This window comes from Paenibacillus sp. SEL1, assembly GCF_054602535.1.
Genome location: NZ_CM137723.1, coordinates 346,029 through 403,699, shown reverse-complemented (window position 1 = coordinate 403,699; position 57,671 = coordinate 346,029). Strand labels below are relative to the sequence as shown.

General features: G+C 43.8%; 53 protein-coding genes (2 of these 53 cut by a window edge). 37 read left to right on the top strand and 16 right to left on the bottom strand.

Going from position 1 to position 57,671, the window contains the following annotated elements; all coding sequences use genetic code 11:
• The 11 genes from ACYCSE_RS01885 to ACYCSE_RS01835 form a co-directional block, all read left to right on the top strand.
• On the top strand, positions 1–63 hold the end of the coding sequence (locus ACYCSE_RS01885) for a PTS ascorbate transporter subunit IIC (RefSeq protein WP_430151466.1). The gene continues 1,182 nt to the left of window position 1, outside the view; the window shows 63 of its 1,245 coding nt (coding positions 1,183–1,245); the start codon falls outside the window, past its left edge; its stop codon occupies positions 61–63.
• Between the two features lie 74 nt (positions 64–137).
• Positions 138–479 (top strand): cupin domain-containing protein, encoded by a 342-nt coding sequence (locus ACYCSE_RS01880; RefSeq protein WP_023989787.1) that lies wholly within the window; start codon positions 138–140, stop codon positions 477–479.
• 216 nt (positions 480–695) lie between these two features.
• On the top strand, positions 696–1,139 hold the full coding sequence (locus ACYCSE_RS01875) for a HEAT repeat domain-containing protein (RefSeq protein WP_013311410.1): 444 nt from the start codon (positions 696–698) through the stop codon (positions 1,137–1,139).
• Positions 1,140–1,352: 213 nt separating this feature from the next.
• Positions 1,353–2,345, top strand: a complete 993-nt coding sequence (locus tag ACYCSE_RS01870) for a Gfo/Idh/MocA family protein (RefSeq protein WP_459701094.1) — start codon at positions 1,353–1,355, stop codon at positions 2,343–2,345.
• Between the two features lie 276 nt (positions 2,346–2,621).
• Positions 2,622–4,388, top strand: coding sequence for a cache domain-containing sensor histidine kinase (locus ACYCSE_RS01865; RefSeq protein ID WP_459701091.1), 1,767 nt, complete (start codon positions 2,622–2,624; stop codon positions 4,386–4,388).
• A 2-nt stretch (positions 4,389–4,390) separates the two neighbouring features.
• The gene (locus ACYCSE_RS01860) at positions 4,391–5,191 is read left to right on the top strand and encodes a response regulator (protein ID WP_459701089.1); all 801 of its coding nucleotides are present in this window, start codon (positions 4,391–4,393) and stop codon (positions 5,189–5,191) included.
• A gap of 133 nt (positions 5,192–5,324) precedes the next feature.
• A complete protein-coding gene (locus ACYCSE_RS01855; protein WP_250266436.1) occupies positions 5,325–6,668 on the top strand; it encodes an extracellular solute-binding protein in 1,344 nt (447 codons plus the stop codon).
• A gap of 26 nt (positions 6,669–6,694) precedes the next feature.
• Positions 6,695–7,576, top strand: coding sequence for a carbohydrate ABC transporter permease (locus tag ACYCSE_RS01850; protein ID WP_039273005.1), 882 nt, complete (start codon positions 6,695–6,697; stop codon positions 7,574–7,576).
• A gap of 55 nt (positions 7,577–7,631) precedes the next feature.
• A complete protein-coding gene (locus ACYCSE_RS01845) occupies positions 7,632–8,513 on the top strand; it encodes a carbohydrate ABC transporter permease (RefSeq protein WP_013311404.1) in 882 nt (293 codons plus the stop codon).
• A gap of 156 nt (positions 8,514–8,669) precedes the next feature.
• Positions 8,670–8,984, top strand: a complete 315-nt coding sequence (locus tag ACYCSE_RS01840; RefSeq protein WP_250259457.1) for a transposase — start codon at positions 8,670–8,672, stop codon at positions 8,982–8,984.
• Positions 8,939–9,823 carry an IS3 family transposase gene (locus tag ACYCSE_RS01835; protein WP_250259456.1) on the top strand — a complete coding sequence of 295 codons (885 nt, stop codon included), beginning with the start codon at positions 8,939–8,941 and terminating at the stop codon, positions 9,821–9,823. The genes ACYCSE_RS01840 and ACYCSE_RS01835 overlap by 46 nt, the downstream gene beginning before the upstream one ends.
• A gap of 435 nt (positions 9,824–10,258) precedes the next feature.
• Here the strand turns inward: ACYCSE_RS01835 and cdiI are convergent, their stop codons facing one another.
• Both cdiI and ACYCSE_RS01825 read right to left on the bottom strand, forming a co-directional pair.
• The gene (gene cdiI / locus ACYCSE_RS01830) at positions 10,259–10,645 is read right to left on the bottom strand and encodes a ribonuclease toxin immunity protein CdiI (RefSeq protein WP_459701085.1); all 387 of its coding nucleotides are present in this window, start codon (positions 10,643–10,645) and stop codon (positions 10,259–10,261) included.
• A gap of 22 nt (positions 10,646–10,667) precedes the next feature.
• The gene (locus tag ACYCSE_RS01825; protein ID WP_459701083.1) at positions 10,668–14,039 is read right to left on the bottom strand and encodes a CdiA family toxin C-terminal domain-containing protein; all 3,372 of its coding nucleotides are present in this window, start codon (positions 14,037–14,039) and stop codon (positions 10,668–10,670) included.
• Positions 14,040–14,422: 383 nt separating this feature from the next.
• Between ACYCSE_RS01825 and ACYCSE_RS01820 the strand changes: the two genes are divergently transcribed.
• From ACYCSE_RS01820 to ACYCSE_RS01805, 4 genes are all read left to right on the top strand, one after another.
• Complete coding sequence (locus ACYCSE_RS01820; protein WP_459701081.1) at positions 14,423–15,385, top strand: helix-turn-helix transcriptional regulator; 963 nt, start codon at positions 14,423–14,425, stop codon at positions 15,383–15,385.
• Between the two features lie 113 nt (positions 15,386–15,498).
• A complete protein-coding gene (locus tag ACYCSE_RS01815) occupies positions 15,499–16,125 on the top strand; it encodes a type 1 glutamine amidotransferase family protein (RefSeq protein ID WP_459701079.1) in 627 nt (208 codons plus the stop codon).
• 51 nt (positions 16,126–16,176) lie between these two features.
• Positions 16,177–16,701: a VOC family protein gene (locus tag ACYCSE_RS01810; RefSeq protein ID WP_459701077.1), complete on the top strand. Its 525-nt coding sequence runs from the start codon at positions 16,177–16,179 to the stop codon at positions 16,699–16,701.
• Between the two features lie 306 nt (positions 16,702–17,007).
• The gene (locus tag ACYCSE_RS01805; RefSeq protein WP_459701075.1) at positions 17,008–18,132 is read left to right on the top strand and encodes a serine hydrolase; all 1,125 of its coding nucleotides are present in this window, start codon (positions 17,008–17,010) and stop codon (positions 18,130–18,132) included.
• Between the two features lie 504 nt (positions 18,133–18,636).
• On the opposite strand, the gene ACYCSE_RS01800 is transcribed toward ACYCSE_RS01805, so the two are convergent.
• From ACYCSE_RS01800 to ACYCSE_RS01775, 6 genes are all read right to left on the bottom strand, one after another.
• Positions 18,637–18,996, bottom strand: a complete 360-nt coding sequence (locus ACYCSE_RS01800; RefSeq protein ID WP_013311396.1) for a putative zinc-binding protein — start codon at positions 18,994–18,996, stop codon at positions 18,637–18,639.
• Positions 18,997–19,255: 259 nt separating this feature from the next.
• Positions 19,256–19,588 (bottom strand): Imm8 family immunity protein, encoded by a 333-nt coding sequence (locus ACYCSE_RS01795; RefSeq protein WP_459701073.1) that lies wholly within the window; start codon positions 19,586–19,588, stop codon positions 19,256–19,258.
• 318 nt (positions 19,589–19,906) lie between these two features.
• On the bottom strand, positions 19,907–20,407 hold the full coding sequence (locus ACYCSE_RS01790) for a hypothetical protein (protein WP_459701071.1): 501 nt from the start codon (positions 20,405–20,407) through the stop codon (positions 19,907–19,909).
• Entirely contained in the window at positions 20,401–20,697 is a 297-nt protein-coding gene (locus ACYCSE_RS01785) for a hypothetical protein (protein WP_459701069.1), read from the bottom strand. Before ACYCSE_RS01785 ends, ACYCSE_RS01790 begins: the two co-directional genes overlap by 7 nt.
• A 379-nt stretch (positions 20,698–21,076) precedes the next feature.
• Complete coding sequence (locus tag ACYCSE_RS01780; RefSeq protein ID WP_250260749.1) at positions 21,077–21,604, bottom strand: hypothetical protein; 528 nt, start codon at positions 21,602–21,604, stop codon at positions 21,077–21,079.
• Position 21,605: 1 nt separating this feature from the next.
• A complete protein-coding gene (locus ACYCSE_RS01775; protein ID WP_459701067.1) occupies positions 21,606–24,812 on the bottom strand; it encodes a CdiA C-terminal domain-containing protein in 3,207 nt (1,068 codons plus the stop codon).
• Between the two features lie 468 nt (positions 24,813–25,280).
• Between ACYCSE_RS01775 and ACYCSE_RS01770 the strand changes: the two genes are divergently transcribed.
• From ACYCSE_RS01770 to ACYCSE_RS01735, 8 genes are all read left to right on the top strand, one after another.
• On the top strand, positions 25,281–26,159 hold the full coding sequence (locus ACYCSE_RS01770; RefSeq protein ID WP_254351099.1) for an AraC family transcriptional regulator: 879 nt from the start codon (positions 25,281–25,283) through the stop codon (positions 26,157–26,159).
• A gap of 437 nt (positions 26,160–26,596) precedes the next feature.
• Entirely contained in the window at positions 26,597–26,902 is a 306-nt protein-coding gene (locus tag ACYCSE_RS01765) for a hypothetical protein (RefSeq protein WP_459701064.1), read from the top strand.
• 403 nt (positions 26,903–27,305) lie between these two features.
• Positions 27,306–28,700 carry a TldD/PmbA family protein gene (locus ACYCSE_RS01760; protein WP_459701062.1) on the top strand — a complete coding sequence of 465 codons (1,395 nt, stop codon included), beginning with the start codon at positions 27,306–27,308 and terminating at the stop codon, positions 28,698–28,700.
• Positions 28,701–28,703: 3 nt separating this feature from the next.
• The gene (locus ACYCSE_RS01755) at positions 28,704–30,047 is read left to right on the top strand and encodes a TldD/PmbA family protein (RefSeq protein WP_459701060.1); all 1,344 of its coding nucleotides are present in this window, start codon (positions 28,704–28,706) and stop codon (positions 30,045–30,047) included.
• 215 nt (positions 30,048–30,262) lie between these two features.
• Positions 30,263–31,654, top strand: a complete 1,392-nt coding sequence (gene thrC, locus ACYCSE_RS01750; RefSeq protein ID WP_459701058.1) for a threonine synthase — start codon at positions 30,263–30,265, stop codon at positions 31,652–31,654.
• A gap of 380 nt (positions 31,655–32,034) precedes the next feature.
• Positions 32,035–33,411, top strand: coding sequence for an NADP-specific glutamate dehydrogenase (gdhA, locus tag ACYCSE_RS01745; RefSeq protein ID WP_061828771.1), 1,377 nt, complete (start codon positions 32,035–32,037; stop codon positions 33,409–33,411).
• 279 nt (positions 33,412–33,690) lie between these two features.
• Positions 33,691–34,083 carry a MarR family winged helix-turn-helix transcriptional regulator gene (locus ACYCSE_RS01740; protein ID WP_459702463.1) on the top strand — a complete coding sequence of 131 codons (393 nt, stop codon included), beginning with the start codon at positions 33,691–33,693 and terminating at the stop codon, positions 34,081–34,083.
• A 51-nt stretch (positions 34,084–34,134) separates the two neighbouring features.
• Positions 34,135–34,788, top strand: coding sequence for a nitroreductase family protein (locus ACYCSE_RS01735; protein WP_061828772.1), 654 nt, complete (start codon positions 34,135–34,137; stop codon positions 34,786–34,788).
• A gap of 136 nt (positions 34,789–34,924) precedes the next feature.
• On the opposite strand, the gene ACYCSE_RS01730 is transcribed toward ACYCSE_RS01735, so the two are convergent.
• The 3 genes from ACYCSE_RS01730 to ACYCSE_RS01720 form a co-directional block, all read right to left on the bottom strand.
• A complete protein-coding gene (locus ACYCSE_RS01730) occupies positions 34,925–36,079 on the bottom strand; it encodes a VanZ family protein (RefSeq protein ID WP_459701055.1) in 1,155 nt (384 codons plus the stop codon).
• Between the two features lie 7 nt (positions 36,080–36,086).
• Entirely contained in the window at positions 36,087–37,430 is a 1,344-nt protein-coding gene (locus ACYCSE_RS01725) for an amino acid permease (protein WP_459701053.1), read from the bottom strand.
• 269 nt (positions 37,431–37,699) lie between these two features.
• The gene (locus tag ACYCSE_RS01720) at positions 37,700–38,965 is read right to left on the bottom strand and encodes a VWA domain-containing protein (RefSeq protein WP_459701051.1); all 1,266 of its coding nucleotides are present in this window, start codon (positions 38,963–38,965) and stop codon (positions 37,700–37,702) included.
• Between the two features lie 180 nt (positions 38,966–39,145).
• On the opposite strand from ACYCSE_RS01720, the gene ACYCSE_RS01715 reads away from it, so the two are divergent.
• Positions 39,146–41,140, top strand: a complete 1,995-nt coding sequence (locus ACYCSE_RS01715; RefSeq protein ID WP_459701049.1) for an ABC transporter substrate-binding protein — start codon at positions 39,146–39,148, stop codon at positions 41,138–41,140.
• 116 nt (positions 41,141–41,256) lie between these two features.
• Here ACYCSE_RS01715 and ACYCSE_RS01710 read toward each other — a convergent pair whose 3' ends face one another.
• Positions 41,257–42,309 (bottom strand): 2,3-butanediol dehydrogenase, encoded by a 1,053-nt coding sequence (locus tag ACYCSE_RS01710; protein ID WP_028542246.1) that lies wholly within the window; start codon positions 42,307–42,309, stop codon positions 41,257–41,259.
• Positions 42,310–42,648: 339 nt separating this feature from the next.
• On the opposite strand from ACYCSE_RS01710, the gene ACYCSE_RS01705 reads away from it, so the two are divergent.
• Together ACYCSE_RS01705 and ACYCSE_RS01700 are read left to right on the top strand one after the other, a co-directional pair.
• A complete protein-coding gene (locus ACYCSE_RS01705; RefSeq protein WP_023989739.1) occupies positions 42,649–43,686 on the top strand; it encodes a LacI family DNA-binding transcriptional regulator in 1,038 nt (345 codons plus the stop codon).
• A gap of 65 nt (positions 43,687–43,751) precedes the next feature.
• Positions 43,752–44,402 carry a hypothetical protein gene (locus tag ACYCSE_RS01700; RefSeq protein ID WP_459701046.1) on the top strand — a complete coding sequence of 217 codons (651 nt, stop codon included), beginning with the start codon at positions 43,752–43,754 and terminating at the stop codon, positions 44,400–44,402.
• 158 nt (positions 44,403–44,560) lie between these two features.
• On the opposite strand, the gene ACYCSE_RS01695 is transcribed toward ACYCSE_RS01700, so the two are convergent.
• Positions 44,561–45,490: an AraC family transcriptional regulator gene (locus tag ACYCSE_RS01695; RefSeq protein ID WP_459702461.1), complete on the bottom strand. Its 930-nt coding sequence runs from the start codon at positions 45,488–45,490 to the stop codon at positions 44,561–44,563.
• A 199-nt stretch (positions 45,491–45,689) separates the two neighbouring features.
• Between ACYCSE_RS01695 and ACYCSE_RS01690 the strand changes: the two genes are divergently transcribed.
• From ACYCSE_RS01690 to ACYCSE_RS01675, 4 genes are all read left to right on the top strand, one after another.
• Entirely contained in the window at positions 45,690–45,968 is a 279-nt protein-coding gene (locus tag ACYCSE_RS01690) for an Atu4866 domain-containing protein (RefSeq protein WP_069290118.1), read from the top strand.
• Positions 45,969–46,007: 39 nt separating this feature from the next.
• On the top strand, positions 46,008–46,745 hold the full coding sequence (locus ACYCSE_RS01685; RefSeq protein WP_459701044.1) for an SDR family oxidoreductase: 738 nt from the start codon (positions 46,008–46,010) through the stop codon (positions 46,743–46,745).
• A gap of 221 nt (positions 46,746–46,966) precedes the next feature.
• The gene (locus tag ACYCSE_RS01680; RefSeq protein WP_013311367.1) at positions 46,967–47,245 is read left to right on the top strand and encodes an ArsR/SmtB family transcription factor; all 279 of its coding nucleotides are present in this window, start codon (positions 46,967–46,969) and stop codon (positions 47,243–47,245) included.
• Positions 47,246–47,316: 71 nt separating this feature from the next.
• Positions 47,317–48,489 carry an MFS transporter gene (locus tag ACYCSE_RS01675; RefSeq protein ID WP_459701041.1) on the top strand — a complete coding sequence of 391 codons (1,173 nt, stop codon included), beginning with the start codon at positions 47,317–47,319 and terminating at the stop codon, positions 48,487–48,489.
• Positions 48,490–48,588: 99 nt separating this feature from the next.
• Here the strand turns inward: ACYCSE_RS01675 and ACYCSE_RS01670 are convergent, their stop codons facing one another.
• Positions 48,589–49,398, bottom strand: coding sequence for a GNAT family N-acetyltransferase (locus ACYCSE_RS01670; RefSeq protein WP_235309040.1), 810 nt, complete (start codon positions 49,396–49,398; stop codon positions 48,589–48,591).
• A 453-nt stretch (positions 49,399–49,851) separates the two neighbouring features.
• Here ACYCSE_RS01670 and ACYCSE_RS01665 point away from each other — a divergent pair, with 453 nt between their 5' ends.
• Positions 49,852–50,223: a hypothetical protein gene (locus ACYCSE_RS01665; RefSeq protein ID WP_061828782.1), complete on the top strand. Its 372-nt coding sequence runs from the start codon at positions 49,852–49,854 to the stop codon at positions 50,221–50,223.
• Between the two features lie 229 nt (positions 50,224–50,452).
• Here ACYCSE_RS01665 and ACYCSE_RS01660 read toward each other — a convergent pair whose 3' ends face one another.
• A complete protein-coding gene (locus ACYCSE_RS01660; protein ID WP_459701038.1) occupies positions 50,453–51,457 on the bottom strand; it encodes a chitosanase in 1,005 nt (334 codons plus the stop codon).
• A gap of 266 nt (positions 51,458–51,723) precedes the next feature.
• Between ACYCSE_RS01660 and ACYCSE_RS01655 the strand changes: the two genes are divergently transcribed.
• From ACYCSE_RS01655 to ACYCSE_RS01635, 5 genes are all read left to right on the top strand, one after another.
• Positions 51,724–52,512 carry an isocitrate lyase/PEP mutase family protein gene (locus ACYCSE_RS01655; protein ID WP_254328773.1) on the top strand — a complete coding sequence of 263 codons (789 nt, stop codon included), beginning with the start codon at positions 51,724–51,726 and terminating at the stop codon, positions 52,510–52,512.
• 51 nt (positions 52,513–52,563) lie between these two features.
• Complete coding sequence (locus tag ACYCSE_RS01650; protein WP_322160556.1) at positions 52,564–53,124, top strand: bifunctional transcriptional activator/DNA repair enzyme AdaA; 561 nt, start codon at positions 52,564–52,566, stop codon at positions 53,122–53,124.
• Positions 53,125–53,149: 25 nt separating this feature from the next.
• Entirely contained in the window at positions 53,150–53,635 is a 486-nt protein-coding gene (locus ACYCSE_RS01645; RefSeq protein WP_254328775.1) for a methylated-DNA--[protein]-cysteine S-methyltransferase, read from the top strand.
• A gap of 13 nt (positions 53,636–53,648) precedes the next feature.
• Positions 53,649–53,936: a hypothetical protein gene (locus ACYCSE_RS01640; RefSeq protein ID WP_459701034.1), complete on the top strand. Its 288-nt coding sequence runs from the start codon at positions 53,649–53,651 to the stop codon at positions 53,934–53,936.
• A gap of 165 nt (positions 53,937–54,101) precedes the next feature.
• Positions 54,102–55,979, top strand: coding sequence for a stalk domain-containing protein (locus tag ACYCSE_RS01635; RefSeq protein ID WP_459701032.1), 1,878 nt, complete (start codon positions 54,102–54,104; stop codon positions 55,977–55,979).
• Positions 55,980–56,064: 85 nt separating this feature from the next.
• Here ACYCSE_RS01635 and ACYCSE_RS01630 read toward each other — a convergent pair whose 3' ends face one another.
• Complete coding sequence (locus tag ACYCSE_RS01630) at positions 56,065–56,622, bottom strand: YdhK family protein (protein ID WP_459701030.1); 558 nt, start codon at positions 56,620–56,622, stop codon at positions 56,065–56,067.
• Between the two features lie 290 nt (positions 56,623–56,912).
• On the opposite strand from ACYCSE_RS01630, the gene ACYCSE_RS01625 reads away from it, so the two are divergent.
• Positions 56,913–57,671, top strand: the 5' portion of a protein-coding gene (locus ACYCSE_RS01625) for a MetQ/NlpA family ABC transporter substrate-binding protein (RefSeq protein ID WP_235309047.1). The gene runs 81 nt beyond the window's last position; 759 of the gene's 840 nt are visible here — the first part of the coding sequence; its start codon is at positions 56,913–56,915; the stop codon falls past the right edge of the window.

Here is a 57,671-nt window from a genome sequence, read left to right as displayed (position 1 = left end):
TTCGCCGATCCCGACTTTACTACCCTTTCCGGAGTACTTTGGCTTATTTTTCGCTGGTTTTAAACTAAATCGATTTATGAATTTTTTCAAAATAACTCATCTAAATCATTTGTGCTTAAAAAGAGGAGGAATTATCCATGTTTTTTAACGACCAAGATATTCAAATTGACATCGTTGACAGTAATACCACCCGGAAAGTGCTGGCCCATAGCGACCAGCTTATGTATGTCAAAGTGATGTTTGCTAAAGCGCAAACAGGGGAGATCCTGTTGCATAAGCATGTCCATGAGCAAGTCACTTATGTAATAAAGGGAAGTTTTAAGTTCATGATCGATAATGGCGAAACCAAGGAAGTGCAGACCGTCAAAGAAGGAGACAGCATTCATTTTCCATCCGATACTCTTCATGGCTGTATCCCACTGGAGGATGGCGGCATTCTGCTAGATGCATTTACACCAGCACGTGCAGATTTTCTGTAAATCTCCTTACAAAATACGGTTTATCTACCCCGAGATCTGGAGGGATTTACGAAGCCTTTCCGCGGCAGCCAACTGAGGCGGATGATGCCTTCTGGCATGTCCAATACATTTCATTTTTATCTTTTTTAGAAGAAGACCTGCAAGTATGTTATATTTAACAAACGGCAATCGTGATGAACAGTAATATAGTGATTTTTAGAAAAGGATGAGATGATTTTGGAAAACAACGAAACTCAGCAAGAATTTGCAGAAGTATATGAGCAGCTTAAAGTAGCTGCAAACCGAACCTCCGATTGGAAAACACGCCTAGCCGCGGTAAATGATCTGGGTGCATGGAAGAACCAGCAGACGATTGACTTGCTGACACACCGTTTGAATAATGATACGGTATATGCCGTCCAGGAAGCCGCTTACCGCAGACTTCAGGAATGGGGCGAGAATGTACAGCCGCCTGTGCGCAAAGAGGGTGAACTTGTTAAGGGTCTGACGAAGATTCTGGTGCGGATTAAAAAAAGCCTGCCAGCCGACCATACCTATAACGATTTTCGCGAGAAGCTGCACAAGATGAGAGTCGATATTTATGACATCTACGAAGGCGACAAGGGTGCTGAATTTGATCAGTGGCTGGAGCAAAAATGGGCTTCGTTATCTACAAGATAATGTCTGAACCCTGTAATTGAATGTGTATTTAAGGATCAATACTGGTGATGCAGACAGAGCCTTAACAAGGATAAGGGATTATCTTTGTTAAGGTTTTTTTAGCTTGTTCTCCTTAAGAATCACGCCCTTTATCTTTATGCCACTGTATATATACTTCGGCAATATGGTACGATGGGATCGGATTATTTTAGTGTGTACATGGGAGGGACTAACATGAGCAAGGCGAAGCTGTGTTTTATCGGGGCGGGCTTTCACGCTTCAACCAATATATATCCTGCTGTTATTGGGGCAGGTGCTGAAATTCAGGCGATTGCGACCAGAGATCTAAGCAGATCGAAGACAGCACTTCAGCGGTTTGGAAGCAGCGGCACACCTTATGACAATTACAAGGCTATGCTGGAGCAGGAAGACTGTGATGGAGTTGTCGTGATTGCACAAGCGGCAGATCATCCTTCGCTCGTACTAGACTGCATTAAGGCTGGAAAACATGTCTTTGTAGACAAGCCACTGGGTTGGAATGCGGAGGAAGCGGCCCAAATTGCAGATGCGGCAGAAGCAGCAGGCGTTGTCCTGATGGTCGGCTTCATGAAGCGCTACGCACCTCTATACATAAAATTAAAAGAATTGATTGAGGGTGGCTCGCTTGGAGCCGCACGCTCATTTCAGGCAAAATTCCTCGTGGACAGTACCCTGTTTTGTAAAACCGGCGAAGATTTCATGAAGCTGGCGGCGGTCCACATGGTCGATCTGGTACGTTATTTGTTCGGGGAAGTGGTGCAGGTTACCGGATTTGCGAACGATAACGGTGAGTGTATTTCCCATACGATTGCCCTGAAATTTGAAAATGGTGTAGTGGGCAGCGTATACTTCGCAGGTATGACAGCATGGACACGCGAGAGTGAAGGGGTCACGGTAACCTTTGATCACGGTTTTGCGAACGCGGATGAAGTGAACACACTGATCATTCACAAGTCGGAGAGTCATACAGAGCTTCCTTGGAAATCCCTTGCGGAAAACGATACGGTTCTGACACCGTCAGCCTCCGCGATGTCGGGCGGATACCGTGATTTGTACTTGCGCGGTTTTGTTGGTGAAATCGCACATTTCATGAACTGCTGCCAAGAAGGACGGACGCCTGATTCAAGTGGACGGGACAACGTGAAAACGATGGAGCTGTGCGACCGCATTTTGGCTGCGCTCCAATAGGATATCTATTTTATATCCAAGCTTTGGAGCCTGGACGGTACCTTAGTTTGGGTGATTTGAAAGAAGCTTCGGTTTAACTGGTCAGTAGATGGCTCCTGCATTTGTCGGGAGTCATTTTTTGTTTACCCTACGACCTTTCTATTTCATAGCATTCCTGCCCATTTTGATTAATCTCTGCTGAAAATACGCCAACAAAGACGAATGATGCGATAGAATAGGAAAAGGAAAGCGTTATCATCACCCATTTTTCTGCGATGGTTCAGGGGGAGAAGGCATATGCGTTCAAGGTCAAGGTTTCAACCATTAAACACATTACGTAATCAGATTTTTATCGGGTTTATACTGGTGATGCTCATTATGATGAGTGTGGCGGGGGCGTTCATTTATCTCAATGTATCTCACCTGTTAAAAGACAGTGCCGAGCGACATATTGGTCAGACCGCCGTACAAGCAAGCGGTAGGCTGGATGCATTAATCGGCCAGATGGACAGCTTGACGGAGCAGGTCGCGAATCACCCGTCTGTTCAGCATATTTTGCTGGAGGAGCGTAACGGGGGCAAGGTAAATTTCGGACAGCGCCAATCCCTACTGCAAGTGATGCATAGCTATCAGGCATATATGCCGAGTGTCGGCTCACTGGAGCTGTATACCGCCGAAGGAAAGATGTTGTTTCCGATTAGAGAGGGCAGTCTGGAGGAACGTATTGGACAGGCAGACATCCGGGAAGCGAATCAGATGAAAGGAAGACTGGTCTGGATCGGTATTGATCCCGAAGACCCTCGGTCACTGCTGGCAATTCGGCAGGTAAGTCTGGTGGATCGCTGGTTCTCACGAGGAGGGTACTTGATTACCCGTATGGAGCGAAGTTATTTTGGACTGAATGATGCGTCAACAGTCAATGAAGAAGCGGATGAAACCATGCTGCTTGTAGATCGTCAAGGCCAGCTGCTGTCGGGTGAACCAATGAACCAGACGGATTTGTCAGGTGTACTGCATAGCAAGACACAGACGGTTCATATTGGGGAGCGGGAATATGTGAAGGCGGTTCAGCAGTCGGAGCGGACGGGCTGGTCGCTGCTGATTCTGATTCCGGTTAGCGTCGTCACAGACGGAATTACGGTTTTACGAACTACACTTATCATTTCCGCGTCTCTTGGTGCCGTGCTATTTCTGTTCATGTCCTTTATGTTGTCTACGTTGATTACAAGACCGATAGGTCACTTGATTCAGGCGATGCGTCGTTCACGGGAAGGGGCATTGGCCCTGAATCCAGAACCGGCAGCAGCAGTCGAGCTGCGAGAATTGAACGCAGAGTACAATACGATGATTGTCGATATTAATGAATTGATCCGTGTTATTTGTGAGAAGGAGGTTTTACAAAGCCAGACCGAGCTTAAAGCTCTGCAGGCGCAGATCAATCCGCATTTTCTTTTTAATACGCTGGATGCTTTCAACTGGTCGTTACAGGAGAAGGGAGAGGAGGAGCTTGCGGGGCTGATGGTGTCCATGTCGCGGCTGTTTCGTTATGTTATCGAACCGGCTCACCATGACTCTTGGGTGACCCTCGGGGAAGAAATGGCGCAAATCCGTCGTTATCTGGAACTGATGGAGATGCGTCTGGGTGAACGTCTGAGCTGGCAAATTCATATGCCTTCAGAGGCAGCCAGAATTCCGCTTCCTAAACTGCTGATCCAGCCTATTCTAGAGAATGCCATTTTGCATGGTGTCGAAAATCGCATCGGCAACGGCCGCGTTGAAATCAGTGTCACTCCTTCGACCAGATCGGGTTGGACCAAGATCGCGGTTATAGATAACGGACCTGGAATGACAATGGAAGAACTTGCGGCTGTGCGTACAGCGTTGATGGGGGGAGCAGCCTGCCAGAGCAAGGGAACCGGTATGGGACTAGTGAATGTGCAGCGCAGGCTCACGCTCTATTATGACAGCGCATCTTATCCAACGGACGGTGTGCTGATACATAGTGCTGAGCAGGAAGGAACTGTGGTCGCTTTTGAAATTCCTGATGAATATGGAGGGCGGTAGGAATGAGTGTTTCATCCAAAACCATTGTCATTGTAGACGATGAACAGCGAACACGTCAGGGGATACACCAGACATTGGAGCAATGGGCCGCCGGGAAATACCGGATTGTGACATTCGATAATGGTTTGGAAGCATTAAATATACTGCGAGCGGAGACGGTTCATCTGTTGATTACGGATGTCCGGTTGCCGGAATTCAGTGGGCTGGATTTAATCCGCTCTCTGCAACGAGATTCACGACGACCAGCGATCATTGTCATCTCGGGTTATGCGGAGTTTGATTATGTCCAGCAGGCTCTTCGTCTGGGAGCCGTCAATTATTTGCTCAAACCGATTGATAAGCAGGAGCTGCTGAATGCGGTCAATGAAGCGCTTCGGCTGGAAGAGGAGCGGCAGCGGTACGAGAAGCTGGACAAGCTGGCTGACCCTGTTCTGCTAGAGCTTGATCTCCAGGCGGCTACTCTTAGTGATGCGGTACGACGTGCCTTCACCTATATGGCGGAGCATCTTCACGAATCCATTACGATGGCGCAGACTGCCGCGCATTCACACCTGAATGCGAGCTATTTTAGTGTTTTATTCAAGGAGCAAAGTGGTTTGTCCTTCAGCGAATATCTGCATCGACTGCGGATTCAACGAGCCAAGGAGCTGCTGCTGCATACCCAGTTGACGATTGCCCAAATCGGCGAGCAATCAGGCTACCGGACAGATAAATACTTTATTAAAGTATTCAAAGCGACCGAGGGGATAAGTCCTAGCCGCTACAGGCAGCAGATGCGTACAGGACCAGAGAATATTGACTGACAGTAGGCAGATCAAACCCAATAAAAGTGGAATTATACCCAATGAGTGTACCCTGTTGGAAGCAGGAATGAAGTGCTAAACTTACAAATGATAACGGTTACAAAAAATAAATACAACAAACGGAGGTCTAACGATGTCCAACGAGTATGGTTTGCGTAAGCGCTCACATCAAAAATGGTTTGCTGGGTTGACCCTGCTGCTGTCATTCATGCTGGTGCTATCCGGTTGCGGTGCTGGTAAGGATGGTCAAGGCGGTTCCAGTGGAGAAGGGGGAAAGGTTACACTTAAAATGATGCACCTGTGGCCAGAGGGAAGCTCGGCACAGCAGAGCAAGCTTGTGACTCAGATTATAGATCAATACCAAAAGGATCATCCGAATGTCGTCATTCAGCAGGAAGTGCTGGAAAATGAACAATATAAAAACAAACTCAAAGTGCTGTCAGCTTCCAATGAATTGCCGGATATCGGCATCACCTGGGCAGCGGGTTTCATGGAGCCTTACGTTAAAGGTGGATTATTTACGCCGATGGATGACCTGTTGAATGGTTCCAAGCTGAAGGACAAATTCGTACCGGGAACGACCGAAGCTTATGCGCTGAATGGCAAAACGTATGCGCTTCCGATTGAATTGAACATTACACCTATTTATTACAACAAAGCCATATTCCAAAAATACAACTTGAAGGTACCAGCGACATTTGACGAATTTAAGCAAGTTGTGAAAACACTTACGGATCACGGAGTTGCACCGATTGCATTGGGCAATAAAGACCGCTGGACCGGCTCGCTCTGGTATATGTATCTGGCGGACCGTATAGCAGGTAACGAAACGCTGAAAAAAGCGATTGACGGCTCAGGATCGTTCGATGACCCTGGTTTAATTCAGGCGGCCTCCGAAGTCCAGACGCTTGTGGATATGAATGCCTTTAACAAAGGATTTAACGGCTTGTCCAATGATGAGGGAAAATCCGAGTTTATGAACGACAAAGCGGCTATGTATTTAATGGCTACTTGGGAATTGCCGAATTTTACGACCAATCCTGCAATCCCGCAAGCATTTAAAGATCAAATTGGCTTCTTTAAATTCCCGATGGTTGAAGGCGGCAAGGGCAACGAGAACAGTTGGGTAGGAGGTCCGGGAGTAGGTTTGTTCGTTTCGGAAAATTCCAAGGTAAAAGAAGAGGCCAAAGCGTTCGTTGAATACTTCGTAGTCAAGTGGGGAGAGCAATCGGTCACACAGGCGGGCGTAATTCCGGCGACGAAAGTGGACACCTCCAAAGAAAAATTGCCCAAGCTGTATGTCGATTTGCTGAACGGACTGAATCAAGCCAGCAGCATTACCTTGTTCGCCGATGTACAGATGAAGCCGAATGCAGCACAGGTACATTTGAATATGATTCAGGCGTTGTTTGGTAAAGCGGTGACACCGCAACAATTTGCCGAGCGGCATAAGGCTGCCATCGAGAAAGAAAATTGAAATTGACCACCTAAGGAGGTCCAACCGTGGAAAAGGTCATGTCCAATAAGCTTGTCATTGCTCTATATGTATTGCCTTCTCTGCTGCTGTTATTCGCCGTAATATATGTACCCATCGTACTGACCGGCTATTACGGCCTGAATCAGTGGAATGGAATCGGCTCTATGACTTTTGTGGGGCTGGACAATTATCAACATTTGCTCACAGACAGTGCATTCTGGCAAAGTGCCTGGCATTCGCTGCTGTTGGCCTTGTTTTCAGGCATCAGTCTGATCGGTTATCTGGTCATTGCGATGATTTTGTCAGGAAAAATCAAGGGAGCGAATCTGCTGCGGAAAATTTATCTGATTCCCATGCTGTTGTCATCTGTAGCGATCGCACAGCTGTGGCTCAAAATGTATCATCCAACGAACGGAGTGTTCAATTCCATACTGGCGTCGGTCGGAGTCCACAATCCGCCTGAATGGTTAGCTAATCCGTCCTTGGTGCTGTTTGCCTTGTTCATTCCGATTATTTGGCAATATGCAGGCTTTTATATCCTGATCTATTATGCCGGGCTGAAAAACATTCCCGAAACGCTAATGGAGGCTGCCCGGATCGACGGGGCCAGTGCCTGGCAGATTGCAACTCGTATCAAATTGCCCCTGCTGCGAGAGGTGATTAACGTTACGATCATATTGTCTATTGTCGGCTCGCTCAAATATTTTGATCTCATCTACGTCATGACGGATGGTGGACCGAATGGAGCCAGTGAAGTGATGGCCTCTTACATGTACCACCAGGCATTCCGCAGCTTTGATTTTGGATACGGCAGCGCCACAGCCTTTGCCCTGCTGCTCATCTGTCTAATCGCTACGTGGCTGATCCGAAAGGTTACGGCTACGAGTGACACCATCCAGTATTCATAATGCAGTCTTGCTAATAGATGAGGGTAACAAAGGACAGGAAGAGGGAGGAACGGATATGAAAACCCAGGCAGCCGCCAACTATCCGCTAGGAGTCGCTACCCGCGGCAAAATGTTAACTCGGGTCGGTTATGCCGCTTTGTATATCATTTTAATCATCTTGGCGGTGACGCAGCTTTTACCGCTGGTGTGGCTGATGCTGTTCTCGCTTAAAAATAATCAGGAAGTGTTTAACCTTCCGCCGTTTGCACTCCCGTCCCAGCCGCATTGGGAGAACTATATGAATGTGTGGACTAGCGGCAATATCGGGCGGTATTTTTTCAATAGTGTGTGGATTACGGTCATATCCGTGGCGCTGACGGTGCTGCTAGCCAGCTTTGTAACGTTTGCCATTACGCGTATGCGGTGGAAAGGAAGTCAGCTGGTTCTCGGGCTATTTATGGTCGGACTGATGATTCCAGTCCATTCCACCTTGATTCCGTTGTTCAGTATGTTTCTCAAACTGCATTTAACAGATACTTCACTCTCCATCATCCTGTCGTATGTTGCTTTTAATCTGCCGACAACGATGATGATCTTGCTGGGCTTCTATTACGCCTTGCCCCGTGAAGTGGAAGAAGCGGCCGTTATGGACGGCTGCTCCGTCAACCGGATGTTCTTCCGAATCGTGCTGCCCATGACAACCCCTGTCATGGCAACGACATCTATTATTAACATGATCTATAACTGGAATGAGTTTATTTTCGTCAATACGTTCATCAGCTCGGACGAAAACAAAACACTGACCGTTGGTGTCCAGAACTTTATCGGACAATATACGACCGACTGGGGAGCTATCGGAGCTACGTTGATGATCAGCATTTTGCCCATTTTGCTCGTGTTTCTCATCATGAGTGACCGGATTGTGGAAGGGATTGCGGCCGGGTCGGTTAAAGGGTAAAACAAATTCCACTGGTTAGAAAAGCACCCCCTAGTGTAGACATTGGCACTTGGAACAAACCTCTTGGTTTGTCCGATGAATTGAAGTGCACCCCTTAGAATAGACATTGGAATAAACCCCTGGTTTATCCGATGAAATCTAAGGGGTGCATTTTTTATGCCGGCGAAAAAGGGAACAAAGTTTAACGAGTATACGTTTGAAACCAAGGTAGAGGCCATACGACTCCATATTGAAGAAGGTTGGACGTATCGTAGACTCATGGAGAAGTTTGGGATCGCAGATCGACATCGATTAAAAGAATGGATGCGCAAATACAAGCAACTCGGTGAATTCGGGCTAATGGACCAGCGAGGACGGCGTAAGGAGTATATCGACCAGGATAGGTATGTACAGAAGCTGAGACGGGAAAATGACATGCTAAAAAAGTGTTTGGAAATCTGGATGCAGGAGATGAGGCGCACAAGTATGTAACGATTGAGAAGGCCGCTAAAGAGTATCCAGTTAGCGAACTCTGTAAGCTGTTTAAGGTCTCTAGAAGTGGATATTACGCCTTCTTAAAACGGAGAGAAACAGATCGAGATCGGGACGCGAAAGCACTTGTGAAGAAAGTGTATGAGCAGTATAACGGGGTCTACGGCTATCGCCAAATTCAACTATTTTTGCAGCACGATCATGGAGTCTGGATGAACCATAAAAAGGTACTCCGGCTCATGCAGGTCTTGGGAATCCGCTCACAAATTCGCCGGAAACATCGCTGCAACTATACTTCCTCTACGAAAGGTCGTGTGGCGAAAAATCTGCTAAAACAGGATTTCAAGGTGGACAAACCTAATCAAAAATGGGTCACAGATATCACGCAATATCGTGTGGGTGATTGCTGGCTATATCTGTCTGCGATTAAAGACTTGTTCAATAACGAAATTATCGCGTACCAGATGAGCCATAGAAATGATAACGAACTGGTTTTACAGACGTTTCGACAAGCCTGGAAACAGCAAAAAGACGTGACTGGCCTCATCGTTCACAGCGACCAGGGATTCCAGTACACGTCCCATGCGTACCATGACATGCTGCCAAAGGTTGGCGCCCGAATCAGCATGTCTCGCCGAGGCAATTGTTATGATAATGCCTCGATGGAGAGCTTCTTCTCGCATCTCAAAACGGAAGGGCTCTACCCCTATGATATCCGAAATATGGATGAGGCACAAAGGAGAATAGAAGAATATATTCGATTTTACAACCAATGTCGACCACAACGAAAGTTAAATAAGCTGCCTCCGAAAGAGTATCGGAAGCAGCTTATAGCCTAGGGGCTTTTTTCAGTGTCTATAAAATGGTGGCTTGACCAAATGCTAGGAGGTGCTTTTTTATGCGAGTCAAGTTTGAGTCGATGGGAAATACATAAATCAAAATAGAAAATCCAGAAATTTAAGCTTTTTCAGAAAATAAATGATGAGCAAACATGTTGATATTTATGATGCCGACCAATTGCGTGAATCCATCGGAGGTTATGATGTGGTTGGTAACTCTGATAGGGGAATGGTAAAGTTGTATTATCTATATAGGAATTGGGACTTATTCTGCTAATTGACTGCTTATTTTTAGCATAAAAAAAAGCACATTCCTACTCGTATCTCAAGTGGGACTGTGCTTTTAAAAAGGCTATCAAGTTTGTGTCAAGTTTTTAGTGTTTGGTTTGTTGTATTGTGCGATCTTGTTGTTGGGTGTGTAAACATCCTATTGTTTTAAGCGTATAAATTTAAATTCTCTTTGATTTGAGCTAAACAACTTTCAACTTTAGCGACATTCTGGGAATGTCTTGAAAGATACTCCTGAGATACCTTAACTAAATACTCAAAAAACATCTCATAATCCACAATTGCATACACTTCTACACTAGTTACTGGCGGAGTTGTTGTGAAATTTACTCCACTATCTCCAAAATACTCTTCATCATTTGGAGTGCATTCAGTAGCAAAATAGCAGCTAGTATAACCAATACCAAATCCTTTACCCTTTGTAAATTCATTTAGAGCTTCTAAAAAATAGCCGTCCCCTAAAGTACCGTAGTATGCCTCCATATTCTTAATTTTTTCCTGAACATCTTCTACATAATATATTTCATCATCCATCTTATTCATTCCTATCTATTAATTAATTTTTCGGAATCACAGGAAAAAAGTTTGTTATTTCTCCAGTAGCTTTATCCCTGTAACCTATAAATTCCAGTCTTTTACCGTCAACTTCAGCATATCCAACAATTTCATCAGAAACAGCATTTGGTCGTGTGTCTATTTTTATTTTATTATTTTGAATGCCCTCTTCCATCGCCTCTCTCCCCAACTTAAGCATCTGTTCATCAGAGAGTAGTTTCGGATCGTATACAGTTTTTGGATTCTTATACTCTTTCCACTGACCAGTAAAGTTTCCTTTTCCACCATTAGCTAAGCTCATTCCGTCATAAACAGGGAGTTTGTATTTAACCTCATAAATTCCCGGAATATCTGGATGTGGCGTTTTTATCGCAGCTTGATTAATATTCTTAACTTGATCGCCAAAGTTGTCTAAAATATACCGCTCAAAGTTTTCAAGGTTATGGCCACCTTTTATTCCTATAGTTGGTTTTGCTTTAAACCCTTTCACTTCAATTAAATGATCATCATAACCTGATTTATAATTGACTCTAGCATTAGGAGCTTGTGACGTCCCCTTAGTGTCCTGCGATTTAACAATTTCTTTTTCCTTTTTTAAATATTCTTTTATATTTGAGGATTTTCTTGTATTTTTACTCTTAGCTACATTATATATGATCTTCTTTTGAATTTTACTATTTTCTTCTCTAGTTGCCTTGGAGGCAGTCTCTCGTAGCGTTTTCCTTGCCTGTTGATCCTGTTGTTTATATTGGTTTTTCGTTGTTAACCTTTCATTTGGCTGTGGCTTGTAGCCTTTGGTTTCAAGAGTTTGGTTAATTTTTTGGGAAGCTACGTTTTCTGTAGCTTCTATTTGTTGTCTCGCTAATAATTCCTGGACTCTTACTTTTGCACTTACTCCAGAAGAAATATTAAAGAACCCTTTCCCTCTACCCAGTTTTGAGAGTATCCCCTTCAATTCTTTAGTATTGTCCATACCGCCTCGACCACCAACCATAAGAGGGTTTTCTATGGAAATAGCATAGAACATCCACTTTTTTTCTTCTTCGGTTATACCTTGCTTCCTAGTTTGCATGAAGAAATCATCATCTTCGGGATAATTATGTTTCCATTCACTATAGTATTGGACATCGGGTTTACCGTCACGAGTACGTACAACACCATCTTCTCCTCGATAACTCCCCGGTTTAAGTTTGGGCCTACGGTCTTCGGTATATATGTTCCTTCGATAATCCTGCCAGATCTTTTTGTAGTCTTCTTCTGTAAGCTCTGGTGGCGCAGCTTCTTTTTTCGCTTTAAGGGCTTTAGCTCTAGCTTCTTTTTCTGCTTTAAGAGCAGCTTCAGCCCTAGCTTTTTCTTGTTCTTTATATTCCCTCAGCATTCTATCTTTAACACTTTTAGGTACCTGTTGATAGGCATGAACCATGGTTTTCGATGTTGTCAGCAAGTTTTGGATCAGCTCTAATCGGCTGCCGGAATGTACTATTTGACGTGCGCTTGTATACACTTTCCCCAGAATCCATTTGCTATAGTAGGCATGTCTTGCTTGCTCATGTTCATACTGATTAATTAACCCTTGTAATGCTAGACCAGCCAAGTGTTTCAACGGATGAATGCCGTTCCCCTTACTGCCTCCAACGGTAGGGGTTCCTTTGCTCCGAACAGGGATCGCTGCGGTTGCTTTCAGAATCACACCTCCTGCAGGTCCACTTAGCGCTCCTGCAACAACGCCAGCCACTTTTCCCATCACTGGAATGGAGCCTAATAGCTTGGACACCGTACCCATCAATGCATTCGCCTGTTTAAGCTCTGCTGGACTTGTGACTTTTGCTTTAGGGGTAGAGGCTTGGCTGCTAGATGAATCCTTAGCTGCTGACTGGGCTGCTTCATAGGCTTTTATGCTCATGAGTGGCGGCTCAGGCACAGGAGGGAGGTCGGCCACGAAAACAGGAGCTTTCACCGTACCTTCCTGATATATCACCGGAGCCTTGGTATCCGTCTCACCATCCAGTACCATGCTACTGGCTCCGCCTTTTAAATACAGTGCCATTCCAGCTTCAAGTGAAAGCTCCTTCCCAGCATCGAGCTTCACATGACCACCCTGAATCTGCACATTTCCCGGACTGTCAATGGTAATTCCGCTACCTTCATGCAGTGTAATGGAAAATTCACCGGAGGTGGATAGGGTCACCTCCTGCTCAGACATTTCGACGCCGCTACCTTGCACATGTTGCCATACCTTCACATTTGGCTGTCCATTCGCGTGGCGTTGTTGTCGGAGCGAATCCGTGACATAGGCATCCTGTTCGCGGTGGGTAGGCAAATACAGTTCCACCTGTTCCCCGCTCTCAGGCATATCGTACCAGCCACTGTGTTCTTCCGCGACATAACGGGTGGCTACGGGAAACCAGCAGGCTTTGGCAGGATCTTGCTTCGGGTCAATGTCCAGTTGAAGCTGTACAAAATCCTGCTGTACCTTCAGCACCGTTCCTATCAGCGAAATCCCGGTAGCCTGATCGTTTTCATAACGGGCATAGCGGATATCCTGTTCGGCTTGAAGATCGTAACGGGTACGCAGTAAGCCATCCGTTAGTGTGGTCACTGCCCGAACTACGACCAGTTCTTTTCCTTGTCCGATAGGTAACGTGATGAGGTCGCCCAGCGCATAGTATTGCAGACTTTCGATCATATAGGTGACATACGAGCCAGCACGTTCTCCTGGCTTTTCCGTATCCAGCTCATGAAACGTTTTTCGTACTCGATAAAATACATCCCGCTCCACCTTATGCTGCTTGCCTTCGGGCATCCCGAAGAAAACCTTGGGTGAGGCTGCGGTTACCTCTGGCACGAGTACGGAGCCAAAGCGAGAAGCGAGGCGTTTTAAAAACGCCCAATCGGTCTCCTCATATTGTAAAACAAATGTCTCCAGTTTGGCATGGTTGCTTACCGTATCAATGGCATCTCCGTATTGATATTTTCGAACCAGCGCAGTGACCAGATCATCATAGGTGCGGTAAATATCTTGATAGGAGCGTCTTTTACGTTTGATATCCATTTGATAGGAATGGGAAGCGGCCTCCAGTTCAAACCTATATACGCCTCGCACACAGTGTACGGACATACGTGTAACAATCCCATGGAACAATCTTCTCAGCGATTGTCCCTGATCATTCAACTGACGAATCACAATCGGCTCTTGCTCCATATTTTGACCGATACAAGCTGCTCCCTGTTCTTCGGAGAGCAACCCGCTGATATGTAAAAAGGCATGATCGTTAATGGCACGTGTTATTTGAATTTGTTCGATGTGTAGTGGCTGAAAGGGACCATAAAAGCGTAGACTTTCATATCCGATCCCATCTGATAATACGCTCAAGTGAGTTCATAACTCCTTTCTAGATGCGATGGGTATTTCCAAGTAAAGCACGTCGTCTTGAATTCGCTTCTGAATTATAGAAGCCGCAGATGAGTACAAACTGTTAGTCAAGATAGATATGTAATGTATTACGGGGGTTGTTTGGTATTAAGAAACGAGAGGTGATACTTAATAAACAACCCAGCATATGTATTTATCGGTTAAAAGAGAGATTTAGTTTACAGAATGAACCATTGGAAGAGGTATTTACAATGTGTATTTCTGGAAGCAGGAGATACCGGGGGAGAGTTTTGAGTAGAAAAAAGCATATAATAGATGGTAAGAGGGAGTATAAGAAGATATTTATAAAAGTTGAGCTTTAATGAAAGATGAGGGTTCTTATTATGCCAAAAAACGATAATATGCTGGCCATTCTATGGATGTTGAATTCGGGCGTAAAAATGACTGCAAAGCAAATATCCGAAAAGTTAGAAATAAATATAAGGACAGTTTATCGGTATATTGATGCACTATGTGCCAGTGGAGTGCCGATAATATCCGACCCAGGTCATAATGGCGGGTATAGCTTGCTGAATAATTTTATCAGAGCGCCTCTACTATTTGATATGAAGGAAAAAAAGGCACTCCTTCATGCTGCTATTTTTGCAAAAGAGGCTGGATACCCTTTGAGTGAGGCATTAGGCAATGCGACATCAAAATTAAAAATGTATTCGAATCAAGAGCAGGAAAGTATACTTAGCCGTCATTTAGCCGGATTTGAAGTGATTAACCGCATGGGAGACCCTTCTCTTCAGCCGGTATTGGCAGAATTGGAGCAGGCTGTAGCCAACGAATTCTCTGTAGAAATGGATTACCGCACAAGTCATGAAGAACAACCCAAGAATAGGGTGATAGACCCCTATGGAATGGTTTACTGGAACAACAAATGGTACACTGTTGCATTTTGTCACCTAAGAAATGAGATCCGTAGCTTTCGGGCAGATCGGATTCTACAAATCAAGCGTACTCCCATCCTATTTAAGCGTCCTGAGGCTTTTACGGCTCGTGAATTTTTTATGCAAAATCTGCTGCCTGATTTAGTAGGCAAGGACGGTTTAATTTCTTTAATGATCGAAGGCAGGCCAGAGGCATTGGATGACTTATGTCTGCATTGGTTTTTGGGGCATCATCTGAAAGAGCGGACATCCAATCAAGCCATCTTTTTGCTTGAGGAAAAATCACTTCATACATATGTCCCTTATTTACTCCTACCCTACGGGAAGTCCATTCAAGTCATCGAACCACAGAGTTTGAAGGGAAAACTTGTTGCTGTTGCGTCGGAGTTAATGGAATACTATCAACTTTAATAGCTTCACTGACAGCAGATGTCAGTGAAGCTTTTTTATAATGAGGATAATCATTGATTACCGAAGGATGATTGGTATCACTTGATAAATTATAAAATAAGGAGAACTTGCAAATGAATAATATAGTATATCTTTATGTGTTTGACACAATGGCAGACTGGGAGATCGGTTACTTAACTGCCGAACTGAACTCGGGAAGATATTATAAAAAGGGGCTGGTCCCATCCAAAATAGTTACCGTGGGAATGGAGAAGACTCCTGTCACTACCATGGGCGGATTGAAAATCCTGCCTGACATCACACTGGGTGAGTGCAGCATTGAAAGTACAGATATACTGATTTTACCTGGTGGTAATACATGGACAGAAACCATTCATCAACCGATCTTAAAAATTGCTGAGAGATGTTTAGAGGAAGGTATATGGGTTGCGGCGATTTGTGGTGCTACCATCGAACTTGCCCAGGCAGGACTGCTGAATTCACGTTGGCATACAAGCAATGATCTGGAATACCTTAAAATGATCTGTCCCACCTATACGGGTGAAAAGTATTACAAAATGGAGTCTGCTGTAACGGATGGAAAACTAATCACTGCATCTGGAACGGCTCCGTTGGAATTCTCCGTACACGTCTTGAAAGCCCTGAGTGTGTTTTCTTCTAAAACATTAGAAGCTTGGTATAGTCTAAATAAGACTCGTGCATCCAAATATTACTATGAGTTGATGAATTCAATCCAATGAAGGTATAAGCATAAAATTGAACTTTTATGATTATTTAAAGGAGGAGTCAAAATGACTGAAAGCAGAGAATATGTGGGAGTGTCAGGTAAATATACAAAGAAGGGAATACCCAACGGTTTTACGTCTATTACCCCGTTTATTACAGTGAAGAATCCTTCGGAAGCAATAGAGTTCTATAAAACGGTTTTCAATGCAAGGGTTAAGGATATTACTGAATATCCTGATGAGAATGGCAATAAAATAATTGTTCATGCTGAATTAGATTTTGGAAATGGTTTTTTGCAGCTGGGAGCAGCGAATCCGACATATAAATTGGTCTTGCCGCCAGATGCAGAGAATGCGTGTTATTCTTTCGGAATTTACGTAATGAATGTTGATCAAGTATTTGAAAATGCAGTAGCAAGAGGAGCAAAAGTAAGGGAACCAGTTACAAACTTTGTTTCAGGTGATCGATTCGGAAGTATATTGGATCCTTGTGGAGTAAGATGGTCTATTATGACCAGGATCGAGGATTTGTCAGAAGAAGAAAGTAGTCGTAGGGTTGCTGAATGGGCTAAAAGCTTTAGTGGAGAATAAATGCAATCACTTTTTAAAAATATTAAGAGTGACGGTTTGCTGAGAGATGTTAAGGAAAGCTTGAATATAGAATGCATTGGTAATTTGCTCTTCAATGAGGTTCTAGTTGATAATGACTCTATTGCACAAATTTGTACAGGGATACCGCATCTTTGGTGGGCGGTTCCCTTTATAATCATTTTTAAAAAATGGGTATAGGTGGTTATTTGTATGATTATATAGCTTCTAAAAGAAAAGTGATTCCCGTGGGGAGCTGTGACGACTTATGTGAACTTCAGTCTAAACGCGTCCATTAAGGAGCAAAGTATGAAAATAATTTTATGGTTAGTAGCTATCATTTTAATATTTGTGTTCATAGGTATCCTGTTTTTGTTCATTGCGAAGCGCCAAAATAATAATAAAACAGAAATGGATGTTCTAAGTTTTTTGAAGGAGAATCCGAGTAAAGCATCTTTGTATATGATCAAAAATGGTGTGGAGAAAATCAGCTATAACTCAGAAGTTAAAATGCCGCTTGCCAGCACGGCCAAAGTGATCATTGCTATCGAATTTGCTCGACAAGTTGTGGCGAAAATATTAGACGAGCAGGAACTTGTTCCTTTAGAGGAATTAAATAAGTTTTATATTCCTGGTTCCGATGGTAACGCTCATCATAACTGGATCAAATCCATTCGCGCAAACCATAAAGAGGTTCAAGGTAAAATTACGTTATTGGATATTACTCACGGTATGTTAGCATATAGTTCCAATGCCAATACAGAATTTCTAATGGCGAAAATGGGTTTGGATAAGATAAATGAGAATATTATGAAGCTCTCACTTTCTTCTCATGATAAAATCTTTCCTTTTTCATCTGCGGGATTCATGTCTCCTTATATCCAAGAGACTGAAAACATAGGCTTTAAAGAGTCGATACAAAAGATAAGTGAGATGAGCTACGAGGAATTTATGAAAAAATCTATTGAAATTCATCAGATTTTAAATCGTGATCAGGGGTTAGAATGTATTCAGAAATGGAACACCAGGCAGAATTATGTACGAAAGCTTCAAGTGCTGGAATCGCGCAAGCTTCCTCGTTCAACGACTAAAGAATATGCTTACCTCATGAAGCTCATACACAAGGAGGAGTTGGTTCCTTCTACTATAAATCCATATCTAAAAATGCTAATTCAGGGACAAGTAGATAACTCCAAGTTAATAGAGTTTGGAAACAAAGGTGGATCTACCATTTCTGTTCTAACAGAGGCTTTATATTGTACGGATCGGGAAGGGAATGACATTCAACTAGCCATGTTTATTCAAGATGATTCAGGGGTGGATCATATTTGGCTCAAGCAGAAGCTGGATTTGTTTTTTTACAAATTATTAACAGATACTGCATTTCAAGAAGAGGTAAGAAGCAAATTATCATATGATAAGGGAAGAAATTGAATAGTTTCTTATTTTGTAAAAATGCTGCTGATTCCGCTTATACTTTACTGGATCATGGCTTACTTTCCATTTTAAAATCGTATTTCGTGTCTCTTTATGGTTTATTAGCGATATATCAAGTTTTATTTAGTATTTCATACATTATCTCCACTCCTTTAGAACGTCGGTTTAAGAATTGGTGTACCAGGTTTCTGGAGGCTGCAGTAAATACCACTACGATCAATGGAACATTACATGTTGAATTAAGAAATAAAGCTTGATATTTTGGGAACAGTTAACAAACTAATTGTTCTTTAAGTCTGGTACATAAAAAATCTTCTTTTGTGCAAGGACGCATAGGAATTTTGTCAATTTTAAATTGTGAGACAAATTCATTTAAACATTCGATGATTATTCTCCTTATTAAAAAGATGTTTCTGTATAAAAAATAATACTGGTGGCCCTTAAAGATGTGTTAGGAGCCACCAGTAAAAATTCGATACACACCTTAATTTTAATTAAGAATTATTGTCCAATTTGTTCTAAGATTTGTGTGTAAGCATTCCTATAATGATCGGGGTTAGGATCTTCTCCTATTATCTTGGGTACGTCAAAGTCAGACAGCAGGAAATGGTGTTTGGGTTGAACTTCATGTCTTGCTAAGCAACTCTTGCAGCAGGATAAGGGACAGCCGTCAATTGCAATGATGTCACGTCCCGATTTTGCTGTTCTGACAAGGGGTTTGACATCACCACCAACACCAGCAATACAGGACATTTCAGCAACTTTTTCTCGATCCATTTGTATAGCGATCATGTTAGCGGTTTGTGCTGCGGAGGAACATCCAGAACAAGAATAGACAAGAGGCAAATCAGTTCTTTTCATCTTTGTACACTTCCTTGTTTTTTCTTTGTGATCCATCATAGTGTCTTTGGTTTTAGGTAAAACATAATTTAAATTGTTTGTATTTTAACTTAAATTTACAGTCTAAACCGTGATTGTGATCACGACAACATTTTGTAAAATCTATTATAGGGCTAACTGTGTATTTACAATTCAGCCAGATCCCCATTTTTAACTTATTTTTTCTAATAGAGAATTAGCCTTATCTAAATATAATTCTGGTTTCCAGGGATATTGTTAATTATTCGTCCATCTCCCAACGAAAATATGCAGATAGGTTTTTGTATGCCTTATTCATATCATCATCTACGCATTTATTAATGATACGGTTTAATGTTGCTTCAAGTATAATTTCATTAAAGTCCCTTGCTATAAAATGACCATGCCCGATAATAATATCACCTTGACCTGTCATCCTAGCTAACCTTTTAGGACTTATTAGTTCAAATGAAAACATGTCTGATGCTCCATTTATTTCACTGGGTCCGATATCAATATTATAAGTAATATAGAAATCATCTATATCTTCACCCCAATCCTCGAACATCTTTGTTAAAGCCTTTATTATAAGCATTTAATTATCCTCCTATTGAACACAATATCAATATGAACGTTACTTATCTGCTTTGACGCCCATCTTTCCCCGGCGTTGTATTCTTCGAACATTTTCTTTTTCAAGTCAAACGCCTTTAGATGGGGAGGGATCTCAAGTCATTGTTTTAGGGGAAAGATAGGGGCGGGTTCTTCGATTTCTTGCATAGTTATAGGGCTTGAACTTTATCAGTTTAAGATGATCCAATCAATTGAAGCGAGGATGTTTTTTCAATTTCCCTAGAGAAAACTAAGTCCGATACCAAACAACTCTCGCGCGACTTCTTGGACGTTATGTTTTTTATTTTGGTAAAGTGTAAATAACATCAAATGGGTTCTTATCTTCAAAAAACTCGGTGTAGAGCTTTGCAATTTCATTTGAATTCAAGTCCATATTATTTCGTAATAAGCCCCCTAATTTCACCAATACCTCAGCTTCCTTTGAGGTTACTATTTTCCTTTGTACTATATTTTCTGTATTTTTTGGAGTTACCCACGCCCAATCATTCACAGCTGCTTCAGTAAATGGATATCCAAAAGATAACGAACTGATATGAGCATATTCTGAACATAGAGGATGAACAATTAATAAAAAGGCTGCAATTATTCCTGAACGATATCTTATCCTTTGTGCTTTTTGAACCTCTTGAGCAAATGATTCTAGGTAATGAGGGATTTCTCCCCAATTAGAACGTCCCATTGAAACTAGTATTTCAACGGCAAATGTATTATTTAATTTATTGGCCAATTGTAAGAATATCTGATTGTTTGTAGAGCCGGAGGCGGTAAATGCACCTAACATCTTGCAGCTTCCTGAACGTTAGTAGCACCTTCTGATATAAGTTTCACATATTCGTCCAGTATCGTATCGTCGCTAACGAATTCTGGAGATTCCACAATTGTTTCGATTAAAAGTGCCTTTGTACTCTGTTCTTTAACCAGAGGAATCATACTAACAAGTTGAGCAAAGTAATCGCCTTCTAATTCTTCTAAATTGCAATCATTTTTTAATAACTTTAGAGAAGCTACTATAACACGATCATCTTTATCTAAAGACGCGTTTGTTATTAGGTGTATAATTTTTTCAATCACATCTTTCTTCCTCTCAGGCTTAGATTAAAAGTCATCTTAATTTTTAAATTTATTCTTTTGGTCGGCTAATGATAGGGAGGGATGAAAAATTATTTTTTTGTGTGGAAAAAAGGCTCATTCCTCCTCATCGTTTTCACCATCTGTAGTTAAATAGCTGCCGTCATTGGGAATCTCTCGTCTTTCACCCTTTACCTTCAACCCTTTATCCTCTAATCTCACCAGCTTGTTCATATCACCAGACGGCATTAGGGCAAAGAGGAAAGCAAAAAAACAAGTCAATCATGGTAGTATCTGACCATAATCGACCCGTTCGACGTAATGAAAAATGTTATTTAAGATATTCTGATTTCACTTTTATCATGCAATTAACAGAAAAAAGTTACCTTCGATATCCGCTATCTTTAAAAAAGTCTTTTTCTAAATAAGGATAATTCAGCAGTTCTAGATTTTCTTTAGTGATATACCTGGTTTGATATTCATCTAGATTATTATTGATAAATAAACGCCCTTTAATTCTTTTTAATAGTGGGTATGAGGAATCATCTTCAACAACCAAATCTTGATCGTTCAACCTCAATAGTTTTCCAATAACTTCGAGTATTTTTAACCATCCAATATCAAAAGTACGCGATACAAATTGAATACTAATAAGAACATTTGTATCTACGCCGTGATCTTCGAGATTCATTTCTCGAAAACGTTCTAAATAGTCATCCTCATCATCTAAATTAATGCTTATAGAAAAATAAGTGCAACTAATACTCACCTGTCGAGTATCAGACCAATCTTTTACTTCTACTTCATAAAAATTTATTTCCATTACTAACACTTCACATATCATATTGTAAAGAAACTTTCCCAAGGCTTCTCTAGACAAATTAGAGCCAATAGATAACCTATAATCCATTTTACTCAAACCTCCAGTACGCTCTAGTTACTTGACGATCTTCAATGATTAGCAATTCATCTAAATGTTTTAAATCCTTGTGTGTTTGACTTTTTAAATTTTCAATAAGCTCGCGTCTTTTTTCAATAGGATAATCATTTAAATTTAACACTATTCTTCTAGCTTGTTTTGTAGTTTTCTCTCTGAGTGTATCAAGAATGTTCCGTAGACTCGTAGTTGTATCAGGAGCGTAGCAATCAAATACTTGCCTCTCTATTATGAAATCTGGACTTTTTTTAGGATCAATACCATAACCATTTCCATTATCAAGTTCGTCAAGCATTGTCGTACGATATCCTTGTTCCGTGAGTACATCTGCAGCTTCATTTTGTCTTTCTAATCCTCGGCTACCTTTACCTTTAGTATCAGCATAATTTCCTTCCGGTCTCCCCCCTCTAGGTAATGAAGGCTTAGTAGTGATAGCATTCGGTCTGATTTTTGGTGTATAAGGAATATAATTAGGACCATATAGGTTGTATTCAGAACTAGTTTTCCAGTCTACATTATCATCGCCATATTTTGAACGGAAATACTCATCCCATTCTGGTCCTGTTCTAGGTATCTTTGCAGAATTACCCACCCCCTCAATCTCTTTATTGGGCTTCAGGTTTGGAAGTTGGGGTGGCTCTGTTTTTTCATTTATGATTTTAGGACCTGGACGAACAGGTTCTTTAACTGGTAAATTTAGTATGGTTTTCGGCTTGAAAAATGAACCGGCCCCCTCAACGATCGCTGCTACACTAATGACATTGGACAAATGGTCTGGTGACAAAGGATCTTCAGGTGTCAAAGCTCCACGTATAGCCTCTGTTATTCCAAATGTAGCAAAATTGATTGCGTCACTACCAGAGTTACCTTGATTACGTCCGCGCTCCATATAGGCTTGATACAATCCTTTAGGTATACCAAATGACCAATAATCTAAAAATTCACCAATGGAGTTTAATTGATTTTGAGCCCTTACGTTATTAGCCTGCTCTATGCCTTTGTATAATTCAGCAAGGCTGTTTGCTGTTTTTTGAGAAGCATGTGCCTGCTCCATGGCTATTTGACTTTTTATCATCGCGCTGCTACCCGTATAATCCAGGTAACGATCCCACCAAGACTTAGGCTTCTCAACTTGTTGTTTAGGCTGCTGCTGTGCCATGCGGCTGTCGTAATCGGCTCTCCAGCGTTTTTTTACATCTTCCGGAACTTGCTGATACGCATGAACCATGGCATTCGATTCTTTCAGTAGGTTTTGAACTAGTTCCAATGTGCCACCGGAATTCACAATATGACGTGCACTCGTATACACTTTCCCTAGAATCCACTTGTTATAATAGGCTTGTTTAGCTTTCTCATGCTCGTGTAAACTAATCAACCCTTGCATGGCCAAACCAGCCAAGTATTTTAATGGGTGAACTTCGCTCCCCTTGCTACTGCCTCCAACGGTAGGGGTTCCTTTGCTCCGAACAGGGATCGCTGCGGTTGCTTTCAGAATCACCCCCGCCGCAGGTCCACTTAGCACTCCCACAACAACGCCAGCTACTTTCCCCATTACCGGAATGGAGCCTAATAGCTTGGATACTGTCCCCATCATGGCATTCGCCTGTTGAAGCTCTGCTGGACTGGTGACTTTTGCTTTAGGGGTAGAGGCTTGACTGCTAGATGAATCCTTGGCTGCTGATTGAGCTGCTTCATAGGCTTTGATGCTCATCAATGGTGGCTCAGGTACAGGAGGGAGGTCAGTCACGAAAACAGGAGCTTTCACCGTACCTTCCTGATATATTACCGGAGCTTTGGTATCCGTTTCACCATCCAGTACCATGCTGCTGGCTCCGCCTTTTAGATACAGCGCCGTTCCAGCTTCGAGCGAAAGTTCCTGCCCAGCATCAAGCTTCACGTGACCACCCTGAATCTGCACATTCCCCGGACTGTCAATCGTAATGCCGCTACTTTCATGCAGTGTAATGGAAAATTCACCGGAGGTGGATAGGGTCAGATCATGCTCAGACATTTCTACGCCGCTACCTTGCACATGTTGCCATACCTTCACATTCGGCTGTCCATTTGCGTGGCGTTGTTGTCGTAGCGAGTCCGTGACATAGGCATCCTGTTCGCGGTGTATAGGCAGATACAATTCCACCAGTTCCCCGATCTCAGGCATATCGTACCAGCCACTATGTTCTTCCGCGACATAACGGGTGGCTACGGGAAACCAGCACGCTTTAGCAGGATCTTGCTTCGGGTCAATGTCCAGTTGAAGCTGTACAAAATCCTGCTGTACCTTCAGCACCGTTCCTGTCAGTGAAATCCCGGTGGCCTGATCGTTTTCATGCCGGGTATAGCGGATATCCTGTTCGGATTGAAGATCATAGCGAGTACGCAGTAAGCCATCCGTTAATGTGGTTACGGCTCGAACCACGACCAATTCTTTGCCTTGTCCAATGGGTAACGTGATGAGGTCGCCCAGCGCATAGTATTGCAGGCTTTCGATCATATAGGTGATATACGAGCTAGCACGTTCGTCAGGCTTTTCCGCATCCAGCTCATGAAACGTTTTTCGAACACGATAAAATACATCACGCTCTACCTTATGTTGCTTGCCTTCTGGCATCCCGAAGAAAACCTTGGGCGAGGCTGCGGTTACCTCTGGCACGAGTACGGAACCAAAGCGAGAAGCGAGACGTTTTAAAAACGCCCAATCGGTCTCATCATATTGTAAAACAAATGTCTCCAGTTTGGCATAGTTGCTTACCGTATCAATGGCATCTCCATATTGATATTTTCGAACCAGCGCAGTGACCAGATCATCATAGGTGCGGTGAATATCTTGATAGGAGCGCCTTTTACGCTTAATATCCATCTGGTACGAATGGGAAGCAGCCTCCAGTTCAAACGTATACACGCCTCGCACACAATGTACGGACATACGCGTGACAATCCCATGGAACAATCTTCTCAGTAATTGTCCCTGATCATCCAACTGACGAATCACAATGGGTTCTTGCTCCATATCCTGTCCGACGCATGCAGCTCCTTGTTCTTCGGAGAGCATGCCACTGATATGTAAATAGGCATGATCGTTAATGGCACGTGTTATTTGAAGTTGTTCGATGTGTAGTGGCTGAAAGGGACCATAAAAGCGCAGGCTTTCATATCCGATCCCATCTGATAATACGCTCAAGTGAGTTCAAGACTCCTTTCTAGATGCGATGGGTATTTCCAAGTAAAGCACGTCATCTTGAAATTGCTTCTGATTACAAAAGCCGCAGATGAGTACAACAGTGAGTCAATATAAATATGTATAACAAGGTTTGTACGCAAAAAAGGGGCGAGAGGTGATATTTAATAAACAACCCAGCATATGTATTTATCGGTTAAAAGAGAGACTTAGTTTACAGAATGACCCATTGGTTATACCGAATAATGAAAATCTTTATTGATGGAACATATATTAATTATAATAAATCCGGTGAGGTGGATCTTTTATTGAAAGGGCATTGATTATTAAAGATATTCTTACTTAATTAGTTATGTTATATAAGTTTGTGTACTAAACTTATGAATAAGAATAGACCCTACAATATTGTGCAGGAATTGTCGGGTGGATATATTCAACTACTGCTATTCTATTGATGAAGGAGGTCTTATAGTGGATTTGCTTAAGAGCATGAATGAAGCAATAAAGTATATTGAAGAAAACCTGACCAATGATATTGACTTTAAAGAGGTAGCAAGGTTGGCTTACTGCTCTGAATTTCATTTTAAAAAGATGTTTTCTTTTCTTGCAGGTGTTACGTTATCAGAATACATCCGCCGCAGACGCCTCACTCTTGCAGCATTTGAGCTTAAAGATAGCAATGTAAAGGTTATTGATATCGCGATTAAATACGGGTATAATTCACCAGATTCTTTTACAAGAGCTTTTCAAAATTTACATGGCTTAACGCCGTCTGAAGCTAGAATTAATGGCCGTTCGCTAAAAGCATATCCACGAATGACCTTCCAGTTATCCATTAAAGGGGGAAGTGAAATGAACTATCGAATTGAAGAAAAAGGGGCATTTCGCATTGTTGGTATTCAAAAAAGAGTTCCTATTATTTTTAACGGGGTTAATCCAGAGATTGCTGCGATGTGGGAAAGTTTAGATGGTGAAACGATCAATAATCTTAAAAGAATTTCTAATGTCGAGCCTATGGGGTTGCTTAGTGCGTCCACGAACTTTTCTGAAGGTAGAATGGAGGAAAAAGGGGAGCTTGATCACTATATTGGCGTTGCAACAACAAAGGAGTGTCCGGATAACCTAACACAACTTAAAGTTGCTGCCTCAACGTGGGCAGTATTCGAAGCAATCGGATCATTTCCTGATGCGCTACAAGATGTGTGGGGACGTATTTATTCCGAATGGTTCCCATCCTCAAACTATGAACAAATAGAAGGCCCGGAAATCCTATGGAATGAGAGTAAAGATATAACCTCACCGACTTTCAAAAGTGAAATATGGATCCCCATTTCAAAAAAAGTAACATAAAGCATGTGATTATGAAGTATCCATGAGCTGTTTCGACAGCTCTTTTTTCAATTATTATAATTGAAGCTTATTTTGTGAAGAAGGTATTTCTTTTAAGGTACAGCCATTTGGTGAGAAAGATCAGGTAATTTATTTTACGGGACTAATGATTTTGAATAGAAATGATACTTACTTATGTAATTGAAAATATAATGTAGCGACAGACTGAAGAACAGTGCAAAGTTTAAGGTATTGAAATAATATTTATTCATTTAGTTGTACTTTTATAGCTTCTAAGTTTGAAATAATCCTTATCTTGGAATGTCAAAGAGTCTTAATTTATCTTGCATACTAAATTGTTCTAATAATCTTATCTATTATTCTCTCATTGCTACGTATCCACGTACCACATCCGTTATCATCCTTTGCTACACTTTGAATAAAAAGGAGATGGTAACTTGGATACCCAACCTAAGATACTAAAGAGCATGGAACATACAAACTCATCTGAAAATACTGCTGAAGAATACGAGAACTTGGTGCAGCAAGAAGACGAACACATAGAGAGACTTGAAACATGCACAAAGCTCATTTGGGATGCTCTAGCTATTATTTCTCAAAAGGCAAGCGTACTGCAAATGGAAACCGTCAAAGAAGCGGCCGACCATCTTCATATCATGGAACTGGACCTTCGCAGGGAATTGTTTAAAGTTCGTTTGAAAAAAAGTATTTTGGCGAACAAAATGAAGCAAACCCAAGCATAGCAGCGGAGGGGACGGAATCGTTCTGAAGAAGCGGAGCGTTCGCCTTTGAACGCGGATTTTACCGTTAAACTATAATCAAAAAAATCTGGGGGCACAGCGATCGGAAGAATGATTCGTCTACGTAGCGGCATTATATGCACGTACTTGCTCAACCCAACCAGTAATCAATTTTTTTCCAATAACCCGACATGACCCTTCACGGTCTGATCGGGTTTTCTCATTTCAATCCCTCTATCCCCACGCATAAATCTTCACTCCCTTCCAAATCACTTGCCACCCATATAGTTACACCCACTCCCAACATCATGTATAGTAAAGTTATGGGAAATGAACATGGACCCGCTTATTATCTTGATCGCTTAAACGTAAAATATGAAACATGGCAAAAACGAGGAGGAACGTGATGATACATCCAACACAGATTCAGGATATGCTGCAAGCCGCGCTGGAGACGGGCGGGGATTTTGCAGAGGTGTTCGTCGAGGACCGTACCAATGGACAACTGGGCATGACCGGAGGCGTCGTGGAGACGGCGCTGTCAGGCCGGGATTTTGGGATTGGCATTCGGATCATGAAGGAACATTTCTCGGTGTATGCCTATACCAGTGATATGAGCGAACAGAGCCTAATTCGACTGGCCAAATCGGCCGCCAAGGCCATTCGCGGAGGTGGAGTGCCAGGTACACACACCATTACACTCCATCCTCATGCTATCCCTAACCAACATCCGATTGCGATCATTCCTGACGGTTCACAGAAACGCGCTAAGATCGACATGATGAGACGGGCGCATGAGGCGGCAAGCCAATACGATCCTTCCATCACGCAAACCTCCATAGGGATCAGTAACTCAATCCAAAACGTGCTGATCGCCAATAGCAACGGGCTACTGGTGGAGGATACCCGTACGTATACACGTATGAGAATAAGCGCGATTGCGACGGATGGGGAGCATAGACAATCCGGGTTCCGTGGGCCGGGAGCGTATGCGGGGACTGAATTTCTGGAGAATCTGAATATCGAAGAAAATGCGAGACACGCCGCTCGCATTGCGTCCACGATGGTGAAAGCAGGATATGCGCCTAGTGGCAGACTGCCGGTCGTAATTGAGAACGGCTTCGGTGGCGTTCTTTTTCACGAGGCATGTGGACACGGGCTGGAATCTACGGCGGTGGCCCATGGAACCTCCGTGTTTGCCAATAAGATCGGGCAGCAGGTGGCTTCGCCGCTTGTCACGGCTATAGATGATGGAACGATTCAGAATGCGTGGGGCTCGCTCAATATCGATGATGAAGGAGCGCCGACACAGCGCAACGTACTGATTGAGAACGGCATTTTAAAAGGATATCTGATCGACCACATGGGCTCGCGCCAGATGGGTGTGCCTGCGACAGGGTCAGGACGAAGACAGTCCTATAAATTCGCGCCTGCGTCCCGTATGAACAATACGTTTATTGCGAACGGGGATTCGACCCGTGAAGAAATCATTGCGAATACGGAGTACGGGGTCTATGCCAAATCGCTGGGTGGCGGTTCGGTGAATACCTCGACCAGCGAGTTTAATTTTGCGGTTGAAGAGGCATACATGATTCGCAACGGCAAAATTGCCGAGCCGGTCAAAGGCGCAACGTTGATCGGCAAAGGCATTGAAACCCTACAAAATATTGATATGGTCGGCAACAATCTGGATCATGGTCAGGGGATGTGCGGATCAGTCAGCGGAAGTCTTCCGGTCAACTGCGGACAGCCTACGATACGAGTGTCCGAGATGACTGTCGGCGGACGGAAGGGGGAATAGGCGATGAATATTCAGCAATTTCAGGAAGCGTTGTTCACAAAAGGTCGGGAAATCGGCTACGCGGATATGGAAATCTACTATGTAAATGGACGTTCTATCTCGGTGAAGGTACTGAAGGGAGAAATTGATCAATATACCATCGTCGAAAACGGTGGGCTTTCCTTCCGGGGCGTCATTAACGGGAAAATGGGTTATGCCTCTACGGAGAAGCTGGAACCGGACGTGATCGACTTTTTATTGGAAGAGGCATACAGCAACGCGGACATATTGGAGAGTGAGGAACAGGATGAGTTGTTCTCAGGCTCTGAGAGCTACCCTGAGCAGCCTGCCTATGCCGCAGCGTTGGCTGACACGGCTCCTGAGATTCTGATCGAAGCGGCGCTGGAAATGGAGCGCACAGCGCTTGCCGCAGATCCACGGATTGTGATGGCTCGGCATTGCTCGGTCAGCATTCGTGAAAATGAGGTTCTGATAGTAAATACAAAAGGACTGCACTGCCATCGTCGCAAAAGTCTGGCGAGCGCTTATGTGTATGTGATTGCAGCAGACCATGACGAGACCGTTACCGGGGGTTGGCATGATTATTCGCTGCGAAGTGTGGAAGAAATCGATATTGTGGATGTGGCGCGTAAAGCCGTAAAAGAGGCTGTTTCCAAGCTGGGTGCGCACACGATCCAATCGGATAACTATCCGGTCATTTTCCGTCATGATGCAGCAGCGCAATTGCTGGCTGCGTATACGTCGGTATTTTCAGCGGAATCGGTGGATAAAGGCTTTTCGCGATTAGCTGGGAAACTAGGGCAAAAGGTGGCAAGTGAGCGTATTACGCTGATTGATGATCCGCTGATGGAGAACGTTCCCGCAGGCAGTACGTTTGATGCCGAAGGCAGCGCAACGCATCGTAATGAGATCATCAAGGACGGCGAACTACGGACGTATTTCCATAATCGCAAGACGGCCCGCAAGGCTGGGGTGCAGAGTACCTCTAATGCTTCCAAGGGCAGCTATAACGGTAAAATTGGTGTGTCATATCATAATCTGTATGTGGAACCAGGCACGTCTACGTTGGAGGACATGATTCGCAAGACGGATCGCGGGCTGATGATCGTAGAGCTGCAAGGGCTGCATGCGGGTACGAATACGGCGTCCGGTAATTTTTCGCTGGCTTGTCTGGGATACTGGATTGAGCAGGGGCAAGTGGTCAGAGCGGTCAATCAGATCACCGTATCGGGCAACTTCTTTGATGTGCTGCAGCAGGTAGAGGAAGTTGGCAACGATTTATGTTTTACGGGAAGCTGCACATCGCCTTCGCTCAAGCTGGCTGCACTCTCGATTTCAGGTTCCTAATCACTGGAGCAGCCTTCTTTTTTCAGACTCACGGGCTGTTCCTGACGTTTTAATTGCTTAGCGATGACAGATGCCTGATGCATCGAGGTATGGTAAAGTAGGAGAAAGTCTTTGAAATATGAAAAAAAGGCTTGGTTACAGCACCGCGACAGGGTATTATAGACAATAATATATTCGAAAAAAGGTTCGAATTGAATTTTTATTGGGGGATGTATATGAGATATATAAGCACTAGAGGTCGAGTAGAAGCCAAGGGATTTATTGATACCGTGCTCATGGGGTTAGCTGACGATGGAGGTCTGATGGTACCGGAGCAGATTCCGACTGTGTCGGCGGCTACGTTAGAGCAATGGGCTACATTGAGCTACAGAGAGCTGCTGCTGGAAGTTTTTGCGCTGTATATCAATGATGAGATTCCTCGTGAAGATTTGGAGCAGCTGGTGGAGCGCAGCTATGCGAGCTTCCGTCATCCGGAAGTTACGCCAGTAAAGAAGATCAACGATTCCCTGTCTATTTTGGAGCTGTTCCACGGGCCTACGTTCGCGTTCAAGGATGTGGCGCTGCAATTTATGGGTGAGTTTTATTCCTACGTGTCCAAAAAGCAGAATGAGATCATTCACATTTTGGGTGCAACCTCGGGCGATACCGGGGCAGCAGCGATTCAGGGCGTGCGTGGCAAGGAAGGCATTAAAATCTGTATTTTGCATCCACACCAAAAGGTGAGCAAGGTACAAGAGCTGCAAATGACGACAGTTGACGATGAAAATGTATTGAATCTGTCCGTTAAAGGGAACTTTGACGATTGTCAGAAGGTCATTAAGGACCTGTTTGCCGATCTGGATTTCAAAGCTAAACATCATTTGCGGGCAATTAACTCGATCAACTTTGTGCGCATTTTGGCGCAAACCGTATATTACTTCTATGCTTATTTCCGGGCGCAAGAGTCTGCGGGTACGAAAAAAATCAATATCAGCGTGCCATCTGGCAACTTTGGAAATATTTTTTCTGGCTTTCTTGCGAAAAAAATGGGCTTGCCGATCCATAAGCTGATTATTGCCACCAATGAAAATAATATTTTGGAGCGCTTCGTGAAGACAGGTGAATACAAACCAGGCGACTTCAAAAGCACATACAGTCCTTCGATGGACATTCAGGTGGCGAGCAATTTCGAAAGATATCTGTATTACTTCCTTGGGGAAGATGCAGCCAAGGTATCTGAATACATGAATAACCTCAAAACCGAGGGACGGATTGTGATCAGTGCAGAGGATTTGAAACGGGTACAGCAGGATTTTGAAGCGCTCGGTGCTTCGAATGAGCAGTGTCTGGAGCTGATCAAAAAATACAAAGCCGAGTACGATTATTTGCTCGACCCGCATACGGCTTGCGGTATTGCCGCGTATGAGGCGTATAATGGCGCGGACGAAGTATGTGTGACCTTTGCGACAGCACATCCGGCCAAATTTGATGAAGCTATTCGTCTGGTGGACATCAAGCAGGAGTTCCCGACGCAAATTGAACAATTATTCTCGAAATCGCAGCATCAACAGGTGGTAGAGCATGACGAGGCAGAAATTGTGCGTCAGCTTGAAGCCTTTTATGTGTAAAAGAATGGGAAAGGAGGCTACGCCCTGCGCGCAGCCTCTTTTTTATTTCCATATTTTCCAGATGTGCTGTATGTTTTAGTTTCAATTTGTTCACATTATAATGCCATGTGGAGTAAGGTGTTAGGGTCTTAGAAATCGTGAAAAAAGCCCGTGAATCAAGGGATTTAGCTTTAATAAACTAACAGGAAATGAGAGGTTCATAGAGTTATTTGATGAAGGATACAAAAATTTTTTATAGGCGAATTAGATGTATTATTATAAAAAATCATGTATAGTTAACTAAATTTTATGAATACATAAAGTTCCACTCTCGAAGGTGCAGAATAACGTCGTTCCGTCATTTAACAGAGGGGCTAATTATAAAAGGGGTGTATTAAATAATGACCATGATCCGTCCAGAGCAGAGTCAACAAGCAGCAGCCGAATATGTACAGTCCGTTTTTGAGAAGGTTATCGCGCGCAATCCTCATGAGAATGAATTCCATCAGGCCGTCAAGGAAATATTGGATTCGCTAATTCCGGTATTGGCTAAGCATCCTAAGTATATGCAGCAGGGGCTTCTGGAACGGCTAGTGGAGCCGGAGCGAGTCATTACCTTCCGTGTACCTTGGGTGGATGATGCAGGGGTTGTACAGGTCAACCGCGGCTTCCGCGTACAGTTTAACAGTGCGATAGGGCCTTATAAAGGTGGACTTCGCTTCCATCCGTCTGTATATCTGGGAATCGTCAAATTTTTGGGTTTTGAGCAAGTTTTCAAAAATGCATTGACGGGTCTTCCCATCGGTGGTGGTAAAGGCGGCTCGGATTTTGATCCCAAAGGGAAATCAGATAACGAAGTGATGCGTTTTACACAAAGCTTCATGACTGAGTTGTATAAATATATAGGTCCAGATGCCGACGTTCCGGCAGGGGATATTGGTGTAGGCGGACGTGAGATCGGATACATGTTCGGGCAGTACAAGCGGATTCGCGGAGGACATGAAGGTGGCGTCCTGACGGGTAAAGGGATTCATTACGGAGGCAGTCTCACACGTACAGAAGCGACTGGCTACGGTTGTGTATATTTTGTAAACGAGATGTTGCAGGCTCAGGGATCGTCCTTTGAAGGAAAACGCGTCGTCGTGTCGGGCTCAGGGAACGTATCCATTTATGCGATTGAAAAAGCACAGCAGCTCGGTGCTACAGTCGTGGCATGTAGTGACTCTAATGGCTACATCTATGATCCAGACGGTATCGATCTGAAGCTGGTAAAGCAGTTGAAAGAAGTGAACCGTCTGCGGATTAGCGAGTATACTCAAGAGCGTCCAGGCGCAATCTATACAGAAGGCTGTTCGGGGATCTGGTCGATCCCATGCGACATCGCACTGCCATGCGCCACACAGAATGAAATTGACGAGCAAGCAGCCCAGTTGCTGGTAAGCAATGGTGTAAAAGCTGTAGGCGAAGGTGCCAATATGCCATCCTCGCTACAGGCCATTGAAGTGTTTTTGGGCAATGGAGTTCTGTTCGGGCCAGCCAAGGCAGCCAATGCAGGCGGAGTAGCGGTCTCGGCGCTTGAAATGTCGCAGAACAGCATGCGTCTGTCATGGACCTTTGAGGAAGTGGATGCCAAGCTGCATGATATTATGAAAAATATCTATGCTAACAGCGTGAAGGCGGCTGAGGAATACGGCGTACCGGGCAATCTGGTTGTCGGGGCCAATATCGCAGGATTTGTGCGCGTGGCCGACGCAATGCTGTCCCACGGGATTGTTTAGCACAACGGTATACCAACCCTTATCTGCTATTACATGATGATTGAATAAGTAAGCTAATGAAACAAAAGCTGAGTGGCTCTGTGTGAGTCGCTCAGCTTTTATTTGCAAAGAGCACTTTATTTTTCTCAGGGACTTGATTTATTTTTAAAGAGGATGTATATTACTTGATAGATCAATAATTGATGGATCAAAGGTCGGATCATCAAGCCCAGCGATATGCTTAAGGGAGGAGAGATTGATATCACCCAGACACCATCCGAGCCTGAGTATATTTTTGACATGCTGTTGTTGCTGAACAAGCAGATTAGCTCCAAGTTTGAGCGTTGTGCAGGAGTCAGCGCATCCAGATTGCAGCTATTGTGCAAGTTGTATCAAGTGGAGGAGATTAGTCAAACTCTGCTGCAAAAAGAGGTTGGCATTGACGGTGCAGCCGTAACGCGTCATTTGAAACAACTGGAAGCGACAGCTATGGTCACACGACGCACGAAGCCAGAGGACAACAGGGTTACCTTGGTAAGCCTGACCGATTATGGGCGTGCACGCATTGTCATCTTTAAGCAGGAGCGCTCGCAGTTTGTAGCTCAGCTACTACAGAGCTTCGACGAGACCCAACGGCACCAACTAGCTGATATGCTGCAAGTGATGAATAGTCACATATCTGATATGGACTGACAACATTTTTTTAACATTACTATACCCACAGAGGGACAAGGAGAGATTGGAATGAATAATACGAATACATCCAGTACTGTAAAAACGAATGATTTTAAAGAAATCGCCCTGGGACGTCGTTCTGTAAAAGTATACGATCCGTCCGTGAAGATCAGCCGCGAGGAAATGACCGAGATTTTGACGGAAGCTACACGCGCACCATCTTCCATTAACCTGCAACCTTGGCGTTTCCTTGTCATTGACAGCCCTGAAGGTAAAGCTACACTGGCACCATTGGCCCGTTTCAACCAACGTCAAGTAGAAACATCTTCGGCAGTGATCGCTGTGTTTGGAGATTTGAACAACTTTGATAATTTCGAACAAATTTTCGGAGAAGCTGTAGAACTGGGCTATATGCCAAAAGACGTCAAAGAAATGCAACAGGAAAAAGTAGCAGCCCATTTTGCAGCGCTTGATCCAGTTGTGAACAAAGAAACGGTCCTGATCGATGGTGGCTTGGTATCCATGCAGCTTATGCTGGTAGCACGCGCTCATGGCTACGACACCAACGCTATTGGCGGTTTTGAAAAGGATCAAATTGCTGAAGCCTTTGGTCTGGAAAAAGATCGTTATGTCCCTGTTATGCTCATTTCCATGGGTAAAGGTATCAACGATGGTCATCCGTCCACACGATTGCCTATTGATCAAATTGCACAGTGGAAATAAGCAAAACGAACTAACATTGATACACAACATAAAAAAAACAGGCGGACAAAGGAAATTCCTTTGCTTCGCCTGTTTTTTATTTGCTTGGATGCAACGTAGATCGCGGGTGCTTATCACGTTGTCAGTCTTTCGGTTATCATGTCACGGTATTTCCTCCCGGCGTCTCTGCCGAATCAGCGGTGTCATTCTGAAGGTGATGATAATGCTTGGGCCATATAATTTGGTGCGAAGTATGGCTAAGCTCCTCATAAAATAACGGGGCTTTCTTGATTAGACGTATGACCAGATGGAAAAAGAACCATCCATTCATCACCAACAACAAAAGGCTGATCAGAACACTTACCCATGGAGAGACTTGAGACCACAGCACGGGTCCACCCAGTACGTAATTAAGTCCAAAATACAACCAATACAAGAGAATGTAACGCTTGAAGAGCCCCCACAGGGAAATCCGTTGTCCCGTCCCTGTAAGATGAATACGCACCAGCCATTTCCCAGGAGTTCGTCCATTCGTCAGGTAAGGGACCCCCATAAAGTAGACTCCACTGGAAACCCAGAAAGCAGCAGGAACATGCAGAGACTCCATGATGCCGAGTAGCCCGATCCATATGATAGAATCCACGAAAAAGGCTACGCCCCGTCGGGTATAGGACACTCGCTTCGTTGCCATGTCCACATGCTTGTCCAGATGTTCCAAGCGGGGCAGGAAGCGTGAAAACCATTCGCCTAATAGAAAGCCTAGCATACCGCCCAAGGTATTAGCCATCAGATCGTCTACATCGAACACGCGATACGCATGGTCAAAAAATCCATACAGTCCTGTCAGCTGCGTCACCTCAAAGAAGAGGGAGAGGGCAAAGGAAAGAATCAGACACCACTTCCATCGTGCACGGAAATAATAACGTAAGAACATACCGAAAGGCACGGTCATCACAACGTTAAAAACGACTTGCAGAAAAGCGCGCTCCTTCAGTAAATGAACATAGCTGGAGGGATGGGCGGGTGAGACGGAAGTTTCTCTTATAATGTCATGAACGAACTGCAAGGGCATCAACTGCAACGCTCCCCCGGCTAATGCAGCATTATGACGGGATGCCGGAAGTGGTAGTATGACCAGAAAGAAGACGTTCATCAAGTATAAAAGCATCAAGTAAAGCAGCCATGCTCTAGCCTTGTGAATATAGCCATGCCTGCGATATTGCACGATTAGAAAAGGCAGTGTAAACAATAACGCAGCAAAAGGAAACGCAAGAAAGGCATACGAAACAGGAAATAGATACGATTGAATCATGTGCTGCTTACGCCTGCTTTCTCCGGAACTTCACCAAAGACCAGATGATCAGAAATGCCATGAAAGCCACGCACACGCCAATGCTGATGCGATTTTGCGGGTCAAGCAAGAACAGGAACGCAATTACCCATAGGCATCCCACTGTAACCGCCGTCACATAAGGGAATCCCCATATCTTGAAAGTAGGCTCCACGGGATAAGATTTGCGCAGTTTCAATTGGGAAAGACAAATGCAGCTCCAGACGAGCAGCACGACAAAGCCAGGTACAGCCATCAAAATACGGAACAGTCCGTCCTGAGCGATATAAGCAACCATGGAACCGACAATCAGGACTACAGCGCACAATTTGAGACTATTTACCGGAACCCCGTTTGAAGATAAGCGGGCGAGTGATTTGGGACCTTCTCCATTGATAGCCAGCGAATGTAGCATACGTGTAGCCCCGTAAATCCCCGAATTGGCGGCAGACAGTACAGCAGTGATCAGAATAAAGTTCATGACATGAGCCGAGCCTTGAAGCCCTACAGAAGACAATACCTGTACAAACGGGCTGGTATTCGCATCCAGTTGGTTCCAGGGAATCAAGCCACAAATGATGAGAATGGGCAACGTATAGAACAAAACAACGCGAAGAATAAAGCTTTTAACCACTCTAGGCAGTACCTTTTCCGGATTTTCTGTCTCCGTCAACGTCAGTCCAATCAGCTCGGACCCGCCGTATGAAAAGGTAACGACCAGCAGCGCTGAAAAGATAGCCAACCAGCCATTGGGTAGAAATCCGCCGTGCTGCGCGTAGTTGCTTAGATAAGGTGGAGTTTCAGTGGGAATAATCCCGAACAGTATACAGCCACCCAAGGCGATGAAGATAATAATCATGGCAATCTTAATACCCGCAAGCCAAAATTCTAGCTCCCCAAAACCGCCGACACTCAGCATGTTGACGACAATAATGAAAGCCGCACTCACTAAACTGAGTACCCATAGAGGAACATCTGGCAACCAATATTGCAGAAAGCTTCCCGCAGCAATGACCTCAATGATACAGACGGCCAGCCACATGAAGCAATACAACCAGCCGATAATAAAGGACAGTCGTTCTCCAAAAGCTTTACGAATAAAATCTTTCATATTCATGTTGGGATAGACGGTAGCCATCTCGGCAATTGCGCCCATAACGACCAAGAGCAGGAGTCCCGCGAAGACATAGGATAAAATAACTCCAGGTCCCGCCAAGCTAATCGTTTCGGTACTTCCTTTAAAAATTCCCGTTCCGATGACTCCACCCATAGCCATAAAGGTAATATGCCGTGGGAGCAGCTTTTTGTGCAAAGTTGCTTCATTTGATTTCAATATGAAATCCTCCTTCATATAGTGTATAGCTTCAGCATAGCCCAAACAGGGTTACTTCAATTAGACTTATACTACATGAAAATATCCAATTAGGAAATGAAAGAAATAGGATCTGGTAGGGAGATTGAAATCGATAGAGGACAAACTGAAGAAAACAGAGGCAGAATGCTGGCGCTGATGATTGCTCTATCTGCGGTCATTCTGCCTTTATTGCACTGCTCGGTGGATATTTAAGTGATCATGTAGGAGTATCGCATTGCGGTGAAGGGTTAGCTCCGCAATATTCCTTTAGCCCGCACTTGCTTGAGCCAACCAGGAAACTCATTCAGCAGACGGTCGTACAGTTCTGTGTCTGTCACGGAGTCAATGTCATCCAAGGCAAAGAAATCTGCATTATCCACTACGCGACCGCGCATCTTATCCAACTTTCGAAGGATTCCGTAATCGGCTTGACCAAGACCTACAAATTGCCAGAAAATCGGGGCGCTTGAGCTTTTAATCAGCAGTTGTTCTATTTTTTTCTGTTCATAAATACCTCCATCACTGAAAAAGATAATGTAGGTCGGGATTATATCGTTGGGATCTTCTTTTGTATATTTTAGTATGATATCCTTCATGACTTCTGGTTCGTTATTTCCCCACCCTAGCTCACTATCTTCACTAGGCTCAGCATAATTCATATGAATATAATTCTCGAAATTCCTCTCTGTGACGCTTGGAGCACGCTTGGCTTTGTCTGCAAAAAACCATACATCCATTTCACCATTGTCATCCATACAGGCGGCTACAGCCAACACACGTTCGCAGGCTTTTTGCACCGTCCCACCCGTGTACAATTTGAACATGGAAACAGAAGCATCGAATACAACCGCTACCCGTGCCTTTTCACAGTCTATGTGTTTCTTTTTTAGTGAATATTGTACATTCTGCTTGTGCAGATTGATTCTTCCACTCACAGGAGAAGTTTCTTTCATGTCAGCTTTATCCGCTGACGGTGCTGCTGGCGATTCCGTTTCCTCTACGGTGACACCGTGAGCCTCGGCAAGCGGCTTTAGTCCTCCGTTGAAACCACGTCCCACTGCGCGAAGCTTAAAGCCAGAAGTATGACGATACACCTCTGCCAGCACAAGCGATGTCTCACTGGTGGCTTCGGTGATGCTGTAGGTGATATGGGATTGCTTGCCTTGAGCAGTAACTGAGCAGCCGACCACATCGGCAAAAGTACCTGGGCCGTCCACTGTGGCCGCAAACACACATTTTTCCACCCCGGTTCGTTCCAGTTCCTGGAGCGCTACAGTAAACTCAGTGGTTCTGTCATTTGGACGCTGTAATCGTACATGGCCGTGCGGGTCAGCGGGTTGATTGTAAAAAATGAAATAGTCATCTGAGGAAACCTTTCCGTCTGCTCCTACCATAAAACAGCTAACATCCAGTTCGGCAGGTGCATGCTTCCATGTAATGGTGACCCGCACCGTATCTTCCTTACCGAATGGTGCATTAGCTCCTGTACTCAATGCAATGTTGGGACCGCTCATGCTGTCAAACCCCCTATGTATTTTAAATCTTGTATTTATACAAATTGTACCATGGAAATGGTATATTCACCTTGTTTCGTGCAGGAATATTTGTCTCATGGTAGACGCAGTAAAAGATGATATATAATAAGGTTGGTTTGGAAAAAAAGTATGATATTTATGAAGCGGAGGCTTTGATACGTGAAGCAGGATCGGCAAAAGCAGGCAGGTTCCTATATCGGGATGAGCAAGGGACATGAAGCTGATGAGTTAAACAAACTGCTGTCCCTATGGCTCCATTCGTCGATCCGTGTCCTTGATGTCCGGCATATTCGACTGGAGCCGGAAGAGTTGCTTCAACCGTATCGTCTTCCAGCGCAGGCTTTTGTATTTGTATTGCAGGGTAGCGTGCGTTTGGATGGTGATTGGAAGGATACGCCACATTCAGGGTACGTACTGCATGGCAGCAAAGGATTTGAACTGAATATGAAACCCTCGCAATGCGGGATTGAATATATCCTTGTACTATATAAAGCGACTTCTCTATCTGGACATACGGTGTATAATCATCCTTCGATAGTTCATGGTTTTGCACCGCCTTATCCAGTTATACTGTATCAAAAGCTTCAACTACTGGATGACGCATGGCAGGATCAAGAGGCGCTATCTAAGATTCAGGCTCAGGGTCGGTTCTATGATTTTGCATATGAATGTATACGGCAATTGCAGGAACCAAAGACTCGAACTTCTGCGCGGGATATCGTGACACAGGCGATTCGATTTATGCAGGTCCATTATGCGGAGTCCGTAACGCTGGAACGTTTGGCCGGATTGTTGGAATGCAGTCCGAGACATTTGACCCGGTTATTTAAAAAACAAACGGATTGTAGCCCGATTATGTACTTGATTCAACTGCGAATGGACAAGGCGAAGGAGCTTTTGCGGAAGACGGATGCGACTTTGCAGGATATCGCTGTCAGTGTGGGGTACCCGGATGTCTATTTCTTTAGCCGGGCATTCAAAAAATATACGGGTGTATCCCCGGTTCATTACCGGGACAGCCTATATCCATCTGCTTTTGTGAGAGATACCAGTCTGGATAATCCATTAAGCATGTCCGGATGTTCCATTGATTCGATAAGTGGCGCCCTGCATACTGTTATTGAGGATAATAATCATTATCAAAATCATGATGAAGGGATTTTACGAATGAACAGAAACGCAAAGCATTCCATGGCATTTATTTTATTGCTTAGTTTTACCCTGCTGCTCAGCGCGTGCTCAGGCACATCAAGTCCTACGGCAACCGATGGCGCTTCGCAAGGGACCAATAATACATCAGCGGAACCAACATCACAGGAAAGGGTGCTGAAGGATGCACTTGGGCATGAGGTAAAAATTCCGGCTCAGCCTCAGCGTGTGATCGCTTCTTATCTGGAGGATCATCTGGTTGCGCTGGGGGTTAAACCTGTAGCCCAATGGTCGGTAGGGAAAAATTCAGTTCAAGGTTACCTGCAAAAAGAACTGAAGGACGTTCCTACCATTGCTTCAGATCTTCCGTTTGAGGCGGTTCTGAACTTCAAGCCTGATTTAATCATTATGGACAGTGCGAGCATGGTGGAAGGCGACAAATATAATCAATATTCCAAAATCGCTCCAACCTACGTGGTAGGCACTAATATGAACAATGATTGGCGTCAAGAGCTGCTGACCGTGGGTGAGGTGCTGAATAAGAGCAGTGAAGCGAAGCAGGCATTGAGCAACTACGACAAAAAAGCAGCAGAGGCTAAAGCCAAGCTGAGTCAGACGGTAGGACAAAAAACTGCGGCGGCATTGTGGGTAACGGATAAAAATGTGTATGTTGTAAACCAGAATCTATCCAGCGGTGATGTATTGTATAAGGATTTGGGATTCAAGATTCCACAAGTCGTACAGGAGATTTCCAAAACGGCTAAGGCGAACTGGAGTAATTTATCGCTGGAGAAGCTGGCCGAGCTGGATGCGGATTATATCTTTATCGTGAACAGCAAAAACGTAAGTAAAGAAGATATTGTAAAAGATCCTGTATGGGCGGGAATTCCAGCCGTTAAAGAAGGCCATGTATACGATTTTGGTAAGGATTCCAGCTGGTTGTATACAGGTACAATTGCAAACAGTCAAATGATCGACGATGTTTTGAAAAATGTAACTCAGTAATCCAAATGGTAATCAAAAAACGCTACTCATCTTGACGACAGTATGTCGCAGGAAGGAGAGCGTTTTTTAATAAAAAGATGTCTGCATAGGAGCAGACATCTGATTTATTTTCTGAATTAGGCTTGCGGAGATACCAGGATTTTAACTTGATTTTTCTCTTTCAGGAGACCTTCAAAACCTTGCTCAATCACTTCTTCGAGTTTAATACGTTTGGTAACCAGCTTGTCGGCAGGGAAATAACCTTTTTCCATCAGGCTGATAACAGCTGGGAATACATCACGGTAGCCGATAATACCAGTCAGATTGCGTTCCTTCATAACGATATTGTTAGGCTTGATCGGAGCTTCTTTTTCAAAAATGCTGACGATCATGATTTGTCCGCTAATTTTAGTAGATTCAATAGCTTGAGTCAGCACAGGAGGTACTCCAGTGACTTCATAGGCTACATCTACGCCGCCGTTGGTCCGTTTGTGCAGTTCTTCCACCACATCATAAGTTTTAGGATCAATCACGATAGCACCCAGCTCTTCAGCTTTAGCTTTACGCTCCTCGGAAAGCTCTACTGCATAAATCTCAGATGCGCCCGAAGCTTTCAACGCTTCAATAACCAGCAATCCGATAGGGCCAGCGCCAAATACTACAGCTTTGTCGCCGACTTTCAGTTGGCTTTGACGAACAGCATACAAAGCAACGGCCGAAGGCTCTACCAATGCGCCTTGCTCGAAAGATACGCTTTCTGGAATTTTGTGAACCATGTGCTCGTCAGCTGCGACATATTCAGAAAATCCACCACCGCCGCCTGCCAGACCGAGGAAGCCCATTTTATCGCAAAGATTATATTTGCCTTGTTTACATGCATCACATTCTCCACATGCAAACACCGGTTCTACAACTACACGGTCGCCAACTTGAATCTTGGTTACACCTTCGCCGATTTCGACAACTTGTCCAGAGAATTCATGTCCCATTACGATCGGCGCTTTTTCGCCAGTCAATGGATGCTGAGCATCTTGGGGAATGAAGATCGGTCCTGCTACATATTCGTGAAGATCACTTCCGCAAATGCCGCACCATTCTACCTTGATTTTTACTTTTCCTGCCAGAGCAGCGGGCTGCTCAATGTTTTCCAAACGTAAGTCTTTTACTCCATGCCATCTCAATGCTTGCATGTTTGTCATCTCCTTGAAGAATATATGATCATTGCTTCTATAAAAGTGAATGAATTAGGAAACGTTTCCGAAAAATAATATGTCACAATTTTTACACATTGTCAAACCAATTTAATGCAAAAAGCACTTGACTTTTTTGTGAATATAATCACTTGTGACTACAGTGCTATATTTGGTTCGTTACTTTTAGACAAAGAGATTTTGCGAATTTTTAGGTGAAGCAAAGACAAGAAGAAAACGACTTCAATTTTTAGACGCTCATTCTGTGGTATAATATCAACATTAAGACTTTATTTTAGAAAGTCAGAAAACGATTCCGTTCTTGAAAGGATTTTGGGCGTGACAGATCAAAAGAAAGTAACCATAGAGGATGTAGCCAAGCGGGCAGGAGTCGGTATTGCGACTGTCTCCAGAGCTATTAATGATAGTGAGGGCATCAGCCCGAGAACGAAAGCCTTGATTTTGCAAGTGATTGAAGAGATGGGGTTTACGCCCAACACCTCGGCTCAGAGCTTGAAAGTTCGTCAGACACGACAAATCGCACTGGCCGTGCCAGACATTCGTAACGCGATTATTCCAGAGATCGCTTGGTCCGTAGAGCAGGCCGCCAAGCAGCATGGTTACCGGGTCGTGCAAATCAATACCGCCGGGAATGCCAGAATGGAGCTTGAAACAGTTCGTGAGGTCAAGAAGCTGCATGTCGACGGGCTCATCATTATGCCGCTGGCGTATCCCAAAATGTTGGTAGATCTGATTAACAAAGCCAGCGTTCCCGTGTCCATTATTAACTATGGCAAGAAGCTGGGCGAAGATGTCAAAGCGGATATTGTCAGTCTGGCCCGACAAGAGGGAAGACTCGTGATGGAGCATTTACTTAAAATCGGCAGAACAAGAATCGCCTATGCAGGCGCTGCGAAGGACAAAATCGAGGAGAGATACTTCGCTTATGAGCAGTCTCTCCAGCATGTGGACCCTTCACTCGTTTATTTTGGCGATGATTTCTCCTTTGAGACAGGGCTGCGTGCAGCCGATTATTTTTACAGCCTGAAACATATGCCAGATGCTATTTATGCGGTTAATGATATGGTGGCGATAGGGATCGTCAATCGATTTAAGGATTTGGGTGTAAAGGTGCCAGATGAGGTTGCTGTAGTCGGTATTGATAACAATTTGTGGGCTATGGTAACGACCCCTCAGATCAGCTCAGTTTCCATCATGGGGGAAGAGGTGGCACGGTTGGCTGCGGAGCTGCTGCTCAAGCGGATTCAGGAACAGACACCTGGGGATTATGAGCGTGTGCAATTCGAGCCTCGTCTGATCGTGAGGGAATCGAGCGTCTCTGTGATCCGTAAGCCCACGGTAGGGCGTGATGAGTAGTAGGGTATGAGTGGATTTTGGGCAATTATAACGACCATTGTTTGTTCAGACAGGAGAGTGGATTCATGTTAAAAGGTAATGGGTTTGTATCTGTAGCTTGTGCTGCACTATTGCTGGCTGTAACCATAGGGTGCACTTCCCATCCAGTGGGACAGGATGCTGAAACTGCGGCGCCGTCCGGGGCAAACAATGGGGAGTCCAAGCAAATTGCAGTCAATACGCAGCATACCCAGCAAAGTAAAGAGGAGCTAGTGCTGTCCTTTTATAAGGATTCATCCCTCAGTGATGAAGCAAAAGTCCGTCATATGACGGACCATTTAGCAGGAATTCAATGGGGAAAGATGAACAAAATCAATGAACATCAAAGCCTGGAAATTATCGAATATCTGTATAGGCAGCGTGCTTTTATTCCATCGGAAAGCTTTGCAAATGTGATCCAGGCTTCTGACGGATTGGATGGAGCTTTAAGCGAAAGCTATGCTGGTCTTATGGGAGATTTGTTTACAAGAGATAGAACTGCGATGACCCGAGCATTGGCAAGTATGGACAAAACCAATCGCATACAAGGTATAGGAAGCATCGGGTATGCTCTCAGCTATAGAGAACCCAAGGAAGTCAAGAAAGAGATTCAACAATGGCAGGCAGGACAAAAGCTTACTTCGGCAGAGAAGGATGTCATTCGAGCCTTGTTCGTCAAGCTGGATAATCCGTATTGATGCTCAAATAGTGATGACCACATGATAGAGGAATATATTGAACGGCCGCGTCTCTACCGGAGGAGCGGCTGTTTTGTGCTGTTTTTTACATTCTGCCATGTATGATTGGGATAAGCGTTAGTAGGACCAGTAGTTTTAGATGTTCATCTAACAACGGTTCAAATGGGCGGGTGATCCTGATCCGAGCGCAAGCGTTTGATATCACTAATTGGAGGCAGGCCGAACAAGCGGGCGTATTCGCGGCTGAATTGTGAGGGGCTCTCGTAACCTACCTGAAAACCGACATCTGCCGCATCTGCTGATTCGGATAACAACAGGCGGCGGGACTCTTGTAGACGTAATTGTTTTTGATATTGCATTGGGCTCATAGCCGTAACCTCTTTAAAATGTCGATGTAGTGACGAAGGACTCATATTCGCTAGTTTGGACAATTCCTCAATACGCAACGGCTTATCATAATCCTGCTTAATCCGCTTTATGACTTCTGCAATCCGGTTGGAATGGCTGCCGGTCATGACCAGTTGTTTTAAGGATTCCCCCTGATTACCCTGTAAAATCCTATACAGTATCTCACGAATGACTAATGGAGCCAGCACCGGAACATCTTGCGGGTTTTCCAAAAGATGCACTAGCCTTATCACGGCATCCAGCAGTAGAGAGTTGGTTTGGCTTACATACAAGCCTCGTCTGGAATCAGGCATTGGGCTTGTGGGAAGAGCAGATTCCTTGATCAGATCCAAAACCTGATACGGATCAAAATTGAGCCGGAGGCACAAATAAGGAGCTTCTGCTGAAGCTTGGATAACCTGCCCCGAGATCGGCAAATCCACCGACACAACAAGGTAGTCAGATGTGCCGTAATGGTAACTTTCCTCTGCGAGCATCACGACTTTTCTGCCTTGTGCCACAATACATAAGGCAGGTTCATGAACTTGATGTATCGGAACGGTTGTATTTGAACTTCGGACGAAGTGAAGCGAAGATATGGCTGTAGTGAGAACTCCGTCCTGATGTGAAAATCGTTCTATGAGCCTTGCCAACTCGGCTTGTTTTTCCATGGTAGAACCCTCTATTTTGGTTGCCTCCATCATGACACATCCCTTCTTTGCAAAATAGCCCGTTTTCATTTTCAGTAGTTTATTACATATTAAGGGTCTTTGGAGGATTAGGCAATAATTTGCTCTGATTCTTCTACCGGGCTGATGGACATTCCTCTCATAATAAGATGCAGATACAACACCTAATGAGCAATTGAGAAAAAAATAGAAGGGCAAAGGAGTGGGAGTCATGGAGAGTAACAAGGCGGAAAAAAGTGTACACGCTTCGCAGCATCCCTATATAGGGATGTGGGTAACTGAAGACGGAGATATCCGTCAAGAACTCTTGCCTAATGGCCGTTATGATGAAGCACGGGGTCAGAGACAAAGTGCCTATACAGGCAGCTACATCATAGAAGATGACTATATCGAATATGTGGACGACACCGGATTTACGGCAGATGGTGTATTCAAAAATGGTGTTTTGTATCATGCAGGGATGGTTTTTTACAGGGAAGTAAAAAAGTAATCTGTTTCAGTCCGTTTTTAAACTAAAGGAGGAAAAAGCATGTTGGATATTAAAGGGAAAGTCGTAGCTATTACGGGGGCAAGTAGTGGGATCGGTGAGGCTACTGCCCGTTTACTTGCTCACCATGGGGCTCATGTAATATTAGGGGCCAGACGCACAGAGCGACTAGAGACTCTGACATCCGAGATTCGTTTGAAAGGTGGATCGGCTGATTATCAGCAACTGGATGTGACTAAGAGGGACCAGATGGAAGCGTTCATTAAGTACGCGGAAAAAACATTTGGGCGTGTGGATGTAATTTTGAACAATGCGGGAGTGATGCCTCTTTCAAAATTAGAAGCGCTGAAGGTAGAGGAATGGGATCGCATGATTGATGTAAATATACGGGGCGTTCTGCATGGGATTGCGGCAGGGCTTCCGATTATGAAAAAGCAAGGATTTGGTCAGTTTATTAGTATCGCCTCTATTGGCGCGTATAGTGTAACCCCAACTGCAGCGGTGTATTGCGCAACGAAGTATGCGGTTCGGGCAATTTCTGAAGGGTTGCGTATGGAGGTGGGGGGAGATATTCGTGTGACGCTGGTATCGCCAGGAGTAACCGAATCTGAGCTTGCTGACAGTATTTCAGATGAAGAGGCCCGGCAAGGAATGAAAGAGTACCGTCGTATTTCGATTTCGCCTGATGCCATAGCCCGTTCCATTCTGTATGCCATGGAGCAGCCAGCGGATGTAGATGTTAATGAAATTATTGTCAGACCCACGGCAAGCCCGAATTAACGCCATGGCGTCCAAGATTCCCCCTCTCTACTCAGTCATTTTTCCCTCCATCCTTTATGGATGGGGGGTTATTTATCGGATGAGAAAGACCATCATTCACACCTCAGAGTGTAAAAAAGCTGTACCTTTATAATAAACGGGTTTACTTTTACAAATGTTTGTGATAACTTTATTTCGACAAACATCGAAATTAAGACTGGAACAGAAAGGAGCCGAACAGGGTGAAAGATACAACAGAGATGCAGCAAGCTGTAAAAATATATAAAGCACTTGGAGAACCCACTCGTCTCAAAATAGCACTTCTGTTAAAAGAGGAAAGTGACCAATGCTGCTCTGTGCTGGGCGAGAAGCTGAACAGTGTAGCTATTTCAACACTATCGCACCATCTGAAGCAAATGGCAGAGTCGGGGCTGCTCACATATCGTAAAGAGGGGACGTTTATTTATTACAGCTTGGATGTGGAAGCAGCGCAGAAATATGCCCCGTTCCTGATAACATAAATTTTTTTAGTCTTAATTTCGATATTTGTAAAAATATAAAAATATCAAAAGAAAAGAGGCGTTATTTAAAAATGCAGAGTACGTGGAAAGTGTATATTTTGGCCATTGTCAGTTTTTTGGTAGGCACATCTCAATATATCATCGCAGGTATTTTGGATCAGATTTCGGCGACGATGGGAATTACAGTGGCGGCTGCAGGTCAGTTGATTACCGTTTATTCTCTGGCTTATGCGATTGGAACGCCGTTCCTGATGGCAGTAACCGCTAAATGGGGCAGACGCAAACTGCTCTTGAGTTCCCTTGGATTATTTGCAGTTGCCAATGTTCTGTCCTTTGCACTGCCGGGCTTTGAAATGTTTATTGCTGCACGTATTCTTATGGCCCTCGGAGCGGGGATGGTTGTGGTTACAGCTCTGAGCATTGCAGCAAAAATTGCCCCAGCCGGCAAACAGGCCAGTTCTATTGCTACAGTCACTATGGGTTTTACAGCCTCGCTGATTATCGGGGTGCCACTTGGAAGAATGATATCTTCTGCGTATGGCTGGAAAACCGTATTTCTCGGCATTGCGTTGACAGGGATTATTGCCTTGATCGTTATCGTTATGACGCTTCCTCGCTTGAAAGGAGATCAACCGATCCCCTTACTACAACAGTTTGCTCTTCTGAAAAAGCCTGAAGTCGCTTTGGGATTAGCTATTACCTTCTTTTGGGGAGGGGGTTATTCCCTCGCGTATACTTACATTTCACCGTACTTGCTGAATGTATCAGGTGTAGGGGATAATATGCTAAGTTCAGTATTACTTGCCTTCGGGATCGCCAGTCTGATCGGGTCGAAAATCGGTGGATACAGCGCAGATAAAAAGGGTATTTCCTTTACATTATTCGGGGGCATGGTGCTGCATGTCTTTTCCTTGCTTTTACTTCCTATCGCCGCTCATTCCCTGATCGCAGTATTTGCTTTATTGATCCTTTGGTCGTTCGCAGCCTGGACAACTGGACCTACTCAACAATATAATCTGGTCACACTTGTGCCTGAATCTTCCGGTGTGATGCTGAGTCTCAATCAGTCTACGATGCAGCTAGCTATGGCAGCCGGAGCCGGAATCGGCGGTGTAGTTGTTGGTCAGGTTTCGCTGGCTTCCATCACTTGGTTTGGAGCAGCCGGTGTCGTCATCGCCATTGTAGCTGTATATTTACTTTCACGAAGATCCTCAGTTCACACAGGATTGGGTGTTACGGAGTAAAGTGCATAGATAAGTGAAGAGGAGGCCCAGCGATGGATAACATTGCGGGCCTTGTTTGATTTGAATGAGCAATAATATGCTCTCTTGCAGTAGGAGGGCTTATTCAAACGCAATATCAGTGATTTTGCCGCCTTCCTTAAAGCCGATATTTTTATAAACTTGATTGGAAGCCGAATTTTTTAAATCTGCATATAGCATGGGTACTAAATGCTCATTTTCCAAAATGCAACATAGCTTGGATACCATTGCGCTGGCAAAACCTTTCTTTCGCAAATTAGGCGGGGTATACACAGCATTAATGCGAGCATGTCTCGGAGAGCGGTGAGCAATATTAGCCATGGATACGGGCATGTTATTTACTATCCAAAGGTACAAATTTCCTGTCCTGATGGTCTTCTCCGCAACCGATATTTGACTAACCGGATCAATAGAACTACCTAAAGCCTCTTCTGAAAAACCAGCTAGAAACTGGGCAACTAATTGTACATCCTCTGTGATGGATTGTCGGATCATTCCCTCAACGCCCGAGGGCTTTTTATATTTAGGACAGAAATAAGATTCCATGACCATGTGGGTATGTACCTGAGCAGCATGACGCTGTGCGTAAGCTTTTGCGAACTTCTCGACTGTTTTGGCATCACCACATACACCTGATAGTGTGGTTCCTTTTAAATAACGTAAGAGTTCTTCTATATAGGTCAACTTATGATTATCTGTGATTTGTTGTGAGACCCATAGCCAAGCCTTATGTCCGGGGGATTGAGCAAAGATCATATTTTTATCAGACGTTTTGAGGCATGTTGACCCTTCTGACTCACAAATTCGATGGATCAAATTGTATCGAACTTCATCAGCCAAAAATTGATTTTGATTTAATATATCGTCGTTTGGGACTAGTAGCTCAATCATGACTCGGCCTCCTAAAAATGAGCTATGACCTAAGCACTTGTAAAGTGCTATGAAAAGTAAAATGCTATGAAGATCCAGTTGTTATATCTACTAGGATTTAAACTTCCGCGCTATAAGCTTCTTATTTTTTTGTCGCCAAATCCATCTTTCGATAAAGTTTTTTTCTTTTCTTTCCTGAAGTGTTTCCTTCATACCCTTAATAAGAAATTCGGATCTTCGCTTGTCGTTTCTGCTAATTTCACGTAGTTCCTCAATAAATTTATCGTCCATGTCCGCATCTCCGTTAGTTCAGGATTTTCCAAATTGCTAAGCTAGATTATACAGAACATATGTTCCTTTTTCAAGTCTGCGTCTGCTCTATTCAATCATATAACCATTTTTAGATGGATGCTGCGAGGCCCGCGCCAATCGGATGGTGAAGCATAAGATAAAGTTGAAAGGAGGAATTACAACATGGACAACAAAGCATATGTATCCCAAACGTATCCACGTCTTACAGTCTACAACGAAGAAAATTTTCGGGGTTCCAGGAGAGTATTCAGAGGAAACCTAGGCATTCGTAATACCGATAACATTCTCGACGGCATCGAAAGTCTGCGTTTCTTTTCTACCAGCAGCAATGCTACGCTTGTACTCTTTACTGGCACGCGGTTTAGAGGTAACTTCCGTGTGTTCAGAGGCAATCGCAACATCGCCGACCTGGATGATCTGATTCGCGGGAATGATGTGGAATCTATTATCTCTACCAATCAACGTTTGACGTTGCAGCAAATCCGTAATATCCGCAGTAGCGGTAGACTGCCATCTGGCTATCGAATCATCTAACAGCCTTATTTCGACTTCATAAACCATTTTACAAGACTGTTTCAGGAGCTTGCAACTTTCGGGCTTCTGGGACAGTCTCTCTATTTGTACACGCGACCTACATACTCGAATGATGAGAGGAACTGTATGGGAGAATGGGATGTTGTTAGCAGTCATCGCCAACTCAATGTTCATGAAAAATAGATAAAGGAGGACATACGATATGCCCTCCTAATGACGTATATTATATTTACTTCAGTTCCCAATTCGTTGCTTTGATCACAGCTGCATCTGCGTTCTTAAGATCTATTTCGCCAGAAGCTAAGAGAGAGCTCCATTGTTTCACACGATTCTTACCATTGGGAGGTTGGTTATAATCATTGGTATCGACAACCAATGTACGCTTAGCATAGAAGCTAGTCATGAACTTCTTCTCATTCGTACTACTGCCTGAGCGTGAGAGGATTCCTTCAAGACTACCTGAATCACCAGTAGCGCCTTGATTGAGTGCTGTGTCGACAAATGATCCAATCGTCAGAGCAGTATTAAATCCGCGTTTCTGTGCTTGCTGTACACTATATTCGATATAGGTGTCATAGAACGTACGCCACATGGCTTCTCTCCAAGCTTCATTGTTTTGGAGAGCGTTGATCTTCTTCTTGATTACACTATCGCTATCGCTGAGTTTTAGAATCGAACCACTCATTTTCCCCTTCAGACCAGCACGTGTTAATCCACCTGCAATGGAAGGGTTACTAGCTCCACTAGCAGCATCAAAAGCTTTGAATAAGTCCGGACCATCGGGTCCTGTATCATTTGAACCGCCTGTTGTTGCTCCAAAGATACCGATTGTGTATCCGCGATTATCGCCGATATCTTCAGCATAGCCATAGAATTCAGTCCATTTCAAAGAATCTTGCTCTGGTTTGTTCACTAGCTTCATAATATTATCCCATTGCTCACCGTCGAGTCCTGTATTAGCCTTCAGAAACTGAAGTGTTGAAGGTGAGAAATTAGCATCATGATCAATAGCTGTAACCGTTGCTTGGCTAGTAGCTTCTTCGCTGGTAAGGGATAATGGCTCTATACTAGCTTCATTTGAATGGTCGAAGCCCTCATTTAAATCGATCGTTTTCTGCACCGGAGTTCCATTCTCTTCAGCAAAAGCCTTGCTAGGTGAAGGGCCGGACAAGCTAGAGAAAGAAGCGATTACAGTAAAGCTTAGCAAGATCATAAGGAACTTTGTTTTATACATATAACTCCTCCTATAATAATGTAATTGTGAAAGACTAAAAGCGTAGATTTGCATCTAACTCGAATTGATTTAGCAAGAGTATAGATAAGAAGCATAGGATTGAATAGAGCTTAAATAACCGTTTTTTTCAAAAATTATGATTTATATGTGAATAAATGGACCTAGTTGTTCCCAGATTCCTACAGACCATAAGTGCAAGAATGAGGACGAAACAAAGATAGTCTCTTGATAAAATGAGATACATCACATATCAGGAGGCTACATTTATGAACAAAATTCATCAGTTTCATGCACTTCACACATCAGAGGAACTTTTATTTTTAGGGAACGCCTGGGATATGCTATCTGCGGTGGCTCTGGAGAAGGCAGGCTTTAAGGCGATAGGTACGACGAGCTGGGGAATTGCCAATACGCTTGGATTCTCAGATGGAGAGCTTATTGATTTTGACCAGCATGTAAGCGTTATTCGGACGATTGCTGAGCATGTTCAAATTCCAGTGTCGGCAGATATTGAATCAGGATATGGGGAGGATACAGCAACGATTGTTGAGCATGTTTTAAGGGTAGCCGATGTGGGAGTTGCAGGGATTAATATTGAGGATTCTTTGAAAACGCAAAAGGGGCTTCGAGAAGTGGGCCTACACAGCAACCTGTTGTCCAAAATAAGAACAGCATTGGATGCGCGTGGGTTTCAAAAGTTTTTTATAAACGCAAGAACGGATACATATTTGCAGATGGATGCCCCACTTTCAGAGACCATAGAGCGGGCCAAAGCGTATGTGGATAGTGGTGCGAGCGGAATTTTTGTTCCAGGATTAAAGAGTGATGAAGAGATCAGGGAAGTTGTGTTTCATATACATGCTCCGCTTAATGTTTTATCCCTGCCGGGTCTGACGAATGTCCACCAGCTTCAGCAGTTAGGTGTTAAACGGTTTAGCTTTGGAAATGCATTTTCTGATAAGATAATAGTTGCTTTGCAAAAGAATGCCGAACAGTTGATAGAGCTACAAGATACATCACATTTATATGAGGATTTTGCAAAATCCTTGAGCTAGATGAATATGAACTGATGAATATGAACTATAGAAAGGACAGAGCATTCGATCATGGCTAACCTTAGTCTTTCTTTTGAAGAAATGTGGGAGAAAATTATAGCGTGTGATCGTAAGTATGACGGGTTGTTTTTTACCGCTGTGAAAACAACCCGCATATACTGCCGACCTTCCTGTCGATCCAAAAAGCCGAAAAAAATAAATGTGGAGTTTTACTTTGATTTGGACAAAGTGGAAAAGGCGGGTTTTCGTGCTTGCAAAAGATGCCAGCCCCATACAGACCATTCGCCGTATATCAGACTTGTGCAGAATGTGGTAACCTTCTTGGTCAATCATTACAAGGAAAAAATTGTATTGCAGGATATTGCGGATCATATCGGAATAAGCTCCTTTTACTTGGATCGGATCTTTAAACAGGAAACCGCCGAAACCCCGCGTACGTATTTGGAAAAAATAAGAGTAGATAAGGCAGCCTATCTTCTTAAAAGTACAAATCTTACGAATCTTGAGATTTGTTATGAGACGGGCTTCCAAAGTCCCTCCCATTTCTATAAGGCGTTTCGCAGTTTGAACCATTGTTCTCCTAGTGAGTATAGAAAGTTGAGTAAGGAATAGATAAGGAAGGAGGTTGTATCCTTTTATGAGTGAACTTTACGTATTGAAGTATGTATCGCCGATTGGAGAGATAGAGATACAGGGCACAAATGAGGCTGTCTATTCTATTATGTTCTCTAATCGGAATGAGCTCTTAACGAGGGCTATAGAAGAGGTTCCAATCCAAGTATTAGCGGAATGCGCTACCCAGCTTGACGAGTATTTTAAAGGTGAGCGCTTTGAGTTTACGTTTCCTTATGCCTTTGAAGGTACGGATTTTCAGCAAAAAGTATGGAATGCTCTGGTGTCCGTGGGGTACGGTAAAACGACAGCCTATAAAGATATTGCTCTTGCTATTGGGAATGAAAAAGCGATCCGAGCCGTAGGCAGTGCTAATGGAAAAAATAAGCTAAGCATTGTGATTCCATGTCACCGAATTATCGGTTCCAATCAGAAACTAACGGGCTATGCAGGAGGGCTATGGAGAAAAGAATGGTTGCTCCAGCATGAGAAGCGTTGTCTGAGGCCCTAAGGAGGGTTCGTAGATGAGAGACATATATTTGAAAGAGTTTAAGCCGGAGAGCTGGGCCAACATGGTTCAGCTCTATCAGGAGCGGTATGATCAGGTAGATCGGGCTATAAGAGCAAAAGTGGCCGAAAGTAAAATTCCAAAGGAGATACAGATTGTGCTGCTGCCCGATATGGGGGAGTATTTGCTGACTTGGATGGATCGAAAAGTCCCCGCACTCGGCCACGAAACACCGTCGGATTATTTGAAAAGCGAAGAAGGGACTAAAGCACTGAAGGCGGCTATATTACGTATGCCACGTTGAAGAAGCGGACCAAGGAGATACATATGAACATTGAACAGATGAACAGAGCGCGAATGGTGGAAAAAGTGAGTTCGTATATCCATAACTGTAATCATATGGCATGAACTTCATCTAACCCTATGCTATGATTTACCGACAAGAATAGATGCAAAAGGGGAAATAAGAATGAAGCTCAAAAGAATGATGTTCCTACTTTCGTTTTTAACGATTTTTGTAGGGTTGTTCACTTTGTGTACAGAAAGTGTTCACGCTGCCAATTCGACAGTATTCAGAAATGGAGATAAGCTTAAGCTTACCCTTGATGATGGTAATGGAGTAAACAGAGTGTTTAAATTCGATCTCCCGTTTACGATTAAGCCTGATACGCCAATTCGTCTGTATAGCAACTATATTGAAATTCCTTCTGGTGACTTTACGATTGATTATGCCAACTCTACAATTACGATTGCGGATTCACGACCAGCACCTTATCCAGGATCAGAAAATCATATAGAACTTCTTATAACTATGAAAGGGGCTGTGCAGTCAGTCGATGAATCTAAAGTAACTCCACTTGCGGAGGAGCCGAAAGTAACGCAGCCTGAGGTGGAGACCAATATAAAAGAGATTTCCACTCCCAGTAAACCCGAGGTTGCTCAACCTGTGGACGAACCGAAAGTAATTGAATCTCAAGTAACCCAGCCTGTCGTGGAGCCTAAAGTGGACCAAGCTGTTGATGAGTCATCGGAAATCCCTTTGACTATCCCGTCTGGAGAAAATTTTCCGGGTACATTTACGATCAATTCTTCAGGTACGTCATTTTCGGTTCGTTTGAAATTGAAAAATATTCAACCCACGTACACTTCATACGTTATGGTCAAAAATGCGGATGCTCAATTAATTAAACGGATTCAGTTCGATCCGGAAACAACGTTTAGCTACCCATTGAGTAACCTGAATTTATCTACGGGTGGATACTACTTTTATATCAAAATGATCGACCAGTCGGGAAATTCGGCAGCGTCTGTACCCCAATTTGTTCCCATAAATAATAACAAGGCTCAGAAGGTTGAGGTGTTTATAGACGGGAAACTGCAACAATATGAGCAGCCTGCGACCTCTATTAGCGGAAGTATGCTGGTGCCATTTCGTGCCGTTTTTGAGGCGCTTGGGGCGAAAGTGAAATGGGATGGAGCTACCAAGACTGTTACTGCAACCAAAGGAAATACAACGATCAAGTTAACTGTAGGCTCCAGAGATGCCTATATCAACGGTAAATTAGTGCGTCTCAATGCGGCGCCGAGGCTCATTAACGGCAAAGTAATGGTTCCTATTCGCTTTGTAAGCGAGGCGCTAGGTGCGAAGGTAAAGTGGAATATTGCAGCTCAGAGCGTTGTGATTTTTCTTGCTCCACCGCAGGTTTTGACAACCAGTGAAAGTGAACAATTAATGGAGGAAAATGAAGATGCTTCCGAATCACAATCCAACACAACGATTCTGAAAAAGATATCCACCACCTTCTCCAAATCTACGGATATTGTGTTCGTCATAGATGTTACAAGTAGTATGACAGGGACGCTGGATTATGTGAGACAGAAGGTGAAAGGCTTTGTTGATTCCGTTCCAGCAGGTTCCCAATTTGCTGTCGTTGCATTTCGGGATATCAATCTGAAGGCAGATAAAGATTTAGAATTTTTGGAGTTTACGACCGATAAAAACAAGTTAAAAGGTAATTTGAATATGTTGCGCCCTTCCGCTGGTGGGGATTTGAAGGAATCGGGATTAGAAGCTATTCAGTTAGCTATAAGTAAATTCCCCAAAAATTCTAATTCCAAAACGATCATATTCATTACAGATGCACCAGTTCATGATAAGAATACAGATCTGGGTAAAGCCCGTTTTTCAGTAGATGAAATCAACGAGCAATTACAGAAAAATGGTGTTATTTTTAATGCAATCGTGCCTGCAAATGGAACAGCCAACAAACAAATGAAAAAGCTTGTAGATACCAACAAAGGGGCTTTGTATGATATCAAGGATGCCAAGCTGAATTTAGCGAAGTAGGTTTGTCTAAACCCAAATAAAGCCGTATAAAGGGAGCCGATGTAAGGCTCCCTTTTGCTATCATAAGCGCCTGTGTTGTAAGTGTCTAATGGGCTGAAAGCTCACTCTCCGTCACCCATTTATGATTTTTGACAGACTCCCCTCCTGTAGTCGGCGTATAATCTACCATATATACGGTCGTTGGTTCTGCAGAGTCAATGGTAGCCTTAGCCCCATCCATCCCTTTCATATGATCTGCTGTAAGGATAACCTCCGTTCCCGGTGCATAGGGCTCGTTGCCTGCATCTTTAATCTCTTCATGAATAACCCACTTATGATTATTCACTTTTTCTTCTCCAGTGGTTGGAGTATATGAGGCCGTATAAGCAGTAGTCGTATAAGCACCCACAATCGTGGCCGTAGCCCCATTCATGCCTGCCATATGGTCGGCTCGGATAGTCGCTTGGCTACCAACTTTGAAGGCTGGATTTTCCGCTTCTTTTAGTCCGGTAGGAAGCTCACTGGAAGTGGAATGGTTCATATCCGATGTGTCGTGCTGTTGACTGCTGTTTGTCGTGTGCTCCTGGTTCGGCGTGTTACTGTTTCCGCACCCACTCAAAATAATCATGATTGTACCAGCGAGCAAAGCCCATTGCATTCTCATATTTACAGCTCCTTTAGGGTTTTAATTACATATTTTAAATGTACCCCTATGGGGTATATTTAAAACGGAAGTATATGACAAACGTGTGAAGTGTTTTGCTTTCAAGGGGATCTCCTGTTGTGCCCCCTTTTTTGCTATGCAGAAGATGCGTAATTAAATGTTGTTGACAGTGAATAAAAAATCATTGTAATATCTATAAAACGCATCAATTTACTTGGTATTTTGGGCGGTTGTAAACATTCTAACTCACCAAAAGTAGATGATATCAAGGAGCAGGGGGAGACATCAAAATGAAGAAACCATGGATTTCATTTATATTGCTGCTGGGAGCAGTCGTGCTTTTTATTTCAGGTTGCGGCAGCAAGAATACGTCGGACAACGCTGCGGGTGAAGAAAAGAAAACACTGCATATCAGCTTTAATCCCGGTCCATACAGTGATCAGTTTAAGAATGGTGTGGCACCATATTTGGAGAAGAAAGGCTATACGATTACATATAAAGAGTTTACAGACGGTGTTCAGCCCAATGTAGCCGTGGCTAAGGGGGATATTGATGCTAATGTGTTCCAGCACTCGCTCTACCTGGATTCTATGAATAAGCGGGAGAATATTGATCTGATTGGTGCTGTGCAGGTCCCGACTCCTCCAATGGGATTGTACTCCAGCAAGCATACCAGCCTTGACGAAATCAGTGAGGGAGCCCAAATCAACTTGCCCAACGAGCCAGTCAATATGCTGCGTGCGCTGAATATTTTGAAGGAAGTAGGCTGGATTACGTTAAAGGACAATATTGATCCATTGCAAACCTCGGTGAACGACATCACCTCTAATCCGCATCATCTGCAATTTGTTGCTACCGACCCGGCACAGGGGCCACGTGCACTGGAGGATGTTGATTTTGCGGCTATACAAGGGAACTTTGCTGTATCGAATGGAATAAAGCTGACCTCGGCATTAAAGCTTGAAAATATGACAGATCCGTTCACGAACGTGGTCGCTGTGGACAGCAAGAACAAGGATAAGCCCTTCGTCAAAGACATTATTGAAGGA

Excerpts from the sequence above, each read along its gene's own strand:
- ACYCSE_RS01735 (WP_061828772.1), top strand. The coding sequence starts at position 34,135 with ATGAATAATACGAATACATCCAGTACTGTAAAAACGAATGATTTTAAA.
- ACYCSE_RS01700 (WP_459701046.1), top strand. The coding sequence starts at position 43,752 with ATGTTAAAAGGTAATGGGTTTGTATCTGTAGCTTGTGCTGCACTATTG.
- ACYCSE_RS01880 (WP_023989787.1), top strand. The coding sequence starts at position 138 with ATGTTTTTTAACGACCAAGATATTCAAATTGACATCGTTGACAGTAAT.
- ACYCSE_RS01800 (WP_013311396.1), bottom strand. The coding sequence starts at position 18,996 with ATGAAAAGAACTGATTTGCCTCTTGTCTATTCTTGTTCTGGATGTTCC.
- ACYCSE_RS01870 (WP_459701094.1), top strand. The coding sequence starts at position 1,353 with ATGAGCAAGGCGAAGCTGTGTTTTATCGGGGCGGGCTTTCACGCTTCA.
- ACYCSE_RS01660 (WP_459701038.1), bottom strand. The coding sequence starts at position 51,457 with ATGTATAAAACAAAGTTCCTTATGATCTTGCTAAGCTTTACTGTAATC.
- ACYCSE_RS01630 (WP_459701030.1), bottom strand. The coding sequence starts at position 56,622 with ATGAGAATGCAATGGGCTTTGCTCGCTGGTACAATCATGATTATTTTG.
- thrC (WP_459701058.1), top strand. The coding sequence starts at position 30,263 with ATGAGATATATAAGCACTAGAGGTCGAGTAGAAGCCAAGGGATTTATT.
- ACYCSE_RS01665 (WP_061828782.1), top strand. The coding sequence starts at position 49,852 with ATGGACAACAAAGCATATGTATCCCAAACGTATCCACGTCTTACAGTC.
- ACYCSE_RS01740 (WP_459702463.1), top strand. The coding sequence starts at position 33,691 with ATGCTGTTGTTGCTGAACAAGCAGATTAGCTCCAAGTTTGAGCGTTGT.
- ACYCSE_RS01720 (WP_459701051.1), bottom strand. The coding sequence starts at position 38,965 with ATGAGCGGTCCCAACATTGCATTGAGTACAGGAGCTAATGCACCATTC.
- ACYCSE_RS01760 (WP_459701062.1), top strand. The coding sequence starts at position 27,306 with ATGATACATCCAACACAGATTCAGGATATGCTGCAAGCCGCGCTGGAG.
- ACYCSE_RS01845 (WP_013311404.1), top strand. The coding sequence starts at position 7,632 with ATGAAAACCCAGGCAGCCGCCAACTATCCGCTAGGAGTCGCTACCCGC.
- ACYCSE_RS01685 (WP_459701044.1), top strand. The coding sequence starts at position 46,008 with ATGTTGGATATTAAAGGGAAAGTCGTAGCTATTACGGGGGCAAGTAGT.
- ACYCSE_RS01730 (WP_459701055.1), bottom strand. The coding sequence starts at position 36,079 with ATGATTCAATCGTATCTATTTCCTGTTTCGTATGCCTTTCTTGCGTTT.
- ACYCSE_RS01860 (WP_459701089.1), top strand. The coding sequence starts at position 4,391 with ATGAGTGTTTCATCCAAAACCATTGTCATTGTAGACGATGAACAGCGA.
- ACYCSE_RS01675 (WP_459701041.1), top strand. The coding sequence starts at position 47,317 with ATGCAGAGTACGTGGAAAGTGTATATTTTGGCCATTGTCAGTTTTTTG.
- ACYCSE_RS01650 (WP_322160556.1), top strand. The coding sequence starts at position 52,564 with ATGGCTAACCTTAGTCTTTCTTTTGAAGAAATGTGGGAGAAAATTATA.
- ACYCSE_RS01695 (WP_459702461.1), bottom strand. The coding sequence starts at position 45,490 with ATGGAGGCAACCAAAATAGAGGGTTCTACCATGGAAAAACAAGCCGAG.
- ACYCSE_RS01790 (WP_459701071.1), bottom strand. The coding sequence starts at position 20,407 with ATGTTAGGTGCATTTACCGCCTCCGGCTCTACAAACAATCAGATATTC.
- ACYCSE_RS01710 (WP_028542246.1), bottom strand. The coding sequence starts at position 42,309 with ATGCAAGCATTGAGATGGCATGGAGTAAAAGACTTACGTTTGGAAAAC.
- ACYCSE_RS01805 (WP_459701075.1), top strand. The coding sequence starts at position 17,008 with ATGAAAATAATTTTATGGTTAGTAGCTATCATTTTAATATTTGTGTTC.
- gdhA (WP_061828771.1), top strand. The coding sequence starts at position 32,035 with ATGACCATGATCCGTCCAGAGCAGAGTCAACAAGCAGCAGCCGAATAT.
- ACYCSE_RS01640 (WP_459701034.1), top strand. The coding sequence starts at position 53,649 with ATGAGAGACATATATTTGAAAGAGTTTAAGCCGGAGAGCTGGGCCAAC.
- ACYCSE_RS01810 (WP_459701077.1), top strand. The coding sequence starts at position 16,177 with ATGACTGAAAGCAGAGAATATGTGGGAGTGTCAGGTAAATATACAAAG.
- ACYCSE_RS01655 (WP_254328773.1), top strand. The coding sequence starts at position 51,724 with ATGAACAAAATTCATCAGTTTCATGCACTTCACACATCAGAGGAACTT.
- cdiI (WP_459701085.1), bottom strand. The coding sequence starts at position 10,645 with ATGGATGATGAAATATATTATGTAGAAGATGTTCAGGAAAAAATTAAG.
- ACYCSE_RS01795 (WP_459701073.1), bottom strand. The coding sequence starts at position 19,588 with ATGCTTATAATAAAGGCTTTAACAAAGATGTTCGAGGATTGGGGTGAA.
- ACYCSE_RS01820 (WP_459701081.1), top strand. The coding sequence starts at position 14,423 with ATGCCAAAAAACGATAATATGCTGGCCATTCTATGGATGTTGAATTCG.
- ACYCSE_RS01635 (WP_459701032.1), top strand. The coding sequence starts at position 54,102 with ATGAAGCTCAAAAGAATGATGTTCCTACTTTCGTTTTTAACGATTTTT.
- ACYCSE_RS01670 (WP_235309040.1), bottom strand. The coding sequence starts at position 49,398 with ATGATTGAGCTACTAGTCCCAAACGACGATATATTAAATCAAAATCAA.
- ACYCSE_RS01755 (WP_459701060.1), top strand. The coding sequence starts at position 28,704 with ATGAATATTCAGCAATTTCAGGAAGCGTTGTTCACAAAAGGTCGGGAA.
- ACYCSE_RS01855 (WP_250266436.1), top strand. The coding sequence starts at position 5,325 with ATGTCCAACGAGTATGGTTTGCGTAAGCGCTCACATCAAAAATGGTTT.
- ACYCSE_RS01840 (WP_250259457.1), top strand. The coding sequence starts at position 8,670 with ATGCCGGCGAAAAAGGGAACAAAGTTTAACGAGTATACGTTTGAAACC.
- ACYCSE_RS01645 (WP_254328775.1), top strand. The coding sequence starts at position 53,150 with ATGAGTGAACTTTACGTATTGAAGTATGTATCGCCGATTGGAGAGATA.
- ACYCSE_RS01690 (WP_069290118.1), top strand. The coding sequence starts at position 45,690 with ATGGAGAGTAACAAGGCGGAAAAAAGTGTACACGCTTCGCAGCATCCC.
- ACYCSE_RS01815 (WP_459701079.1), top strand. The coding sequence starts at position 15,499 with ATGAATAATATAGTATATCTTTATGTGTTTGACACAATGGCAGACTGG.
- ACYCSE_RS01780 (WP_250260749.1), bottom strand. The coding sequence starts at position 21,604 with ATGGATTATAGGTTATCTATTGGCTCTAATTTGTCTAGAGAAGCCTTG.
- ACYCSE_RS01865 (WP_459701091.1), top strand. The coding sequence starts at position 2,622 with ATGCGTTCAAGGTCAAGGTTTCAACCATTAAACACATTACGTAATCAG.